Here is a 57,671-nt window from a genome sequence, read left to right as displayed (position 1 = left end):
TCGCCCGCAACGTTCACGAAGCCTCCGCCGGCACCTCGCAGGTCTCCTCCAACGTGACGGGCATCAGCGAAGCCGCCGCCGACACCGGCCGCGTCGCTGCCCGCGTCAACCACGCCTCCGAACGCGTCCACGGCGAAGTCGAGACGCTCCGCCGCGAGGTGACCGAGTTCCTGCAGCGGCTGACCTCGGCGGCGTAGAGTTCGTGCCAAGGGCATGCGGACTTTCCTTCTCCCTTGTGGGAGAAGGTGGCGCGAAGCGCCGGATGAGGGGTATGCTTCCGCGAGTCCGGCTCTGGTTTGAATTCGCGGATAGAACCCCTCACCCGTCTCGCCGCTATGCGGCGAGCCACCCTCTCCCACAATGGGAGAGGGGAAGTCGCGCGGCACCTTGACGGAGCCACCTCAAACATCCGTCCGCACCTTACGTAGGCACCCCGTGCCCGTTGTTAATGCTTGATCGCATTCCCCTCAGGTGTTCTGCTCAAAAAAGCTGCTGGAGCACCGCATCCCGTGTCGATCTACGTCGCGCTACACCACGTCACGCACTACAAATATGACCGCCCGATCGACCTTGGCCCGCAGACCATCCGGTTGCGGCCGGCGCCGCATACGCGCACGCCGATCCTGAGCTATTCGCTCAAGGTCACGCCCTCCAATCATTTCGTGAACTGGCAGCAGGATCCGCAGGGCAACTGGCTGGCGCGCTACGTCTTTCCGGAGAAGACCACCGAGCTGAAATTCGAGGTCGACTTCACGGCGCAGATGACCGTGGTCAACCCGTTCGACTTCTTCGTCGAGCCCTATGCCGACAGCTTTCCGTTCGACTATCCCAAGGACCTGAAGACGGAGCTCGCGCCTTATCTCGAGACCGTCAAGCCCGATCGCCTGTTCGCCAAGTTCCTCGATTCGATCCCGCACGAGGCCCCGAACACCGTCAACTTCCTGGTCGACCTCAATCGCGAGCTCCAGAAGAAGGTCCGCTACATCATTCGCATGGAGCCGGGCGTGCAGACGCCGGAGGAGACGCTTGCCTCCGGCGCAGGCTCATGCCGGGATTCCGCCTGGCTCTTGATCCAGACCGTGCGCCATCTCGGGCTCGCCGCCCGCTTCGTCTCGGGCTATCTGGTCCAGATCCGTCCCGACATCGATCCGATCGAGGGACCGCCGGAAGTCGAGAACGATTTTACCGATCTGCACGCCTGGGCCGAGGTCTATCTACCAGGCGCCGGCTGGATCGGCTTCGACGCGACCTCAGGCATGCTCGCAGGCGAGGGGCACATCCCGGTCGCAGCCACGCCGCACTACCGTTCGGCGGCGCCGATCTCGGGCGGGGCCGGCTTTGCCGAGGTCGAGTTCTCCTTCGACATGAGCGTGAAGCGCATCCGCGAGGCGCCGCGCATCACAAAACCCTTCTCCGACGAATCCTGGGCGCGGCTCAACGATCTCGGCGAGCAGGTCGATGGCGATCTCGCCGCCCATGACGTGCGCCTTACCATGGGCGGCGAGCCGACCTTCGTCTCTGTCGACGATCTCGAGGCGGGCGAGTGGAACACGGACGCGGTCGGCCCAACCAAGCGCGCGCTCGGCGACGATCTGATCCGCCGCCTGCGCACCCGCTTCGCGCCGGGCGGCCTGCTGCATTACGGCCAGGGCAAATGGTATCCGGGCGAGAGCCTGCCGCGCTGGGCCTTCGGCCTGTACTGGCGCAAGGACGGCGTGCCGATCTGGAAGAACGCCGATCTCATCGCCAGAATAGAGAATCCGCGCCGCGCCGAGGTGAAGGATGCCGAAACCTTCATGGAGGGCGTGGCGGCACGGCTCGGGCTCGATCCCGGCTACATCATGCCGGCTTATGAAGACACCGCCTACTGGCTGCAGAAGGAAGCCGAGCTTCCCGTCAACGTCGATCCCACGGACTCAAAATTGGCGGATCCGGAGGCGCGCGCGCGCATGGCGCGGGTGTTCGACGAGGGCCTCAACAAGCCGCGCGGCTTCGTGCTGCCGGTGCAGCGCTGGAACGCGCCGCCGCGCTGGCGCAGCGAGCGCTGGCAACTCCGGCGCAATCATCTGTTCCTGATGCCGGGCGATTCGCCGCTGGGCCTGCGCCTGCCTCTCGATTCGCTCGGCTACGTCCCGCCCGATCAGTATCCCTACATCGTCGAGCGGGATCCAATGGAGGCCCGCGGCAAGCTGCCGGTGTTCAGCCTCCCGGCGCGTCCGGAATCGCCGGAGCGGCTCGAGCCCGAGCAACTCAACACCTCCGTCCCGGTTCGCACCGCGATGTCGGTCGAGGTCCGCGATGGCGTGCTCTGCGCCTTCATGCCGCCGGTCGAGCAGATCGAGGATTATCTCGAGATGATCGCGGCGCTCGAAGCGACCGCCGAGGAGATGCAGCTCCAGGTCCATGTTGAGGGCTATCCGCCGCCATTCGATCCGCGCGTCGACGTCATCAAGGTGACGCCCGATCCCGGTGTCATCGAGGTCAACGTCCAGCCGGCGAAGAACTGGCGCGAGGCGGTCGACATCACGGTCGGTCTCTATGAGGATGCCGGCAAGACGCGGCTCGGCGCCAACCGCTTCCTGGTCGACGGTCGCCACACCGGAACTGGCGGTGGCAATCACGTCGTGGTCGGCGGCTCGAGCCCGCAGGATTCGCCATTCCTGCGCCGGCCCGATCTCTTGAAAAGTCTGGTCCTGTACTGGCAGCGGCATCCGTCGCTGTCCTACTTCTTCTCCGGCCTGTTCATCGGCCCGACCAGCCAGGCGCCGCGCATCGACGAGGCCCGTCACGACAGCATCTACGAGCTCGAGATCGCGCTCTCGCATGTGCCGCCGCCGGGCTACCAGACGCCGCTATGGCTGGTGGACCGCCTGTTCCGGCATCTGCTCGTGGACATCACCGGCAACACCCATCGCGCCGAGATCTGCATCGACAAGCTGTATTCGCCTGACGGGACCACGGGGCGGCTCGGCCTCGTCGAATTCCGCGCGCTCGAAATGCCGCCGGACCCGCGCATGTCGCTGGCGCAGCAGCTCTTGATCCGCGCACTGATCGCAAAGTTCTGGCGCGAGCCGCAGACGGGCAAGTTCGTACGCTGGGGCACGGCGCTGCACGACCGGTTCATGCTGCCGCATTTCATCTGGGAAGATTTCCAGGATGTGCTCTCCGAGCTGAAGCAATCAGGCTATCCGTTCGAGCCGGAATGGTATCTGGCTCAACTCGAATTCCGCTTTCCCGCCTTCGGTCGGGTCCATCATGGCGGCGTGACGATGGAGCTGCGCCAGGCGCTGGAGCCTTGGCACGTGCTGGGCGAGGAAGGCTCGGGCGGCGGTACCGTGCGTTATGTCGACAGTTCCGTCGAGCGGCTCCAGGTCAAGGCCGAAGGCTTCGTCGAGGGCCGCCACGTCGTCGCCTGTAACGGCCGCCGCCTGCCGATGACCTCCACCGGCCGCTCCGGCGAGGCCGTCGCCGGCGTCCGCTTCAAGGCCTGGCAGCCGGCTTCCGGCCTGCATCCGACCATCCCCGTTCATGCGCCCTTGACCTTCGACCTGATCGACACCTGGAACGGCCGCTCGCTCGGCGGCTGCGTCTACCACGTCGCCCATCCCGGCGGGCGCAGCTACGACACCAAGCCGGTCAATACCTACGAGGCCGAGGCGCGGCGGCTGGCGCGCTTCCAGGACCACGGCCATACTCCGGGCCCGATGCAGCCGCCGCCCGAGGAACGCACAAATGAGTTTCCGCTGACCCTCGACTTGCGGACCCCGCTTCTGCAATGAGTATGATGGTGGGGCAGGGAGAGGCGGATGGGCGAGGGCGCAGCCGAGCAGGACGACAAGGCCGGTAAGGCCCAAGGACGTGACGGACAGCGTGAAGGCCAGCGCCGCCTCGCGCAATGGGTCCGCGACTATCGCCGCCTGCCCGGCATTCCCGACGAGTTCCTGGGGCCCGACGGCGCCCCGCGCGCCGTCTGGAGCCGCTTCTTCGACGCCTTCGGCGCGCTGGCGCCCGACGAGATCGAGCGGCGCTTCGGCATGGCCGACCGTCACTTGCGCGAGGCTGGCGTCACCTACCGCGCGCCCGGCGACAGCGCCGACCGGCCGTGGGCGATCAGCCATCTGCCGCTCTTGATCGATCAGGCCGACTGGCAACAGCTCTGCGCCGGCATCACCCAGCGCGCCGAGCTGCTCGAGCGGGTGCTGCGCGACATCTACGGCGAGGGCCGCCTCGTCGCGGAAGGCGCGCTCCCGGCCGCGGCGATCGCCGGCAGTCCCGAATATCTCCGTCCCGTCTGCGGCGTGCCGCCGCCCGGCGGACGCTATCTTTCGATCTATGCCGCCGATGTCGGCCGCGGGCCCGACGGCCGCTGGTGGGTGCTCGGCGACCGCACCCAGGCGCCATCGGGTGCGGGCTACGCGCTGGAGAATCGCCTGGTGCTGTCGCGCGCCTTCTCCGATCTCTACAAGTCGATGAACGTGCCGCGCGTCGCGCCGTTCTTCGAGGCGTTCCGCGACAGCTTGCGCGCGCGCGCCGATCGCGACGAGCCCAGGATCGGCGTGCTCACCCCCGGCAGCTTCAGCGAGACCTATTTCGAGCACGCGACGCTGGCGCGCTATCTCGGCTTCCTTCTGGTCGAGGGCGACGACCTCGCGGTCAGCGACAACCGCGTCCACATCCGCACCGTCGCCGGTCTGAAGCGGCTCGATGTGGTCTTGCGCCGGGTCGATTCCAACTCGCTCGATCCGCTCGAGCTCGATGCCTCCTCCCGCCTCGGCGTGCCCGGCCTGATCGACGTCTTGCGCAAGGACGGCGTCGTCGTCGCCAACATGCCGGGCTCGGGCGTCTTGGAGGCGCGGGCGCTGCTCGGCTTCCTGCCGGCGCTGAGCCGCCGCCTGCTCGGCGAAGACCTGAAGATGCCGCACATCGCGACCTGGTGGTGCGGCCAGCGCGTGGCGCGCGACGAGGTGCTGGCGCGGCTCGACGAGGTCGCGATCGAAGGTGCCTATCGTCGCGGCGTTCCCGGCTTCGACTCGCTTGGTCCGGTGCTCGCGAGCGAGCTCGACGCGAGCGCACGGCAGCGCCTGATCGATGCAATCAGTGCGCGCGGCATGGACTATGTCGGCCAGGAGGTGGTGCGGCTCTCGACCATGCCGGTGTGGGAGCATGGGCAGCTCACGCCGCGCCCCTTCGTGCTGCGCGTGTTCGCGGCCGCCACGCCCGACGGCTGGGCCATCATGCCCGGCGGCTTCTGCCGCATCGCCGAGCAGCCGGACGCGCGCGCGGTGTCGATGGGCGACGGCGCGCGCGCCGCCGACGTCTGGGTCGTCTCCGACAAGCAGGTCGCGACCGCGACGCTGCTCCCGGCGACCGACAAGGTGCGCATCCGCCGCATCGCCGGCGTGCTGCCGAGCCGCGCCGCCGACAATCTGTTCTGGCTCGGCCGCTATCTCGAGCGCGCCGAGGCGACGTTGCGGCTGGTGCGCGCCCTGGGCTCGCCGAGCGGACCGAACAAGGGCACCGCGGCCTCGGTGCAATCGGCCGAACGCATCCAGCGCTTGCTGGTGGCCTGGGGCGCGGTCTCGCAATCCTCGCGCACGGCCGCAGGGCGCATCGTCGCTGAAGCGCTGCAGGGCGCGGAGCGTGTCGGCTCGGCGCTGTCGCTGGTGCGCGCGGCCCTGCGCACTGCGACCTCCTTGCGCGAGCGGCTGTCGCCCGATGCCTGGCAGGTGATCACCGAAATGGCCGAGCGCCTCGCCATCGAGGTGGAGGACGACGACAGCGTGCTGAGCGCCGCCGAGCTGACGTTGCAGGAGCTGGCGAGCTTTGCAGGGCTCGCGCAGGAGAACATGAACCGCGCCGCCGGCTGGCGTTTCCTCGACATCGGCCGCCGCATCGAGCGCGCCATCAACACCACGCGCTTCACCCGCCAGTTCGCCTATGACGAGGCCGGCGACGAGGATCTCGACATCCTGCTGACGCTGGTGGATTGTCAGATCACCTACCGCTCGCGTTATCTGCTGGCGCCGATCCTGGCCCCCGTGCGCGACCTCGCGGTGCTCGACGGCTACAATCCGCGGTCGGTGGCGTTTCAGGTAACGACGCTGAACGAGCATATCGCCGCGCTGCCGAGCCTCAAGGAGCATGGCCTGATCGAGAAGCCGCAGCGTCTCGCCGTGGCGATGCAGGCGATGCTCGCGACCGCAGAGGCCGAGAAGCTCGAGGTCAAGACGCTGTTCGCCCTGGAACAGGATCTGCTCAGCCTCGGCGAGGCGATTGGGCAGCACTACTTCCCGCACGGTCCCAATGCCAGCCGGCCGGAAAAGCTGACGGGGCTGGCGTGATCTACGACATCCGTCACGTTACCACCTACGAGTACGAGAATCCCGTCAGCTTCGCCCGCTGCACGCTGCGGCTGGAGCCTGCAAGCGGCGTCGGCCAGGAGCTGATCTCGCACGAGGTCGAGATCCATCCGCGCCCGGCCGAGCGCAATCTGCGGCGCGACTTCTTCGGCACGCTGACCGAGAGCGTGACGATCGAAGCCGCGCATCGCAATCTGCGCATCGATTCGCGTTCGCGCGTCTCGGTCTCGCGCAAGCCGCCGGCGCGCGATGCGGTCAGCCCGCCCTGGGAGAGCGTCCGCGACATCGCGTTCGAAGCCACCAGCCTCGGGCCGTCCTCGCCGGTCGGCTATGTCTTTGCCAGCCCGCTGGTGCCGGTGCTGCGCCCGGTCAGCGCCTATGCGGGGATGAGCTTTCCGCCCGGCACGGGCATCCTCAGCGGCGCCGTCGATCTAATGCGACGCATCCGCGGCGAATTCCGCTACGATCCGAAGGCGACCGTGATCTCGACGCCGCTCGACGAAGTGTTCGAGAAGCGTCACGGCGTCTGCCAGGACTTTGCCCATGTCATGATCGCTGGCTTGCGCGGGCTCGGTCTGCCCGCGGCCTATGTCAGCGGCTATTTGCGCACCATTCCGCCGCCGGGCCAGCCGCGGCTGCAAGGTGCCGACGCCACCCATGCCTGGGTCTCGCTGTGGTGCGGGCCGGAGCTCGGCTGGATCGAGCTCGATCCGACCAACGATCTCCTCATCGGCAACGATCACATCGTGCTCGCCATGGGGCGCGATTTTTCCGACGTCTCGCCGGTCGACGGCATCATCGTCGGCTCACCGAAGCAGAAGCTCAGTGTCGCCGTCGACGTGCTGCAGGTGGAGTAGGGCGGGTACGCACAAGCGTCGGCTTGCCAATGCGAGGCGGAAGGCTGCATCTGGAATGTGATCGCAACTTGTGACCCAGGGGGACGTTGTCAACAGCCTAATTCGCTTCAACGGCGCAAATAGCGCCAGCCGACGACGACACCGCTCACCGAGACGATGGTGCCAAGGATCGAGAGGAGCCACACCACGATGTCCCAGGCCGGGCGATACATCAGCAGCAGGCGGAAATCGAAACTGTGCAGCGCGTTGAACAGCCAGCGATAGGTGCGACGGCTGCTGTCCGCGCGACCAATGATGTCGCCGGTGACGGGGCTGATGTGAAACCATGTTTTCGCGTCATCATCAAACACAGCGCGCAGCACCGGCAACTCGCGGTCGTGATGATGCGCATACCAATAGGAATCGTAGTCGTCGAGCACGAGCCGTTCCGCGAGGCGCGCTTGCGGCAGCAATTTCGCTGCGGCCGTCCAAAGCCGATCCTGCGGAAGTGTCGCAATTCGACCCGACGTCACATCCAGCGGCCTCTGCGTGCCGTCACGCGACACGGCGATCATCATCGGCCCGCCATCGAGCCAGACGAAGCGCGCCTCGACCGCGGCGGATTGCGGCGTCGGCAGCCTGGCCGCAATGGTCGGCTCGTCATGGCCTGCGTAGCGTTGCAGCGTCTCCCGCGCGGTGTTACGGCCTGCAAAAAAATCGCCGGGATTGAGCGAAAGCCAACCGGAGAACATCCAGGTCAGCACGAAGACGCCCGCGATCAGGCCGGTGACGTGGTGCCAAGCCATCCAGGCGCGGTAGGGCGTGATCCTGCCGCTCGCATAGCGCCGCTTCAGCCGTACGCGCAGGATGCCGATCCAGATGCCGGTGACGCCAACGATGAGGCAGATGCCGGAGATCCAAAGAACGACTAGCCGCCACAGCGGGCCGTCCTTGCGCAACACGGTCGGATAGATCCAGTGCGGGATCGAGCCGAGCCAGTTCCAGACGCGCTCGGTGTGGTTGGTGTCGAGCGCTATCTCGCCGGAGCGCGAGGAGACATAGAGCCTGGTGCCGGCATCGTCGCCGACCCCGATGAGGTAGAACGGTCGCAGCGGGTCGTAACGGGCCGTTACGCTCCATTGGTCGCGGTCAACAATTTCTTCGAGACGCGGCGATCTGCTTGCGGGATGATGTTGCGCGACCGCGAGCGCCTGCTGTTCGGAAACACCCGTGATGACGCGGCCGTCGGCTGCGGAGATCGCCTGCCGCTTGCCGTCCCAGCCGGTGATCCGATACACGGGTTCGTCGGCCAGCATCGACAGCCGGAGATCGCGCGGGTAGCGCGTCGCGCCCGCCGCCTTCATTGCCTCGTCTGGCGACAGCGCCACTTTCTCCCACTGAATATCAGGGAGCGCTGCCAGCCTCTCCTTTTCGGAAAGGCCTGGAAACGCGACATACATCATCACCACGCCCGAGATGAACCACATGGCGAAGAACAGGCAGGTGACGATGCCGACCCAGCGGTGGCCGATATACAGCCACCGCCGGAGCGTGCGTTTCAGGGCGCGTGACACGTTCAGAACTTCACGTTGACCGCGACTTGCGCCGTGCGCGGCATACCGAGCAACCATTGGTTGGTGCCGCCCGAGGTCGCGTAGACCTCGTCGAACAGATTGTAGACGCGGAACGACACGGTGGTGTTGAGGTCGGGCTTCCACTGCACACCGGCACTGACGATGTTGTAGGCCGGGCGCGTCATCGTGTTGGCATTGTCCGCATAGGTCTTGCCGACGATCTGCACGCCGGCATTGGCCGACCAGTTCGGCGCAAAGGCCCAGGTCGCCCAGATATTGGAGACGGTCTGCGGGACGTTGACCGGCACGTTGCCGGCATAGTTCACGGCTACGCCGCCGACCGACTGCACGAAATCGTCGTATCTCGCGCGGAGAATGGCGGTGTTGGCGTCGATCCGCCAGCCGTAGTCGAGCAGGAATCCGACCGATGCCTCGACGCCGCGCGACGATTGCTGGCCGACCTGGACCGTCAGGGTAGGATTGTTGGGATCGCGGGCCAGCAGGTTGTTCTTGACGATCTCATAGCCGGCCAAGGTCCATTCGCCGCGGCCGCCCCAGAACGATTGCTTCACGCCGATCTCGATCTGTTTGCCGGTAGCCAAGTCAAAATTCTTATTGGCAGAGGAGAGTGAGATGATCCCTCCGACCGGGTCGACCGCGGTGGAATACTGGCCATAGAACGCGAGATCCTGGACGGGCGTATAGACCGCACCCGCGCGCCAGGTGGTCGAGGAGAACGATTTCTCGAAGCTGTTGGCGGCCACCCGATAGTCGATGCGCGTGACCGTCGGCTCATCCTGGCGGATGCCGGCAACCAGGGAGAGTTGCTCGGTGACCGACAGCCTGTTCTCGGCAAACAGAGCGTACTGATTGGTCACGCTGCCGTAACCGGGAGTCGTAGGGTCCGGACTGTTGAACACGCCTGGAACGACGCTGTACGGGTCGACGGACGATGAGCCGCCCCAGGGCGAATTGTTGGTGTGGGTGAAATTGATGTTGTTGACGTCGAAGCCTGCCAGGAATTCGTTGGCCATCCCGAAGACATGGCCGCGGAATTTCGCATCCATGCGATTGCCGACCTGCTGCTGATCGTGGGAGATCTCGATGTAGTCGCTGCGGTCGATCAGGCCGGTGGCGGGATTGTAGGCGTAGCTCTCGACGTTCTTCCAGTGGCGCTTGGAATTCAGGTAGTAGAGCGTGTTGTGGATCGAGATTCCATCGGCGACCTGCCAGTCGGTCTTCACTTGATTCCAGCTGTCCTGGTAGCGGATGTGGCTGTCGCCGACATTGTAGTTCTTGAACCGGAGCGACTCTTCCAGCCTGCCGTTGATCAGCGGCGTGCCGAAGTAGCGCGACGGGTGGCGGTCGCCGTAGTCCGTGGACAGCGTCCAGGTGACGTCTTCGTTCTGCCTGATCTGGACCACGGCATGAAGCGCGACGTTCGAGGTGTCGTTGCGATCGACCCAGCCGTCCGACATGTTGCCGGTGGCAGTGATCCGATAGGCGACGTCCTTGCTGACCGGGCCGCCGCTGTCCACGGCAATTCGCCGGGTCATGTTGCTGTCCAGCGAGACTTCCGCCTGGTTGCGAGGGACCCACGACGGCAGTTTGGAAACGATGTTGATGGCGCCGCCCACCGCACCGGCGCCATACATCACCGACGCAGGGCCGCGCAGCACCTCAATGCGCTCGGTCGACCAGGTGTCGAACGGAAAGGTCACGGTCCCGGCACCGATATAGAGCTGGGTGCCGTCGTACAGCGTCATCACGGAGCCGAGGCCCGTGAAGCCGCGGGTGTTGAACGATACGCCGCCATTGCCCGGCGCCGGGCTCGCGGTGAAGCCGGTCGCGTTCTGCGTCACTGCATCCAGGATGTTCAGCTGGCCGCGTTCGGCGATGGTTTCAGCCGAGATCACCTCGACGCTGGCCGGCGTCTGCAGTCGCGTGAGGCCGAGGCGGCTGCCGGCCGTGCTCGCGCCTGTGAGGTTGAGCGTCGGTGCGGCGAACGCGGGACCTGTCGGATTGACGGTCGGAGCGCGCGTCTCGGCAGCGTTTCGCTGCTGTCGTGAGCGCGCGGATTGCGCGGGATCGCTGCCCCGGGTGCTGCGGGCAGCCGGCGGCCTGGCTGGCGGCTGCACCACCACCGGGTCGAGCGTCTGGACGGCCCCCGCGGACTGTGCTCGCCCATCAGTCGACAACAAGAGGCAGAAGAGTGCGACTGAACCGAGCAATGCGCGGCGACGCTGCAGGGAAATGATTGCAGGGACGATCATCAATCGGGTGCGGGATATCCGGGCACTTTTCGAACTCGACGGATTGGCCACTCTCGTCGTTCGTCGCCGCTGCGGCGCCCCGACTGGAGGCAACGAGCGAGCCCGCCGGTCGGGTGGCGCCGATGGCGTCTGAGCTTGCGCAAGATCGAGAAGCAGAACGTCTGCCGCTCTCAAAAGAACTGAAAATGGAACTGAACCCAACAGATGACGCACGCGCCCTCCTTCCCCCGGACCACCTCTCACCAAAGGCAGAGGCTTCACAGGGGTGTGTTATGTTATAACGTTACATACGTCAAGCGGATACGGTCGTCGCAAAGCCGCCTCGCTGCCGCTCCGGCGGCTGCGCCACCACGGGGTCGAGCGACTGGGCCCACCCCGCAGACTGTGCCCGGCCGTCGGTCGACAGCACGAGGCAGGAGGATGCAACTGAACGGAGCAACGCGCGGCGATGCCGTGGGGAGACGATTGTACGGGAGGTCATCAACGGGACTCGCGATAACGTGGCACGTCACCGCGAACGCAGCTTGGCCGCCGCCTCAAGAAAAAGGCAGCTCAACACTCACCAGGACACCCCGCCCAATGTGCTCGCGTGTGACCACGACTGACGGCAGGTCTCCTGGCTCGCGGGTCGTTGCCTGTCGCCGCCTTCCCAAGCCCGCGGGCTCAGTGGCAATTTAGCGAAGGCTCACCGCTTACAGTTGCGGGGGCAGCCACGGCTTTGGGGGATCCCCGCACCGTATTCCCTATTGATCTCCCGAAGGAGAACCGTCGCAGTCACCCTAGTTTTATTTGCAAAGGATTGTCAACCAGCCCTCTGGCCGGTGGCGGAAAGCAAACGCGTGGTCCAGATCGCCGTACCGATACTGGAAAAGACCCGCCCTTGCGTCAACGCACCATGGTCTCGCGATCCCAGGCCTTGTAGTCGGGCGATCCTTGGGTGCGGATCGGACCGTCGTAACCGTATTCCACCATGTGCACGGTCACGTAATCCTCCCCGAAGAACGCGACGCCGTAGGATTGCGGCAGGTCGCAGGCGCTCAGCAGCTTGGTCTCGGAGAACAGCGGATAGCTCGCGTGGTTGGTGCCGCGCAGCGACGAGACCGGCACGCCGGCAATCGAGCCGGCAAGAGGTAAGTGGCAATGCCCAAAGAAGACGTGGCGGATCTTGGCGCGATGGCGATTGACGAGATGGCGAAACGGAGCCTCGTCGAGCAGGCCGATCTGGTCGAACGGGACGAGATGCACCGGCATGGGATTGTGGTGCATGAAGAGCAGGAACGGCCCCTCATGCTCGGCAAGCCGCGCCTCCAGCCAGCCGAGACGATCCTCGCAATAGCGGCCGGCGTGCGTTTCCGGATGGGCGGTGTCGAGAAACAGGCAGCGGCCGGCGGCGGCGTCGTGGACGCCCTGGACGAAGCCGTTGTCGTCGGCGAGGTCGGGGAACACGCTCAGGAAGGCCGCGCGCCGGTCGTGGTTGCCGATGCACAGCCGCACCGGCAGCGGATATGCGTCGAGGCGCTGCTTGAGCCATTGATAATCGGCGAGATCGCCCCAATCCGAAAGGTCGCCGGTGATCACCATCAGCTCGGCATCGTGATGATCGTTCAGCGCATGCGCGAGCGCCCGCTCGAAATTGACGCGCGGATCGCGGCCGCCGATGGTGGAGCCAGGCGCCGTCAGGTGAATGTCGCTCAGATGCAGCAGCTTCATCGTTGTCTTCCGGTCATCGAGGCGGCACGGGACGCCGAGGGCGTCCCGTGCCCAGGGATGTGAGGATGCTCAGCGCACCGCGCCGGTGGTCTTCGGCAGCAGCTTCTGCACGTCCGCGGTCATGTCGGCGAGGACGGCCTCCGGCTCCTTGGCGCGCGCGCCCGAGATGATCGAGTTGAGATGATCCTTGATCACGTCGGTGATCTTCAGGCCGTTGTCGCCGGGGAAGGCATACCATTTGGTGAGCAGCGCGAGCTGGCTGACGGCGGTGTAGTTGTTGGGGTTCTTGACGTAGAAGTCCTTCAGATAGACCTCGTTGGCGACCTTGTTCGGCGGCATGTAGCCCGTCGTCTCCGCCATGATCGCGGCGCCCTTGGCGCCGGTCCAGAACTTCACCACTTCCCAGGCGGCGTCACGCTTGGCCTTGTCCTTGGCGAGGATCAGCACGACGTTGCCGCCGGCCGGCAGCCTGCCCTTCGGCGAGGCGACGTCCGGGAACGGAATCGTCTTCAGCGCGAACTTGCCGCCGGTCATCTGCGTGACCTTGTTGAGGTCCGAGGTCGAGGTGACGTGGAAGCCGGTCTTGCCGGCCGCGAACGCCGCGCGCATCGACGGCTGGTCCAGATTGGGCATGCCGGCCTCGTTGACGAGCCGCGCAATCGTGCTGATGGCGAACTTGCCCTCCGCGCCGTCGAACGCGACCTTGGTCTCGTCGGCGTTGAGCATGGTGCCGCCGCGGGAGAACACTGGTGCCTGCCACAGCCAATTGCCGGTGATGTCCCAGGCATAGGTGACGCCGTTGGTGTCGTTGCCGAGCGCCTTGATCTTCTTGGCGAGTGCGATCAGCTCGTCCCAGCTCTTCGGCAAATTGTTCACGTCGCCGCCGGCCTGCTTCACCAGGTCGAGATTGACGTAGACGATCGGCAGCGAGATCGCGAAGGGCAGGGCGTAGACCTTGCCGCTGGCGGTGCCGATGTCGAACATCGCCTGGTGGAAGCCCTGCTTGTCGAAATCCTTTTCGGCGGCGATGTAGCCGTCGAGCTCGGCCGGGATGTTCTTGTCGACCAGAACGCGGATGCGGTTCAAGCCCTGGAACGAGACATCAGGTAGCTGGTTGGTCACGGCCTCGCGCAGCACCTTCTGGGTACCGTCCTCGTAGGATTCGTAAGGCGCGCGCATGGTGACCTTGATCTCCGGGCGCACCTTGGCGAACTCCTCGGCGATGCGCTTGTGGGTCTCGGTGAACAGCTCCGGATAGGGATATTGCATCACGATCTCGGTCTGGGCCTGCGCGAGCGCAGATCCGGCCGCAAGCGACAGAGCCGCCGCGGCGATGATGGTCTTCAGCATGATAGACTCCTTGTTTGAGGTGACGCGGTTACTTGATCCCGGTGAGGGTGATGCCCTCGATGAAGCGGCGCTGGGCAAAGAGGAAAGCGATCACGAGCGGCGCGATGATCACCATCGCGGCGGCCATCAGCGGGCCGTAGCTGGTGCCGGCCTCGTGGTTGCGGAAATGCGCGACCGCGAGCGGCGGCGTGCGCAGATGCTCGCTGTTGAGCACGATCAGCGGCCAGAAATAGTCGTTCCAATGCGCCACCACCGAGAAGATGCCGAAGGCGGTCACTGCGGGAATCGCGGCCGGCAGCATCACCCGCCAGACGATGCCGAACTCGGAGATGCCGTCCATGCGCGCGGCGTCGACGAGATCGTCGGGCACGGTCTTGAAGAACTGGCGCATCAGGAAGATGCCGAACACCGAGATCGTGAAGGGCAACACGAGGGCGGCATAGCTGTCGAGCAGGCCGATCTTGTGCAGCAGCAGGAAGACGGGGATCGCGGTCGCCTGCGGCGGGATCAGGATCCCGAACAGCACCAGCGCAAACAGCGTCTCGCGGCCGAGGAAGCGCAGCTTGGCGAGCGCGTAGGCCGCCGGCAACGCCACCATCACCTGCAGCACGAAGATCGAGACCGTTACGATGATTCCGTTGAGCAGGAAGCGCAGCAGATTGGCCTTGGCGAAGGCCTCGCGCAGATTCTCCCCCAGCGCGAACCGGTAGGGGATCAGGTGCAGCTCGCTGGAGAAGATCTCTGTCTGCGGCTTGGACGCGGTCGAGATCATCCAGATGAAGGGCGCCAGCATGAGCGCGGCGCCCGCGATCAGCAGCAAATGGCGGAGGATCGCCCGCAACGGGATGGGATGTGCGTTGCTCATGTGTAGTGCACCCCGCGATCGGCGAGCCTCGATTTGACCAGCGTGAGCAGGAGAACGAACACCAGGAAAACCACGGTGATCGCCGCGGCGTAGCCCGAGCGGAAGAACTCGAATCCTTCCGTGTACATGGTGTGGATCAGGACCTCGGTGGATTTCGACGGGCCGCCCTTGGTCAAGACGTGCACGGTGTCGAACACCTGGAACGAGCGAATGCCGGAGATCACGACGACGAAGGTCGTGACCGGTCCCAGCATCGGCCAGGTCACGAGGCGGAAGCGTGCCCAGCCGCTGGAGGCGCCGTCGATTTCGGCCGCCTCGTAGAGCTGCTTGGGAATGGAGACGAGGCCGGCGAGAAACAGCACCATGTTGAAGCCCACCGCCTGCCAGATGCCGATCGCGCACAGCGCATAGAGCGCAGTGCTGCGGTCCTGCAGCCAGGCGAAGGCCGGCAGGCCTGCGCCGCGGAGCAGCCCGTTCACCAGGCCGAATTGCGGATGCAGCATGAATTCCCACACCACCGCCATCGCGATCAGGGTCGCCATCACGGGGAGGAAATAGATCGTCCGGTAGAGGCTGCGCAGGCTGGTGCCGCTCTGGATCAGCAGCGCGATTCCAAGGCCGGCGATCACGGCGCCGGGCACCACGATCACGACGTAAGTCAGCGTGTTGCGCAGCGCGGTCCAGAACACCTTGTCGGCGAACAGGTCCTGGTAATTGGCGAGCCCGATCCAGGAGAAATGCGGCGCGCCGAGCTGATAATCGGTGAAGGAGAGGGCGATCACGCCGGCGAGCGGACCGAGCAGCATGACGAGCATGAGCGCGGCGGCCGGCGTCACCAGCGCGTAGGCGGCATGGGTCCGCCGGCTGCCATGGGCGGGCAGCGTGCGCCGCGTCGCGCCCGCGGGAGCAACAGTCGCCGCGATGGTCATGGAGCCGTCAGACATGGGCGGGCTCACGGATGCGCTCGGCCTGCTCCGCTCTGAGCTCGATCCGCTTCCCGGCCGGATCGAACATCCGCACCGCGTCCGGTGCGAAGCCGAACGCGACGGAGCTTGCCATCGCCGGCAAATGCCTGACGTCCGCGAGCCGCGCGATCAGGCGCGACCCGGTGCCGTCGACCGCGAGATGCACGAAGGCCTCGGCGCCGAGATTCTCCAAATGCACGACGGTTCCGGAGAACGGCCCCGTGCCGAGCTCGATCCGCTCCGGGCGGACGGCGATGCGGCAATCGCCGGCCGCCGCAGCGCACGTGAGCTTCAGCACGGTCCCCAGCACATCGACGCCGCCGTCCTTTCGGACCCGGCCGGGGAGGATGTTGATCTTGGGGCTGCCGATGAATTCGGCAACGCGGATGTCGCCGGGCTCGTTGTAGATCTCGGCCGGCGTGCCGGCCTGGATCAGCTCACCGCCCATCATGACGGCGATCCGGCTCGACATCGTCATCGCCTCGGCCTGGTCGTGCGTGACGTAGACGAACGTTGCCTTGAGGCGGCGGTGCAGCTCGGCGAGCTCTGCGCGCATGTGGACGCGCAGCTTGGCGTCGAGATTGGAGAGCGGCTCGTCGAACAGGAAGGCCCGCGGCTCGCGCACCATGGCGCGTCCGACCGCGACGCGTTGCCGCTGACCGCCGGACAATTGTCCGGGCTTGCGCCGCAGCAATGGGGTGATGTCGAGCTGCTCGGCGATGGCTTCGATGTCGGCGCGAATGTGCCGTTCCTTGGCGCGGCGGCCCGGCAGGAGCGCCCCCAGCAGCGGCAGTCGTTCGATCGCCGAGAGCCGTCGCATCCGCAGCGGCACCGCAATATTATCGAAGGTGCTCAAATGCGGATAGAGCGCATAGGATTGGAAGACCATTGCGAGGTTGCGCGCGCTTGGGCGAACGCCGTCCACCGGGCGGCAGTCGATGCGGACCTCGCCGGAATTCTGCGGCTCGAGCCCGGCAATGATGCGAAGCAGGGTCGACTTGCCGCAGCCGGACGGGCCGACCAGTGAGATGAACTCACCGTCGGCGATGCGGAAATCGATGCCCTTCAGGACGTCGGTGCCGTCAAAGGACTTGCGGATTGCGGATAGTTCGATTTGCGCCATGCGCGCTGATCCCCTGCTGGCCCGTTTGCGGCGCATGAGGAGTAGGAAGCGCGTCTGACATTCACATAACGGTCAATGGCCTTCCTTATGGTCATCCCAGGTTTTGCTTTTGCCCCGTCCGACGGGGAATATCATCTTGGGGTTGTTGTCGTGGCGTTGACGTCGTCGCGTGTCCGGGCGGTCAATGCGGTGTTCGAGACCGGCAGCTTTGCCGCTGCGGCAAGGCGGCTCGGGGTGTCGCAGCCGGCCGTTGCGCAGCTCGTGCGGGATCTGGAGGCCGAGTTCGCCGTGGCGCTGTTTGACCGGCACGGCCAAACCCTGATCGCGACGTCGCTGTGCCGTCGTCTCTATGCCGCCACGAGCCGCATGCAGGCGGTCGAGGCTGATGCGCTCGCCATCCTGCAGCAGCGCGACGAGCTCACGGGGGGTGAGCTTCGCATCGGGCTCGACAACGCCATGCCGGGCATGGCGTTGATCGCGGCGTTCCGCAATCTCTATCCGAAGATCCAGATCAACATCGAGATCGGCAGCTGGTCGGCGATCATGGCCGCGGTGGTCGACCAGCGCGTCGACGTCGCCGTATTGCCGGAGGTGCCGCATGACAACCGCTTCCGGCGCGAGCCCTGCGTGCAGCAGCGCGTCGTTGCGATCTGCCATCCCGTTCACGATCTCAGCCGCCAGTCGCGCGTCTCCATCGCCGGCCTCGTGCAATATCCGCTGGTGTTCCGGACCCGGGATTCCGCGACCCAGCGCGCCGTGGACCGGGCGTTTCGCGCCCTCAATTTGCGCGCCAGTCCGGCGATCATCGTCAATACGCGCGAGGGGATGCTGGAGGCGGTCGCCAACCGGCTTGGCGTCGGCTTCGTCTGGGAGCACGGCTCGAGCCGCATCGATCGGATCGCGAAGGTGGCGATCGCGGAAATCGAGGCGGAGTCGCCCGAATACATCTTCTCGCTGGCCGGCAAGCGCGGCAAGCTGGTCGAGCTGTTCTATCTGGCCAGAAGCCTTTCGCGCCCGGCCGACGGCGCCGATATTCTGGCCGCGCCCTGAGCGACGGCCTCTTTCCTGCCGCTTTTGGTTGTGTTGAACTGTGACGGCAACCGTGATGTTGCGCAGCGGAACGGCAAGGTATTTACGTAATTTCCGTCCCGAAGTTTGGTGACCCGGCCCAAGTTGAGCTATGCTCCCCGCCAAGTCGAGGACAAGAACGAGGCGTCGGGAGACGGCATGGGATACCAGCGGCGGACGGGGCTGCGTCCATGATAACCTTACCCAGACTGGCGGCTGAATCGCTGGAGCAGTTCCTCGGCAACTTCATGCGCCGCCGGTACGATGAGACTTCCGCAAGCATCGTCGCGAGCGCAACGCGCACCGCGATGGAATGCATCGGCAACAGCGATGCGCTCTATCACAATATCGAGCATACGATGCTGGTGACCCTGGCCGCCCAGGCGATCCTGCGCGGCCGAAGCCTTCACACCCATCTCTCGGCGGAAGATTACGTTCATGTCCTGATCGCCTGTCTCGCCCACGACATCGGCTATGTCCGCGGCCTGTTCGAGGAGGATGACACCGACGGCTTCGTCATCGACGCCGCCGACAACAAGATCTCGCTGCCGCGTGGTGCATCGGACGCGAGTCTGATGATGTATCACGTCGACCGCTCGAAGCTGTATGTGACGCGGCGGCTGCGCCATATTCCCGGACTCGATCCGGAGCGCGTTGCCCGCGCCATCGAGGGGACGCGCTTTCCCGCTCGTGAAGGCCAGGAATACGACGATGAAGCCTCGATCCTGCGTGCGGCCGACTTCATCGGCCAGCTCGGCGATCCCAACTATCTGCGCAAGGCCAACGCGCTCTATTACGAGTTCGAGGAGGTCGGCATCAACCGCCAGCTCGGCTACGACTCGCCCGCCGACATCGTGAACCGCTATCCGCAATTCTATTGGAACAGCGTCGCACCGCACATCCAGACCGAGATCGGCTATCTCAACAAGACCGAGATCGGCCGGCAATGGATCGCCAATCTCTACAGCAACGTGTTCCGCGCCGAGCGCGACATCTCGCTGTCGGGTCCGCAGAAATAGGCCCCTTGTCGCCCGGATGAGCACAGCGATAACCGGTGCCGCGCGCCGCATCCCGACGATATCCCCAATGCCGTGAGCAAATCATGCAACAAAAAACCGTCACCACGGACGTCCTCGACATCGCTTATCGCGAATATGGTGCTTCCGACGGCTGGCCCTGCATCATGGGGCATGGCTTTCCCTATGACGTGCACGCCTATGCCGAGACCGCGCCGATCCTCGCCGAGGCCGGCGCACGCGTGCTGGTGCCCTGGCTGCGCGGCTACGGGCCGACGCGGTTTCGCTTTCCCGAGACGCTGCGCTCCGGCGAGCAGGCGGCGCTCGGCGCCGATCTGTTGGCCTTCATGGATGCGCTCGGCATCAGGCGCGCAATCGTCGGCGGCTATGACTGGGGCGGGCGTGCCGCCTGTGTGGTCTCGGCGCTCCATCCGGAGCGCGTGATCGGTCTCGTCTCCGGCAATTCCTACAACATCCAGAACATCGCCCTCGCCATGGAGCCGGCCTCGCCGCCGGAGGAGGCGGCGTTCTGGTATCAATATCTGTTCCACAATGAGCGCGGCCGCCGCGCGCTGGAGCGCAACCGCCGCGGCTTTGCCCGTCAGCTCTGGACGATGTGGTCGCCGAAATGGGCCTTCGACGAGGCAACGTTCGAGACGAGCGCCGTGTCCTTCGACAATCCCGACTTCGTCGACGTCGTGATCCATTCCTACCGCCATCGCTACGCGCTGGGGGCGGGCGATCCCGCCTATGCGGGTCTAGAGGCAAAGCTCGCCGTGCAGCCGCCGATCCGCGTCCCGACGATCGCGATCGACGGCGACAGCGACGGCGTCAATTCCGGCACCGCCCACCACGCGCGCAAGTTCGAGGGATTTTTCGAGCGGCGCGTCTTCACCGATGCCGGCCATAATTTGCCGCAGGAGCGACCGGTCGAATGGGCACAGGCCGTGCTCGACGTGCGCGAGGCGGCGGAACGCGCCTGACCTTGCGAAGAACCGGGCGCGAGCAGACCGCCGCATTCGATCTTGATTTGCGTCAATGTTGCTGCCGATGAACGGTGTTCCGCTGGCTGTTGTCCCGGCCCGGCTCGTGCTATCCTGAATTGCGCCTCCGGGCTTTGCAACAGGAGTGGCCGCCATGACCAGCGCTTCCGACACGTCGCACCATGCGAGCCTTGGCTCGGGCATTGCCTCGCTGCACGCCAAATGGGGCTGGATCGTCGCACTCGGCGTCGTCTATCTGATCGCCGGCTTCGTTGCGCTCGGCAGCATGGTGATGGCGACGGTGGCGAGCGTGATCGTGGTCGGCGCCATGATGATCGTCGCCGGCGTGATGGAGATCGTCGGCGCATTCCAGCTGAAGAGCTGGGGCAAGTTTCTGATCTGGGCCTTGCTCGGCGCGCTCTATGTCGTCGCCGGTTTCCTGACCTTCGCGAACCCGCTGCTCGCGGCAGTCCTGCTGACGTTGTTCTTGGGCGCCTCGCTGATCGCCTCGGGCGCGGTGCGGCTGTTTCTCGCCTTCAGCATGAAGCGCGAGAGCCCGTGGGTGTGGGTCGCGCTGTCGGGCGCCGTCACGCTGCTGCTCGGCCTGTTGATCGTGGCGCGCTGGCCGGTGAACAGCGTCTACATCCTCGGCCTGTTCCTCGGTATCGACCTGATCATGGCCGGCGCCGGCTGGATCAGCCTGGGCTTTGCCATGAAGCGGCGCGGCTAGCGCGAGGTCATCAGCAGCTCGACGCAAGACCCTCTTGCGCAACTCCGCTGAGCTGAGGTGCTGACGACAAGCAGCACGTCGCGTGACCTGTTCGCGCGGCGATGATCATTTCGGGGAGAACCATGAAAGCCGCTTTGGCCCTGGCCGCAGCTTTGGCTGCCGCCTGCGTGTCCGCTCCTGTCTCCGCGCAAAAATCCTACGGTCCCGGGGTCAGCGACACCGAGATCAAGATCGGCAACACCATGCCCTATAGCGGCCCGGCGTCGCCGCTCAGCATCACGGGACGGGTGATCTCCGCCTATTTCGACGAGATCAACGAGAAGGGCGGCGTCAATGGCCGCAAGCTCAACCTGATCTCGCTCGACGATGCCTTCTCGCCGCCCAAGACCATGGAAGCCGCGCGGCGCCTCGTCGAAGGCGACGGCGTCGCCTTCATCTTCGCCACCATGGGCACGGCGCCGAGCTCGGCCATCGCGAAATATCTCAACAGCAACAAGGTGCCGCAGATCTTCCTGATCAGCTCGGCCTCGAAGTGGAACGATCCCGCCAACATGCCCTGGTCGATCGCGCTGCCCTGGGCGCCGAACTACACCAGCGAGGCTGCGATCGATGTCGCCTATGCCCGCGCCAGGAACCCGTATGCGCGCTTTGCCGTGCTCTACCAGAACGACGACGCGGGCAAGGAATATCTTCGTGGCGTCAAGGAGGCGCTCGGTGCGGAGGCCGACAAGGCGATCGCGATGGCCTCGAGCTTCGAGGTCGCTGATCCCACTGTCGATTCCCAGGTCCTGACGCTCGCCAATACCAAGGCCGACGTCTTCATGATCTATTCGGTGACGCCGCGCGCCTGCGCGCAGGCGATCCGCAAGGCGCACGAGGTCGGCTGGCAGCCGACGCGCTTTCTGGCCTCCGGCTGCGCCAACAAGGCTACCGTGATGGCGCCTGCTGGCCTGGAGGCCGGCAAGGGTGTGCTGTCGCTCGGCGCGCTCAAGCCGTTCGTCGAGGCGCCGAAGGACGATCCGGCGATGATGGCCTATATCGACTTCATGAAGAAGCGCCTGCCCAATGCCGACATCAACAACGTCGCCGGCCTCTACGGCTACACCGTCGCCGAGGCGCTGGTGGCGCTGCTGAAGCAGTGCAAGGACAATCTGACGCGCGAGAACATCATGGCGCAGGCCGCGAATCTGAAGAACGTGCCGCTGTCGCTCCTGATGCCCGGCATCACCCTCAACACCACGCCGCAGGATTTTCGCCCGATCAAGGACGGCTACATGCTGCAGTTTGACGGCAACGACTGGGTCGTGGCGAGCGAGCTGTTGCGCGGGACCTGACGTGCGGCAGAGACGCTGCACCCTCTCCCCTTGTGGGAGAGGGTGGATGCGCGAAGCGCAGCCGGGTGAGGGGTCTCTCTCAGCGAGTCTCGCTCGCAGTTGAACTCGCGGAGAGATACCCCTCATCCGGCGCTTCGCGCCACCTTCTCCCACAAGGGGAGAAGGAAAGAGGAGGATGCCATGGACTTCCAGCACTCCGCCCGTTCGCTCGAGCTGCAGGAGCGCGTCCGCCAGTTCATGCGGACATATGTCGAGCCGGTCGAGGAGCTCTATTACGAGCAGGTCAAGCCGGAAGCATCGCGCTACAGAACACCGCCTGTGTTGCAGGACCTGAAACGGCTCGCGCGCGAGCAGGGGCTGTGGAATCTGTTCCTGTCGGGCGAGCATGGGCCGGGGCTCACAAACCTGGACTATGCGCCCGTGAAGGAGATCATGGGCCGCATTCTATGGGCGCCCGAAATCTTCAACTGCTCGGCGCCCGACGTCGGCAACATGGAGGTGCTCGCGAACTACGGCACGCCGGCGCAGCAGGAGCGCTGGCTGAAACCGCTGCTGGAGGGGCGCATCCGCTCCGGCTTCTCGATGACTGAGCCGCAGGTCGCCTCCAGCGACGCCACCAACATCCAGTGCGAGATCAAGCGCGACGGCGACGACTACGTCATCAACGGCCGCAAATGGTTCACCTCCGGTGCGATGAACGAGGATTGCGAGATCCTGATCGTGATGGGCAAGACCGCGCCCGACCATCCCGATCGCCATCGTCAGCAATCCATGATCCTGGTGCCGAAGAATACGCGTGGGGTGCGCATCGTCCGCGACATGCTCACCTACGGCTATGACGATGCGCCGGTGGGCCACCCCGAGATCGTCTACGAGAACGTCCGCGTGCCCGCCGAGAACATTTTGCTCGGCGAGGGCCGCGGCTTCGAGATCGCGCAGGGCCGGCTCGGCCCCGGCCGTATCCACCATTGCATGCGGCTGATCGGCTGCGCCCAGCGTGCGCTCGAACTGATGTGCCAGCGCGCGGTCGCGCGCACAGCCTTCGGCAAGCCGCTCGCAGAGCAGGGCTCGGTGCGTGAGGACATCGCGCACTCCTTCTGCGAGATCGCGCAAGCCCGCCTGCTCACCTTGCAGGCCGCCGACAAGATGGACCGCGAGGGCAACAAGGCCGCGCGCGACCTGATCGCCGCGGCCAAGATCGTGGTCCCCAGCATGGCTGCCCGCGTCATCGACCGCGCCATCCAGATCCATGGCGCCGCCGGCGTGTCGCAGGACACGTTCCTCGCGCGCGCTTACGTCTACGCCCGCTTCATCCGCATCGGCGACGGGCCGGACCAGGTGCATCTCGCGGCCGTCGGAAAGGAGCTGATCAGGCGCGGCGGGGTCATGGGGTAGCTTTGGTCACGTTGCGGGCGACGCTTCGCAGCGTTGCGGCGGGCAGGTCCCAGGCTTTGCCATTGGCCTCGGATGACCGTAGTACAATAGTAACCACTGCTGATCGAGAGTGACCCTGCACGCCATGGCAGGTTCACCCAGGTGCAAGAGAACAGGTCGCTTTCGCGCGAGACAGCGTCTTCTGCCGACGTCACGGGACGCGGTCCCGCCGCCGATCTGCGGGCAATCAAGTTCGGCATGAGCCTGCGTTGGCTGCTGGTCGCGGCGCTCCTCCTGGTCGCCTTGCTCGTCCAGATGCCGATCGTCCTGAACCCGGATCTGGCCTGCCTGCTGACGGAGGGCGAGCAAGTCCTGGATGGCCGCAAGCCCGGCGTCGACCTCTTCGAGCTGAACCCACCCTTGTCGATCTATCTGTACATGCCGGCATCGATGCTGGCGCGAGCGACCGGCATTGCGCCCGAAGTGATCGTGATCATCCTGATCCTGGTCGAAATCGTCGCCGCGCTTCTGATGGTCGATCGTGCCGCTGCGGCGGCAAGGCTGGGGGCCGAAGAGCGGATCGTTGCGACCTGCCTGCTGGCGTTCTTGTTCGCAATTCTCCCGAGCGGCGTATTCGGGCAGCGCGAGCACGTCGCCGTCATTGCGCTGACCCCTTTCGTCGCCGTCACCGCGATCCGCTGGCGCGGCCTCAGCCCCGGACCGGTTGCGGTTTTCGCAGGAATTGGGGCCGGGCTCGCCATGAGCATCAAGCCCCACCTTGCCCTAGTCGTAGGGCTTCCGATCGTCCTTGCGATGGTCCGCAAGCGCTCGCTCAGGCCGTTGTTATCTCCGGAGGCGATGACGGCGGCTGCTGTCGTCATCGGTTATGGAGGGGTCCTCGTCATCGTCTTCCCCGCTTATCTGTTCGACTATGCGCCGATGGTCTCCGCCGCCTATCTGCCGTTGCGGATGAATCTGGGCGATCTGCTGTCTTTCCCGGCTATGGTGTTGGCTGGATCCATCGTGTTTCTCGGCCTGCTGGCCCCGCACGAGTTCAAGTTTGGAGGCAACGCGACCCCGTGGCTGGCCGCGGCCGTCGGCGGAGCTGCGAGCTTCGTCCTCCAGGGCAAGCATTGGACCTACACGGCGTATGCGCTCTGCGTCTTTGCGATTGCCGCGCCGCTGTTGCATGCGCGCATCAGGACGGCGCGAATGCCCGTCATGGTCGCCGGCCTCGCCGCCATTGCGTTCGTCGGCTACTGCCTGGCCTTGCAGGTCCGGCCGTTTCCGCCGCTCAAGGAGCGCATCCAGGCCCTCGCAAGCCATCCGCGGCTGATCACGATCGGCGATCACGTCGCGCTGGGGCATCCGCTCGTCCGTGAGGTCAACGGGACCTGGGTCGGCAGCTCCTGCGTGCAGCTGCTGGCGGGCGGCGCGATGATGCTCCAGAAGACGGCGCAGCCAACCCAAGGCGAGCGCGCAAGGCTGGACGGCATCATCGATTTCGAGCGACGGCACTTGCTCGCGGACCTGCGCGCCGGTCGCCCGGATGTGATCCTCGTGGATACGCAACTGCTGAGCGCGGTCCCGTTCGACTGGCTGGCCTGGGCAAGATCCGATCCCGACCTTGAGGCCGAGCTGAGCCGTTACCGCGAAGTCGAGGATGCCGGCGGCCGCGTCCGGATCCTGGTCGCTCGATCGGTTTGGGAGCGGTAACCCCGCTCGGTTGTGTGCGGACCGCGGCAGGCGTTGCAACGATTCCCCTCGGGCTCGTTGTTGGACGGACTCAAACCCCGGCATAAACGAGCTTGGTGAAGAATGCAGGGCTGATGACGAACTGGCCCCACTTGGCGTCGAAAGCCGCCGTCGGCTTGGCCGCGATGGTCTCGTCAAGCGAGCGGCCTTGCTGCTTCAGCGCGGCGACGTTGGTGCGAATGGCGATCAGCATGTCGTGGAAGCTCTTGAGGCCGGCCTTGTCGCTGACCGGAGGTCCGTGACCAGGGATCACGATCGTATTGTCGTTGATCCGGGAAAGCACGGCGCCGACAGCGGCAATCGTCCCGTTGATACTTCCGCCCGTGGAATAGTCAATGAACGGGTAGATGCCGTTCCAGTAGATGTCGCCGGCGTGGAAAATGTTCGGTTCGATGAATTCGACCGTGATGTCGCCGTCGGTATGCGCGGCAGGAAGGTGCTTCAGGCGGATGGTGGTGTTGTTGAACCTGAGCTCTTTCGTATCCGACATCGTTGCCGTTGGTATTGCGTCGTGGGGCGAGGCCGGGAAATCGACGTGCCAGTCGTCCACCCGCTGAGCGGACATCAAATGCTTGCGGGTGTTGACGTGGGCGATGATGGTCGCGCCCTCCGCGTTCAGCCATTCGTTTCCGTTGGCGTGGTCGAAGTGCCAGTGCGTGTTGATGAGGTGCCTCAATGGCTCCTTGCCGAGTCCCGCGAGGGCGTCGACGATCCTCGGCCGCGAGGCGCTGATCCCGGCATCGACCAGCAGCTTGCCCTCGGGCCCGACCAGCGCGGCGATGTTGCCCCCGGACCCTTCCAGGACAGCGATGTTGCCGCGGAGTCGGTGCACGTTGATGGGAGCCTTTGCCGCCTCGGCGCGGATCATATCGACGATTCCCTCGCCGTAAGCGAACGCCTCTCGGGGCGTCAGCCGGCCGCCTGATGTGGCGAGCGTGGTCGCGCCGATGCAGCACAAACAGAAGCCGCGGCGGGAGACTTGGGGTGTCCGGGTCATTGCATGCCTTTCCAGGCGCCGGCGTACATGCCGGCGCACCGATCAAGAGAGAGTTCGCCGCACGGCGCCGTGATCAATCGGGCCTTTGCGCCTACGCCTTGATGAACGCGAAGATGTCCTGATTGACGGTCTCGGGGTGCGTGCTGCACATGCCGTGCGGGAAGCCCGGATAGACCTTGAGCGTCCCGTTCTTGAGGAGCTTGACCGACAGCAAGGCCGCGTCTGCGATCGGTACGATCTGGTCGTCGTCGCCGTGCATCACCAGGACCGGCACGTCGATCTGCTTCAGATCGTCGGTGAAGTCAGTTTCCGAGAAGACCTTGATGCAGTCGTAATGCGCGTTTGCGCCGCCCATCATGCCCTGACGCCACCAATTCCGGATCAGTCCTTGCGATACCTTGGCCCCCTCGCGGTTGAAGCCATAGAAGGGCCCGCCGGCAACGTCGAGGTAGAACTGTGCGCGATTGGCCGCGAGCTGCGCTCGCAGATCGTCGAAGGCCGCCAGAGGCGTCCCGCCGGGATTTCGATCGGATTTCAGCATCACCGGCGGGATTGCACCGATGATGACCGCCTTTGCGACGCGTCCTTTGCCGTGGCGTGCCACATAGCGCGTGACCTCGCCGCCGCCGGTGGAATGTCCGACATGAATTGCATCGCGCAGATCGAGCGCAGCAGCCAGCTCCGCAACGTCGGCGGCGTAGGTGTCCATGTCGTTGCCGACCGCGGTCTGCGACGATCGCCCGTGTCCGCGCCGATCATGCGCGATGACCCGGAAGCCCTTGCTCAGGAAGAAGAGCATCTGGGCATCCCAGTCGTCGGCACTGAGCGGCCAGCCGTGATGGAAAACGATCGGCTGCCCCGAGCCCCAATCCTTGTAGAAGATCTCCGTGCCGTCCCGTGTCGTGATCGTGTTCATGGTCATGTTCCAATTCTCAGCTGCGAACCGGTGCTGCGGCGGCAAGCTCCGTGCGAGTCGTAGGGCGGCCGTCGATGCTCTCGTAAGCGGCCTTCGATTTGCCGAGCGTGTCCATCAGCGATCTGGGGCCCTCGAATGGTCTTCCGCCGATATGCCAGCCGTCGGTATGCAACTCCTCGATCAGAACCCAGACGACCTCGCGGAACGCCTCCGATCCTTCGAATTTCACCATCACATCGGTGATGGCGGCGGCCATGGCGTGCTTCTCCTCGGGCGTGAACACGCCGTCGACCAGCTTGATGTTGACGAACGGCATTTGATCCTCATGTTCTGCGTGGATGGATTGTCGCTCAGTCGGCAACGTCGATGACGATCTTGCCGTTCGCGCTGCGGCTCTCCATCAGCCGGTGCGCCTCGGCGGCTGATTCGAGCGTGAAGCGGCGCGGATCGAGCAGGGGCTTGATCTGTCCCGCCTCGGCGAGCCGCGTTGCCTCACGAAGGATCTCGCCATGATGCGCACGGCCCTGTCCTGTCAGCATCGGCAACAAGGTAAAAACGCCTGAATAGGTTGCCGCACGAAACGAAAGCGGAGCAAGCGAGTGGGTGCTCCAGCCGAGACAGCTGACCACGTGGCCAAAGCGCCTGACCGCATTGAAAGATGCGTCTATGGCGGACCCTCCCACCGTGTCGTAGACGACGTCGAAGCCGCGGCCGCCGGTGTGTTCCTCGACATAATCTTCGACGGTCGAGCGGTTGTAGTCGATCGCGACGGCGCCGAGCTTTTCGATGAGGTCCTGTTTCGCCGCTCTATCCGATGCGTACACCTTCGCACCAAAGGCTCGCGCGATCTGGATGACCATCTGGCCGACGCCGCCCGCTCCGTGGATCAGCAGCTTCTGGCGCGCCTGGATCTGGGCTCGATCGACGAGCCCCTCCCACGCGGTGATGAAAATGAGGGGAAGTGCCGCCGCCTCGCGCATGCTGAGATTGGCCGGCTTCGGCGCGAGCAGGTCGGCGTCCACATTAGCAAATGTTGCGAGGGAGCCCTGCAGGCCTCCCACGCCGCCCGTCAGTCCGTACACGTCGTCTCCGGGTGAGAATGCCGTGACATTGGGGCCGACAGCCTCGACGGTGCCAGCCAGATCGAGTCCGAGAATGGCCGGCAATGGATGCTTCGCATGCGGCGCGTTGCCGCTGCGGATCTTGAGGTCGAGAGGATTGACGCCACTCGCTTTGATCTGGACGAGGACCTCGCCCGGACCGGGTGAGGGCCGCACGACGGTGGTGCGAATGAACGGCCCACGGCTGTCGCGAACCACGAGAGCATCCATCGAACTGCTTGCGACCATTGCCAGACTGCGTCCCTTGAGGCGCCTGCCGGAGGCAAGCGCTGGTGCAACGGACCATGCGCGGTGCAAGGCCTTGCGGCCAGTGAAACGTTGTGAATTGTCGTGAGGCGCGCGAGAGCGGGAGTACGGGCGGGCGGACAGAAGGCCTACGACAACTCCGCCAGAAGAGTGCCTGCAGAGCGCAGGTCGGCAGTCTCGAAACCTTCGTTAAATTTTCCTATGGTCGTGGCCAGCACGTGGCGCGCGCGCATGTCATTGCCGTCCGCGCGGAGCAGGCGAGCCAGGCTCGAGGCCGCCCGCAACTCCCATGAAAGGGCTCCTTGCCGTTGTGCCCAATCGATCGATTGCAGGAAGCAGCGCTCGGCGCCTGCAAAGTCCGCGGCATCGCGCCGCAGCAATATCTCTCCTTTCACGCGCAGGAGTTCGGCCACATACCAAAGCTCTTCCTTCTGCCTGCTGCGGTCGAGCCCCCTCTCGACGGTCGCGAGCGCCTCTGAAACCCGCCCTGCCGAGGCCAATCCTTCCGCAAGAATGCACAGGAAAGCGGTGCTGTAGTGAACGAGCATGCTGCCTTGCTGCAGTTGATCGAGTGTCCATGAAAGCAGCTCTGCTCCCGCGCCGGCATCGCCCTGCCTTATTAGGAGAACAGCTTTCCAGCATCGTGCAAAAACCTCCCACTGGGCGAGTGCATGGGTTGACGCAAGATGGAGCAGGGCGTCGATAGAATCTCTTGCTCCCGTGAGATCACCGGTCAGTAGGGCGATGGGACATGGTCCTCGCGCCAACGCATCGCACAGGGATATCGCGTGGCCGGTGACACGGGCTTCCTCGGTGCCCTCGTGCGCCACCCGGGTCGCCTTGTCGGGGAAGCCCTGTAGCCACAGCAGCTGAGCCAGCAACACTCGCGACGCCACGACCTGATCGAATCTGAAACGGGGCGCGCTTTCCGGAGCCGCACGGCGCGGCGGCGGGCTCGCGAGAAAGCGCTCGACGTGACGGCGCGAGCCGGCGATGTCGCCCAGGCAGAACAGCGGCACACCGATCAGTCGATTGCCGTTGGGAAGATCGATGCCGCTTTCCGAGATCGTGAAGAAGCGCTGCCCTGTTTGCAGCGCCGCCCGATATTCTCCCGATCCGATCTGGCAGAACCACAAGCCCCAGAGCGCTTGCAACTGCTCCTCGATGTCTTGGAGGCTCTCGGCAATCTCCAATGCCTTTTCCCAGGCGATAGAAGCTTGCGGTGCAAGACCGATGGTGAAAATCCGAGCCAGTCCGAGTGCCATATAAAGTCGCATCACCTCGCGCGCATGGGCGTCCCGCCCCGGCCCTGGCGCGATGGTTGCCAGCGCGCGCTGTACGCCGTCGCGGCATTCGTCGACCGATGAGAGTTGAAACCAAAGCGGTATCGCGGCCACCGTGAGCGGTATTCTGACGGAATGGTCGCCTCCAGGTGAAAAAGCCCAGTCGAGCGCGGTCCGCAGATCGTTGACATGTCGGCCATGCCGGTCGAGCCACTCAGGCCCCGTTAGCGGCTCAATTTCCCTCAGCGCTTCATTCAGGGTCGCGCACAGGTACTGCGCGAGCCGGGACATCACGACGTCGAACTCGCGGGCTTCAGACAGCTTGGCTAGCGCATAGGCGCGCGTCGTATCGAGCAGGCGATAACGGGCGACCCTGCCGTGGGCCACCGCGACGAGCGATTTCGCAATCAGGTTGGCCAGAGTTTCGGTGACGTCCGCATTTGCGGTCTCAGCCTCGCTCGCAACCGCGCTGGCTCCTTCGAACGTGAAGTCTCCGACGAATACGGCCAGCCGTCGCAGCACCGTTCGTTCGTCTGCCGAAAGCGATTCGTAACTCCAGTCGAGCGTGGCGCCCAGCGTCTGGTGCCGGGGCAGGGCCGTCCGTCGGCCTCCCGTCAGAAAGCGAAAGCGGTCGTCGAGGCGCTCCGCGATTCCCCGGGTGCCGAACGCATCGACCCGACCTGCCGCCAGTTCGATTGCCAGCGCAATGCCGTCGAGCTGGCGGCAAATATCCGCAACGATCGGTGCATCGCTGTCGTTCAGCTCAAATCCGTTGCTAGCTGACGCTGCGCGTTCGACGAACAGTTGCACGGCAGGAAAATCGAGCGCCTGGGCAGCCGTCAGTCCCGCCGCTATCGGCGGTGTTTCCAATGACGGCAGTTGATAGACGCTCTCGCCTTCTGCTCGCAGCGCCTCGCGACTCGTTGCCAGAATTCGGACGTTTGGCGCCTCTTTCAACAGCGCTTCGGCAAGAGTGGCGGCAGCTCCGACCACTCGCTCGCAGCTGTCGAACACGAGCAACATGTCCTTCTCTCGAAGGAATCCGATGACACGGGGAAGCGGGTCTTCGGAGATATTTGCAAGCTTGAGCGTCGAGGCCAGGACACTCGCGAGCAGCTGGGGATCGACCAAGGGTCCGAGGTCGAGAAAGCCGACACTGTCCCTGTAAGAGGCCTCCAGTTGTTCCGCGACTGCCAGGCCTAACGTCGTTTTGCCGATGCCGCCGGGGCCGACGATCGTGACCAGGCGAGAACGCGCTAACCGTTCTTTGACAGTCTCGATGGCTGCGTCGCGCCCGATCGGAGGTGTGAGCTGCCTCGGCAGGTTGATCCTGCGATCCTGGCTCTTGAGGGCGTGATTGCTGTCGTCGTCACGGCTCGCGATCGGTGCCGTAAACCGATAGCCGCGGCCGGCAACCGCGGAAATATACCTGGCGCTACCCTCGCCATCACCGAGCGCTTTCCGTAGCAGCGCGACCTGAGCCCTAAGATTCGAATCATCGACGACGGTGTGGGGCCACACCCGCGCGACCAGTTCGTCTTTCGTGAGCAGTTCTCCGGCGCGGTCAGTCAAGGCGATCAGCAGGCCCAGAGCGCGGCTTCCGACGCGTATTGGCGTGTCGCCCTTCAACAACAGGTGGCGGTCGGGAAGCAGCTTGAACGGACCGAAGGTGATGGTCCGATCGATTGGTGACGCTTCAACCATTCCGGGACAATTCCAGGAGCAATGGCTATCATATTATTCCGCTGACGGAGCGCACAAGAAAGGCCGAATGCGACATTTTGGGACTGAATTGCTGCGCGGTTTGCGAAGCTGCGTAACGCGGCTTGTGTCGGACCTGCCCGAATGCCCGCCATTGGCACGATGACATCATGCTCTTGTTTTGCCCGACGAGTCAAAATCAACCCGTCGAAACAGCCGGTGTTTGCCCCGTCCGGCCAAGCCATTGAAAAACCTCACCCCGTCTACTGTGCATGGGGTTGTTTTCTCAGTTTTTGCTGGAGCACCGTTTTCGCGGCGCCAGGTGAGGCGCTAGCCCGCCTTGGCGATGCGATTGTCCGCCCCCGCCCGCAGGTTCTGGAAGAACGTCTCCACCTCCCGCGACAGCGTCTGCGCCGTCTCGGTCAGGCTGCTGGCGGCGGTGAGGACCGACGCCGCCGCCGTATCGGTTTCGCCGATGGCGTCGCGCAGCGAGGTGATATTCGCCACCAGCGTCTCGTTGCCTTGCGCGGCGCTTTGCGCGTTGGAGGAGATCTCGCGCGTGGCCTGGTCCTGCTGACTGACGGCGCCGGCTATGGCGGAGGTGACCTCGTTGATCTCGCGCACCGCCCCGCCGATCTCGCGGACGGCGTCGACGGCGTTGCGCGTCGAGGCCTGGATCATGGCGACGTTCTCGCTGATCTCGGCCGTGGCCTTGGCGGTCTGGCCGGCGAGCGCCTTCACCTCGTGGGCGACGACGGCAAAGCCGCGGCCGGCATCGCCGGCGCGCGCCGCCTCGATGGTGGCGTTCAGCGCGAGCAGGTTGGTCTGCTCGGCGATGGCCTGGATCAGGCTGAGCACGCCGTCGATGCGTTGCGTGGCCGCAGCGAGGCTCTCGATCTCGGAGATCGACTTCTCGGTGCGCTGGCCGGTCTGCTCGACCGCGCCGGCGCTCTGCCGCACCTGGCGGCCGATCTCCACCACCGAGGCCGAAAGCTCCTCGGCCGCGCCCGCGACCGCGGTGACGTTGTGCGAGGCCCGCTCGGTGGCGTTCGCCGCGGTGCCGGCACGGCTGTTCGCATCCGCCGTGACACGCGTGATGGTCTGCGCGGTCTCGCGCATGACCGAGGCGTTGTCGCTGAGGCCGCGCATGATCGCGCCGATCGCCTCGCGGAATTGCTCGACGGACCGCTCGACGTGACGGGCGCGCTCCTCGCGCGCGGCGGCGTCCTGCGACACTTGCGAGGCGAGGTTGCGGTTGCGCCCCATCGAGTCCTGGAACACCTGGATGGCGCGGGCCAGCGCGCCGATCTCGTCGGCGCGGTTGGCGTGCGGCACCACGACATCTTCGGCGCCGTCGGCGACCTGCTTGATGGTGGCGGTGATCGCGGCGAGCGGCCGGGCGATCGAGCGGGCAATGATGACGATGCCGGCGACGACGAGGGCCAGCGCCATGCCGCCGAGGCAGGTGAGGATGAACGACAATGTGCGGGCGGTCTCGGTCTGCTGCGCGATCTGCCTGCCGCGCTCGGCATAGACCTTGGACAGCGCCTCGAGGTCCTTGTTCAGCGCCGAGCGCACGCTGCGATTGGCGTCGTTGTCGCCCCATTCGCGGCCCGCCGCCGCGTTGATCTCGACGCCGCGCCGCACCAGCTCCTTGCGGAACTCGACGAACTGCTCGATGCGCTTCTTGAAGGTGGCGAACTGCTCGGCATCGTCGGCCTTGACGATGGTCTCCCAGCGCTTCACGACGTCGAGGATCTGGGCGCTGAACTTGAGCAGGCCGTCGCCGTATTTCTTCACCACGGCCGGCTCGGTCGACATGTAGATGCCGCGGGATTCCATCACCACCGCATAGACGAGGGAGTTGACCCGCTCGACATTCAGCGCGGCGGCATTGGCCGTCTCGATCGCGACTGCGAGGTCCGCGCTGCGGCGGCTGTTGTAGTCGGACAATATCGCGATCGCTGCGGTGAGCAGCGCGAACAGCGCGAAGATCGCATAGAGCTTGCTGGCAAGCGTGAAGCGGCCTGCCGGCTTGACGGCATTCCCAGATCGGTCGGATGTCATGGTGTTCAAGGAGCCCGGATTGGCCTGACCGGCCGGTGAACGGGGTCAGGCAAAATCGATGCAAAACTATGCAGGACGAAGATGGACGCTGTGTTAACGCAGCCCCTGGCCGCCTCCGTCCTTGGTCGAAGGAAAGGCAAGTCATTTCAGCGTCTTGATCCCACGGTTTAGTTTCGGGATAGTCCTTTGGGATAGTCTTGGAGTCGGCCGCTGGCCGAGCAACCCCGGAGAGACCCTTGGTCTACCGCCACAGCATCGACGCCACGACCTACAGCTTCCCTGACCTGCGCGACCTGCTCGCCAAGGCGACGCCTCCGCGCTCCGGCGACCGGCTGGCCGGCATTGCCGCAGCCAGCTCCGAGCAGATGATCGCCGCGCGGATGGCTCTCGCCGATGTGCCGCTCGGCCAGTTCCTGCAGGAAGCCATCATTCCCTATGAGGAAGATGAGGTCACCCGCCTCGTCATCGACAGCCACGACGCCAAGGCGTTCGCGCCGGTGGCATCGCTGACGGTCGGCGCCTTCCGCGACTGGCTGCTGTCGGACGCCGCAACGCCCCAGATCCTGCGCACGCTGGCGCCCGGCATCACGCCGGAGATGGCGGCCGCGGTGTCGAAGCTGATGCGCAACCAGGATCTGATCCTGGCGGCACGCAAATGCGAGGTCACCACCGCCTTTCGCAACACCATCGGCCTGAAGGGGCGGATGAGCACGCGCCTGCAGCCGAACCATCCCTTCGACGATGCCAGGGGCATCACCGCCTCGATCCTCGACGGCATCCTGTTGGGGGCGGGCGATGCCTGCATCGGCATCAATCCCGCCAGTGACGATCCGGCCGTCATCGCGCAATTGCTGCGGCTGCTCGACGAGATCATCGCCCGGCTGCAAATCCCGACGCAAGGCTGCGTCCTGACCCATGTCACGACGACGCTGTCGCTGATCGGGCAGGGCGTGCCGGTTGACCTCGTCTTCCAATCGGTCGCGGGCACCGAGGCCGTCAACCGCAGCTTCGGCATCGACCTCACGCTGCTGAAGGAGGCCCAGGAGGCCGGGCTGTCGCAGTCGCGCGGCACCGTCGGGCGGAACCTGATGTATTTCGAGACCGGCCAGGGCTCGGCGCTGTCGGCGGGCGCCCATCACGGCGTCGACCAGCAGACCTGCGAGGCGCGCGCCTATGCGGTCGCCCGCGCCTTTGCCCCCCTGCTCGTCAACAGCGTGGTCGGCTTCATCGGCCCCGAATATCTCTACGACGGCAAGGAAATCATCCGCGCCGGGCTGGAGGATCATTTCTGCGGCAAGCTGCTCGGCCTGCCGCTCGGGGTCGACATCTGCTACACCAACCACGCCGAGGCGGATCAGGACGACATGGACAATCTCCTGACGCTGCTCGCCGCCGCCGGCGTCACCTTCATCATGGGCGTTCCCGGTGCCGACGACGTCATGCTGAACTACCAGTCGACGTCTTTTCACGACGCGCTCTATGTCCGGGACGTCTTCGCGCTGCGCCGCGCGCCGGAATTCGACGACTGGCTGGCGCGCTCGGGCATTGCAGGCGCCGATTTCCGGATTGCCGGCGATGCAGGCCTGCTCCCCGATTTTGCCGCGCGGCTGATCGCGTGAGGCGGAGGGGCAGCCGCTCAGGAAACCATCGGTGCGTCCAGCGATTATGCTCTCGCCACAATATTGAGAAATTCCAGCCGCAGCATTACGCTATGTGTCGGGCTGGCGATTTCCGCAACCAGGTCGTGGCGGGGGAGCTTTGATGCGAGCTGAAAGTAACGGAACGTCCCGGCGGATTCTCTGCGTGTTTCCGCGCTACACCTCGTCCTTTGGCACGTTCGAGCATTCCTATCCCCTGACCGATGGCGTCCGCGCCTTCATGCCGCCGCAAGGACTGCTGCTGATCTCCGCCTATCTTCCGAAAGAATGGCAGGTCAAATTCGTCGACGAGAATTTGCGCCGCACGACCAGGGAGGAGTTCGAATGGGCGGAAGCGGTCTTCGTCAGCGGCATGCACATCCAGCGCCAGCAGATGAACGACATCTGCCGCCGCGCCCATGAGTTCGATCTGCCGGTCGCGCTCGGCGGTCCCTCCGTCAGCGCCTGTCCCGACTATTACCCGTCCTTCGATTATCTGCATGTCGGCGAGCTCGGCGATGCCACCAACCAGCTGATCGAGATCCTGTCGCGCGACACCTCGCGGCCCGAACAGCAGGTCGTGCTCACGACCAAGGACCGCGTGCCGATGACGGAGTTTCCGATCCCGGCCTACGAGCTCGCCGATGTCAAAAAATACTTCCTCGGCAGCATCCAATATTCCAGCGGCTGTCCCTATCAGTGCGAGTTCTGCGACATCCCCGGCCTCTACGGCCGCAATCCGCGCATCAAGGCGCCGCAGCAGATCATCGCCGAGCTCGACCGCCTGCGCGAATGCGGCATGACCGACACGGTCTATTTCGTCGACGACAATTTCATCGGCAACCGCAAGGCGGCCATGGACCTGCTGCCGCACCTGATCGAGTGGCAGAAGCGGACCGGCTATGTGGTGCGGCTCGCCTGCGAGGCGACGCTCAACATCGCCAAGCGCCCCGAGATCCTCGAGAAGATGCGCGAGGCCTATTTCATCACCATCTTCTGCGGCATCGAGACGCCCGATCCCGACGCGCTGAAGGCGATGCAGAAGGACCACAACATGATGGTCCCGATCCTGGAAGGCGTGCGCACCATCAACTCCTACGGCATGGAGGTGGTCTCGGGCATCATCATGGGGCTCGACACCGACAAGCCGAACACCTCGGAGGCTTTGCTCGCCTTCGTCGAGGAGTCCCGGATTCCGCTGCTCACCATCAACCTGCTGCAGGCGCTGCCGAAGACGCCGCTATGGGACCGTCTGGAGCGCGAGGGACGCCTGGTCCACGACGACAGCCGCGATTCCAACGTCGACTTCCTGTTGCCCTATGACGAGGTCATAGCTTCCTGGAAGCATGCCATGGCGGTCGCTTACGCGCCCGAGAAGGTTTACGCACGCTTTCAGCATCAATGCGATCACGTCTATGTGCACCGCCTGAAGATGCCGGTGCCAGACGAGATGAAGACCTGGCGCAACATCCGGCGCGGCCTCGTCATGCTGCGCAATATCTTCTGGAAGGTCGGCGTGCTCGGCAACTACAGGCGCGTGTTCTGGAAGTTCGCGCTGGGGCGCATCAAGCGCGGCGATCTCGAAGGCCTGATCGGCTGCACGCTGATTGCGCACCATCTCATCACCTTTGCGCGAGCGGCCTCCAGCGGGGAGCAGAACGCATCGAACTATTCGATCCGGCTGCGCGAGGCCGCCGTGCCCGCCGAATGATGCCGCATGTCTGACCCGGCCCTGCCGCGCCGTCCGACCCTCGATCTGCGGTCGCTCACGCCCGCGCGCGTCGCGCTGGGGCGCAGCGGTGCGAGCCTGCCGACGAAGGCGCTGCTCGATTTCACGCTGGACCATGCCCGCGCGCGCGATGCCGTGCATGCATCCTTCGATACGCCGCGCCTGATCGCCGATCTCGACGCGCTCGGTCTTGCGGTGACCGAGGTGCGGAGCCGGGCGGTTGATCGCAGCGACTATCTGCGGCGGCCGGATCTGGGACGACAGCTCGAGCAAGACTCGGCACAACGTCTGGCCCGAAGCGTCTCGGCGCCAAGCCAGCTCGCGGTCGTGATCGGAGACGGCCTGTCCGCGGCGGCGGTCCATAGCCATGCGGCGATCGTGGTGAGGCGCCTGCTGCCATTACTTGCGGAGGGGGATGCCGTCGCGATCGGCCACGTCGTCGTCGCATCGGGCGCGCGCGTCGCGCTCGGCGACGAGATCGGCGCCATTCTCGGTGCGCGCATGGTCGTGATGCTGATCGGCGAGCGGCCCGGCCTGTCGGCGCCCGACAGCCTCGGCGCCTATCTGACGTTCGCGCCGAGGCCCGGCCGCACCGATGCCGAGCGCAATTGCGTCTCCAACATCCACCACGCCGGGTTGAGCCATGACGAGGCGGCGTTCAAGATCGCCTGGCTGGTCCGCGAGGGGCTGGCCCGGGAGGTCACCGGCGTCGCGCTGAAGGACGAGAGCGCGGACCGTGCGCCGCGCCAGATTGGCACATTCTCGCCGGGATGACGGGCATTTCAGGTCCGGATCGCCACTTTCTGATCGATTCGGCCGGGCTTGCCCTGCTTGCGAAAAGACCTGTTGACCTGCTAAACCCCTGCCGGCGATTTTCCGCGCATTTTCAAGGGGCAAGCCTCCCATTGGTATGGCGTTTTCAAGCCGTTCGCGGGGCGCAATAAGCTGACAGGCGCAGCCGACTTAGGAACTGGACAAGGCATGCTCGAAAAGCACAGCGAGAGTGAGGTTCATGTCGACAAGGTCGAACAGGGACCTACGTCCTCCATCGCCTTCGGGCTGGAGCGTCTCGGGCTGATCGCCGTTCGGGCCCCGATCGTCTCCTGCATCGTCCTGCTCGCGCTCATCGTCGGCGCGGTGTTCGGCATCTACCGGATCAAGATCGACGATTCGCTGTCGCAGCTGTTCCGATCCGACAGCCGCGAATTCCGCCAGTACGAAGAGGTGACCAAGAAGTTCCCAGCGGAGGAGTTCGACGTTCTCGTCGTGGTCGAGGGCAAGACCCTGCTGGAGCGGAACAACCTGGAGAAGCTGCGCGACTTCGTCACCGACCTGCAGCTGGTCGAAGGCACGCGCGGGCTGGTCTCGCTGTTCTCGGCGCGCCAGGCGCCGGCCCCTGGCAGGCTGCCGGCGGCGCTGTTTCCGGCCGATCTGCCCGAGGGCGCGGCCTATGACAAGTTCATCGAGACCGTCAAGAACAATGAGATCATCCGAGGCAAGCTGCTGTCGGAGGACGGCACGCTGGCGCTGGTCGTGCTGTCGCTCGATCCGGAGGTGGTCGCTTCCAACAAGCTGACCAAGACGGTCGGCGACATCCGCGCGCTGATGAAGGAGGATCTCGGCGACACCGGGCTCAACGTACAGCTCTCGGGCGTGCCGGTGATGCAGCTCGAGATCCGCAACGCGGTTGAGCGTGACGGGCTGACCTACAACATCCTCGGCATCCTCGCCGGCTGCATCATCGCCATCATCTTCTTCCGCAAGATCTCGTTCATGATCGCGGCGGCATTTCCGCCGATGATCGCGATCCTGCTGGCGCTCGGCGCGCTCGGCTGGGCCAATTTCAACCTCAACATGTTCCTGAACGTGATGACGCCGCTCATCATGGTCATCAGCTTCTCGGACTCGATGCAGCTGACCTTCGCCGCGCGCGACCGCCTGATCGCGGGCCAGGACAAGTTCACCGCGTTCAAGAACGCGGTGCTGGTGGTGGGGCCGGCCTGCGTGCTGACGCACGGCACCGCCGGCATCTCCTTCATCGCGCTGCAATTCTCCGATTCCGACCTGATCCGCAAGTTCGGCGAGGCGGGCCTTGCCGCCACCATCATCGCGCTGGTCGCCGTGCTGTCCCTGGTGCCTGTCTTCGGCGTGCTGTTCGTGCGCAATGAGAAGGTCTTCGCGGTCAAGTTCCAGGGTGCGGACGCCGGCGTTCAGGCGCTGCGCAATTTCTGCTACTGGATCGCGGTGCGCATGGTCGGCCGGCCCGGCCTGTTCAGCCTGGTCGCGGTGCTGTTCGTCGGCGGCCTCGGCGTCATCTATGCCAATCTGGAGCCGCGCTACCGACTCGCCGACCAGGTGCCGGACAAGCGCCAGGCGGTCGCCGCCAGTGACCGGCTCGATGCCAAGCTGACCGGCGCCAATCCCGTCAACGTGCTGATCGTGTTCCCCAAGGGTGAATCGCTCTATTCGCCGCAGACGCTCCAGACCATCGCCGAGGTGCATGCGACGGTCGAGAAGTCCGCCGGGGTCGGCAACGTCTGGTCGCTGGAGACGCTGCGCCGCTGGCTGGCGGAGAAGGCCGGCAGTGCCGATGTCGCGACGCTGAAGGAATATGTCAGCGTCATCCCCGAGCACCTGGTGCGGCGCTTCATCGACGCCGAGCAGACCGCCGTCGTTGTGGCCGGCCGCGTGCCGGACAAGGATTCCAGCCAGCTCCTGCCGATCGTCGACAAGCTCGATGCCGAACTCGACGCCGTCCGCAAGAAGCATCCCGGCTACGAGGTCGCGGTGACGGGTCTCGCTGCAATTGCGGCGCGCAACTCGGCCAACATGATCGAGAAGCTGAACCACGGCCTCACGATCGAATTCGCGCTGGTCGCGATCTTCATCGGCCTCGCCTTCCGCTCCTGGGTGGTGACCCTCGCCTGCATCCTGCCGGGCATCTTCCCGGTGGTGATGTCGGGCACGGTCCTGTGGGCGATGGGCGAGGGGCTGCAATTCGCCAGCGTCGTCGCACTCACGGTCTCGTTCGGCCTTGGCCTCTCCGCCACCATCCACTTCCTCAACCGCCTGCGGCTGGAGAACAAGCCGGGTGTCGGCTCGGCGCTCGCGGTGGAGCGGGCGACCGTGCTGGTGGGACCTGCGCTGATCCTGACCACGGTGGTGCTGGCCTGCGGCCTCGTCGTCACCGTGTTCTCCGACCTGCCGTCGCTGCGGCTGTTCGGCTGGCTCAGCGCCTTCTCGATGGTGATGGCGCTGGTCGCCGACCTCTTCATCCTCCGGCCGACGGCGATGTGGCTGATCAACCTGCACGGCAAGCTGCAGGGCACGGACAAGCCGGCGATCTGAGCGGCGTCATCCAGCGGACACGGAATCGACGCAGTCTGGATGACTGCGCCGGAGTTCCGGTCGGGGACGAGCCATGCAGCACGACGGCTCCATCGTGGCGTTTCAGCAGAAGCGAGGTGGCGACTGCGCCGCGTTTTTCGTTCCGGTCCTGACCTCGGGGATGACCCTGCTCGACGCCGGCTGCGGGCCCGGCACTATTACCGCAGCGCTGGCGGGTCACGTCGGAAAGGCCGTCGGCATCGATATGGAACCTAAGGTCGTTACCGCAGCCAATCGCCTCGCGTCGGCGGCGGGCTTGACCAATCTGGTCTTTGTCGAAGCCGACATGACCGTGCTGCCGTTCGCTGACGGAACGTTCGATGCCGTGTTCTTTCACGCGGTGCTCTACCATCAAAGCCGGGAGATATTGGCGCGAACGCTGGCCGAAGCGCGACGGGTGCTGAAGCCGGGCGGCCTCCTCGCAACGCGCGATGCCGACGTCGGCGGCAATGTTCTTCACCCTGAAATCGACGGCGTGCGCCTCGCGCTCGATCTCTGGCAACGCTGGTACCGGCACGACGATCGGGAGGCGCTTCGCTTCGGCCGCCGCCAGGGCTCCATCCTCCGAGCCCACGGCTTCGCGCCCGTCTGGGCCGGTGCAAGCTACGTCAACCACAGTGCCGATGCGCAGAGCCGCAGCGAGGCGGTGGCCGATGCGCGGCGGAGCCTGCTCGGCCTCGGACCGCAACTCGTGAGCAGGGGGCTCGCGACAGACGATGAGATTCGGGCCGCGCTTGCCGGATGGGAGGCTTGGGAGCGCGATCCGGACGCGGTCTATTTCCGATGCCGGTGCGAATGCATCGCGCGCAAGAACTGATCCGGCGCGGTTCGGCTTACGCCTCGACGCGCACGATCCCGTACGGATTGAACTTGAAATCGCCCTCGGCGTAATCCTGCTCGCGCGACAACGTGAGCTTGCGCTCGCGCAGCGTCGCCTCGATGCCGTGCCCGGCCATGGCGTCGGCGATCTCGTCCATCAGCATCACCGCGTTCCGGTCGCTGCCGCGCGATCGCGCGACATAGATGTCCGGCAGTCCGACGAGGTGGAAGCCGACGCTTTCGTTGTAGATGTCGCCGGCGAGCGGACGCTTGGCGAAGGCGAGGCGGCAGGTCCGGGCCATGGCTGCCGTGACGGCAAGCCCCTGGCTCGGGTTCGCGGCGGCCCTGCACTCCCGGGCCAACTGCCGCCATCGCGCGAGGCCGTGGGCAACGCCCGCGCTTTCGCCCTTCACGGCGGTGGCGCCAGCATCGATCATCTCCTCGACGATGCGCAAGGCGGCGGCCGAATAGGCGACCGTCTTCTGCTGCTCCATCGGCGGACTCAGCACGTAGAGCACGGCCTTGTGGTTGAGCACGGCCACTTCGTCCGTCTCGGACCACGCCTTCGGGAAGACGCGGTCCCAGCATACGCCGAACGAGCGTTCCATCTTCGCATCGGGCTTTGCTTGCGAATAGGTTCGGTCGATCTCGAAGCCGAAATCGGCGATCGTCTTCGCCACCGCCTTCGGCGGATGCAGCAGGCTTTCATTCTTGCCGAGGAAGCAGAGCACGTGACGCGGCTTCACGGACGAAGGCTGCATGTTCGCTCCCTGCTGATCGCCGGCGAAGGCGCGGCTGGCCACGAAGAGCCCGGCGGCCTTCAGCAGATGTCTGCGGATCGGGTCCATCTCAGCAAATCCAGCCGGTCAGTTCGTGTCAGCAAAAACCCCCGGCTCGCGAGAACCGGGGGCATGTTCCTCATTGCGTGCGAAAGGCCTTCAGCTCTTCGTCATCGTAATGTTGACGCCGCGAATCTCGCCCTTGGACGAGATCTGCACGGTCTGCTTGGTGCCGTTGGTGCGCAGCGACAGATTGGCGGCAAAGCCGTTGGCCTCGACGAAGACGTCGATCTGGCCGCCGCCCGCGGTGCCCTGGAGATTGCCGAAGATGTTGCGGCTGGACTCGCTCCAATTGCCGGAAATGCGGTCGCCCTGGCTCGTCACATCGCTGGTGAGGTCGAACTTGTAGCTGTCGGAGGCGCAGTGCAGCGCCTGCTTCAGGTTGAGGCCACTGCCGGCCACCTTGTAATCCGCCTTGCAGCGGATGCGCTCGGTGGAGCCGTCGGACAACGACACCGTGCCGGTGCCGCTCCATGCGCCGTCGAAGCCGGCAAACGGTCCGGACGACTGAGCGTGGCTTGCCGCCACCGAAAAGAGCAGCGCCGCCCCGACGCCGGCCGCCGTGATTGCCAGTCCAGATCGCCCAAAGAATGTCATCGCAAATATCCCGTTTCGGAACGACGTTCACTCACGATTGAGAACGTCTCGCCACATCGAAAGTTTAGTGCTCCGAGCAAGTCGCAGGTTCAAAGCCCGACGGCCAGAGGCGGCGGTTCACGCGGGCCCGCTGGGCGCCCAAGGCCGCGATTTGCCCGCGTTTCGGCATGTTTCCGGCGTCCAGGGAGGCGCGAAGAGATGCAGCGCAGCAACAGGTCTGCATTAAAACGCAACGCGCCCGAATTATGACGTAGTATCAAGCTCTTAGTTCTGCCAATGAAGCCGCGGGGAAGACCCGATTCGGCGGGTGCGGCGCCAATTTGGCCGCATTTGCCAGTGCTTGTGCCTTCTCTGAGGCCGCTCCAAGCGGCGACTTGCCATCAGAACCAATCCGTCCGGCCATCCGCCCTGTGCAGTCCGGGATCGGTGCGATTCTGCCGTCAGAATGAAGGAATACAATGCGTAATCTTCTCGTCGCTCTCACCCTGCTGTCGGCCTCCCTTTCGACGACGGCGTTCGCCCAGCAAGGGCGTGGCACGGACGCCGAGCAGAAGGCCTGCACCCGCGATGTGCAGAAGTTCTGCCGCCCGGTCATCGACCAGGGCGATTTCACCATCCTGGCCTGCCTCAAGGAGAACCGGGCCAAGATCTCGCAGGCCTGCGACCAGGTGCTGAAGAACCACAATCAATAAACTCGGCCACTGGCCCAGAAAGGCGGCCCTCGGCCGCTTTTCCGAGCGCAATCCGCGAAAGGGCAGCCATCGACGGACAGGATTGGTTTTGCGGCCGTATTCCCCTATATGGGGGCCGCGGCGGCGTCGCCGGCGTGAGCCCGCCCGAGCGAAAAAGCCCTTCCTGTCCAAACGATTGTAAACCAGCCCTCGATGACCTCTGCGAGCGAATTGCGATCCGGCAAGGGTGACCGCGACGAGAATTTTCCCGTCGCGTCCTGGATCATTCATCCGCGTCATCGCGCCCTGATTCTGGCCTATTATAATTTCGTTCGCACCGCCGACGACATCGCCGACCACGCCACGCTACCCGCCGACCAGAAGCTCGCTTATCTCGATTTGCTCGAGGCGGAATTGCTCGGCAACGGCGACACCCAGCCTGAGGCCGTCAGCTTGCGCCGCGCGCTGGCCGAGCGCGGCATGGCGCCGCGTCATGCGCTCGACGTGCTGATCGCCTTCCGCATGGACGTGACCAAGCTGCGCTACGAGACCTGGGACGAGGTCATCCATTATTGCCGCTATTCGGCGATGCCGGTCGGCCGCTTCATGCTCGACGTTCACGGCGAGAGCACCTCGACCTGGGCCGCCTCGGACGCGCTCTGCGCAGGCTTGCAGATCAACAATCACCTGCAGGATTGCGGCAAGGATTTCCGCGAGCTCAACCGCGTCTATCTGCCGCGCGATGCGCTGGCAGCACACGGCGCCTCGGTCGAGCAGCTCGGTCTCGCCCAGTCGCCGCCGGCGATGCTGGCCTGCCTGCAGTCGCTCGCCGCACGCAACGAGGCGCTGCTCGAGGAGGGCAGGCCGCTCGCAGCCGAGATCCGGGATATCCGTCTCGGCGTCGACGTCTCCGTCATCCAGGCCTATGCCGACCGTATCGTCCGCCTGCTCAAGGTACGCGATCCCTTGCGCGAGCGCGTGCATCTGAACAAGTTCGAGCTGCTCGCCTTCAGCCTCGCCGGAATCATCGGCGAGGTCGGCCGTCGTGTGATCGGTCGCAAGGCCATTTCCAGACCGGGGACTGCCCATGACGCTTGAGGCGACCACGCCCGGCGCCAATTACGGCTCGACCGCATCCGGCAGCTCGTTCTATGCCGCGATGCGCATCCTGCCGCGTGACCAGCGCGAGGCGATGTTCCAGATCTACAGCTTCTGCCGCCAGGTCGACGACATCGCCGATTCCGACGGCCCGCGCGGCGAGCGGCTCGCCGCACTTCAGGAGTGGCGCAACGACATCGACGCGCTCTATCAGGGCCATCCGCCGCCGCGGCTGAAGGACTACGTCGCCTCGGTGAAGACCTTCGACCTCAAGCGCGAAGATTTCCTCGCCATCGTCGACGGCATGGAGATGGACGTACCGCAGGACATCCGTGCGCCCGACATGGCGACGCTGGATCTGTATTGCGACCGTGTCGCCAGCGCCGTGGGGCGGCTGTCGGTGCGGGTGTTCGGCATCCCCGAGGAAGACGGCATCCTGCTCGCGCACCATCTCGGCCGCGCGCTGCAGCTCACCAACATCCTGCGCGACATCGACGAGGACGCCGGCCTCGGCCGGCTCTATCTGCCGCGCGAGGCGCTGCTGCATGCCGGCATCACCTCCGATGATCCGAGCCGAGTGATCGCCGAGCGCGCGCTGCCGAAGGTCTGCATGCCGCTGGCGCAGCGCGCCAAGGTGCATTTCGAGAAGTCGGACGAGATCATGAACCGCAACAGGCGCCGCGCCGTGCGCGCGCCGCGGATCATGTCGAAATACTACCATTCCATTCTGGACCTCCTGATCGCGCGCGGCTTCACCGCGCCGCGCGAGCCGGTGCGTGTGCCCAAGATCACGCGCATCCTGATCCTGCTCCGTTACGCTTTCATCTGATGCAAAACACAGCTCACATCATCGGCGCTGGAATTTCCGGCCTCTCCGCCGCCGTGCGGCTCGCCAATGCCGGCTTCAAGGTCGCCGTGCACGAGGCGACGCACCAGGCCGGCGGCCGCTGCCGGTCCTATTTCGACGGCGCCACCAATCTCACCATCGACAACGGCAATCATCTGCTGCTGTCGGGCAATGGCCATGCGCGCGCCTATGCGCGCGCGATCGGCACCGAAGCGGGCCTGGTCGGCCCCGAGCGCGCGCAATTTCCGTTCGTCGATATCAAGACCGGGCAGCGCTGGCAGATCGATCTCGGCGACGGCCGGTGGCCGACCTGGGTGCTCGACGAAAGCCGCCGCGTGCCCGACACCGGCCTTTCCGATTATCTCAAGCTGGCGCCGCTGATCTGGGCGTCGGAGGAGACGCTGGTCGGCAAGGCGATTCCGACCGAGGGCATTCTCTATCAGCGCCTGGTGCAGCCGCTGCTGCTGGCCGCTCTCAACGTCGATCCGCCCGAGGGCTCGGCCGGGCTAGCCGGCGCGATCGTGCGCGAGACGCTGCTTGCGGGCGGGCAGGCCTGCCGTCCGCTGATTGCGCGCGACGGACTCAGCGCGGTTCTGATCGAGCCCGCCGTGACGTTTCTGCAGGAGCGTGGCCACACCGTTCAGCTCGGCCATGAGCTGCGCTCGTTCGTCAGCACGGACGGCAAGGTGACCGCGCTGAATTTCGGCGGCGAGGATGTGATTCAGCTCGCTGCGGGCGATGTCGTCGTGATGGCTGTGCCGCCGCGCGCGGCAGCCAGCCTGCTGCCGGGGCTGAAGACGCCGACCGAATTCCGCGCCATCGTCAATGCGCATTTCCGCATCACACCGCCGCCCGGCTCGGCGCCCATCCTCGGCGTGATCGGCGGCGTGGTGGAATGGCTGTTCGCGTTCCCGAACCGGCTCTCGGTGACCATCAGCAATGGCGACCGGCTGGTCGACATGCCGCGCGAGGAACTGGCGCAGACGATCTGGAACGAGGTCTGCGAGACGGGCGGTGTCTCCGGCGAGCTGCCCCCTTGGCAGATCGTGCGCGAGCGCCGCGCCACATTTGCGGCGACGCCGGCCCAGAATGCCCTGCGTCCGGGGCCGGTCACTGCGCTGAAAAACCTGTTCCTCGCCGGCGACTGGACTGCTACGGGATTGCCAGCAACCATCGAGGGATCGGTCCGGTCGGGTGACCGCGCCGCCGATCTGGTTCTGGCCGCCAAAGGATCCTGAGAGGCGGCCTGACGGGCAAATGTCCCGGTCAACTTTCATCGACTATCGGAGCAATCGAGCGACATGGATTCCGTGACCGCGACCAGCCGCGAAGCTTTGGAATCGAGCATTGCGTCGGCCACCCAGGGCCTCCTTGGCTTCCAGCAAGCCGACGGCCATTGGGTGTTCGAGCTCGAGGCCGACTGCACGATTCCGGCCGAATACGTTCTGCTGCGGCATTATCTCGCCGAGCCGGTCGATACCGTGCTCGAGGCCAAGATCGGCAATTACCTGCGCCGCATCCAGGGCGCCCATGGCGGCTGGCCGCTGGTGCATGACGGCGAGTTCGACATGAGCGCCAGCGTGAAGGCGTACTTCGCGCTGAAGATGATCGGCGACTCCGTCGACGCGCCGCACATGGTGCGGGCGCGCGAGGCGATCCACGCCCGCGGCGGTGCGATCAACAGCAACGTCTTCACCCGCTTCCTGCTCGCAACCTTCGGCGTCGTGACCTGGCGCGCGGTGCCGGTGCTGCCGATCGAGATCGTATTGCTGCCGTTCTGGTCGCCGTTCCACCTCAACAAGATCTCCTACTGGGCGCGCACTACCATGGTGCCGCTGATGGTGATCGCTGCGCTGAAGCCGCGCGCGAGGAATCCGAAGGGCGTCGGCATCGACGAATTGTTCCTGCAGGATCCGCGCTCGATCGGCATGACCGCGAAGGCGCCGCACCAGAGCATGGCCTGGTTTCTGTTGTTTCGTTCGCTCGACGCGATCCTGCGCGTGATCGAGCCGCTGTTTCCGAAGAGCCTGCGCAAGCGCGCGATCGACGCCGCGCTCGCTTTCACCGAGGAACGGCTCAACGGCGAGGACGGCATGGGCGCGATCTACCCGCCCATGGCCAACATCGTCATGATGTACGACGCGCTCGGCAAGGACGAGAACTTCCCGCCGCGTGCGATCACGCGCCGGGGCATCGACAAGTTGCTCGTCATCAAGGACGACGAGGCCTATTGCCAGCCCTGCGTCTCACCGGTGTGGGACACGACGCTGACCGCGCATGCGCTGCTGGAGGCCGGTGGCGACAAGGCGGTGCCGGCCGCCAAGCAGGGCCTCGACTGGCTGATCCCGAGGCAGGAGCTCGAAGTGAAGGGCGACTGGGCGGTGAAGCGGCCCGACGTGCGCCCGGGCGGCTGGGCCTTCCAGTACAACAATGCGCATTATCCCGATCTCGACGACACCGCCGTGGTGGTGATGTCGATGGACCGCATGCGGCGGGAGCACGGCGCGACCGGCTATGATTCCGCGATCGCCCGCGGCCGGGAGTGGATCGAGGGCATGCAGAGCGACGACGGCGGCTGGGCCGCCTTCGACGTCAACAACCTCGAATATTACCTGAACAACATCCCGTTTTCCGACCACGGCGCGCTGCTCGATCCACCGACCGAGGACGTCACGGCGCGCTGCATCTCGATGCTGGCCCAGCTCGGCGAGACCGCCAAGACCAGCAAGCAGGTGGCCGCCGGCGTCGCGTACTTGCGGAAGACCCAGCACCCCGAGGGGTCCTGGTACGGCCGTTGGGGCATGAACTTCATCTATGGAACCTGGTCGGTGCTGTGCGCCCTCAACATGGCCGGCGTCGACCACAAGGACCCCATGATCCGCAAGGCGGCGGCCTGGCTGACCTCGATCCAGAACGACGACGGCGGCTGGGGCGAGGACGCCGTCAGCTACCGGCTCGACTACAAGGGCTGGGAGGCCGCCCCCTCGACCGCCTCGCAAACGGCATGGGCCTTGCTTGCCCTGATGGCGGCAGGCGAGGTTGATCACCCGGCCGTCGCCCGCGGGGTGGAGTACCTGATTGCAACACAAGACAAAAAAGGACTGTGGGAGGAGCAGCGGTACACCGCCACAGGCTTCCCCCGCGTGTTCTATCTACGTTATCATGGTTACCCAAAGTTCTTTCCGCTGTGGGCGTTGGCGCGGTATCGGAACTTGCGGAACACCAACAGCAGGGTGGTAGGGGTCGGAATGTGACTTTGGGGACGGGGGACTATGTTACCGTGGGTCAGGCCATCGACCCGCGGCCGATACTGATCGTGACCGGATTGGTTCAGGAGGCCCGCATCGCGGCCGGGCCCGGAATGGCGGTCATCTGTTCATCCAGCAGCCCGACCCAGTTGCGGGCGCTTCTGACGGTGGTGGATCCTGAGACGATTCGCGGCGTGATCTCGTTCGGCGTGGCCGGCGGGCTCGATCCGAGCTTGCGCTCCGGCGACGTCGTGCTGGCGACCGAAGTGCTCTCCGGCGACACCCGCTGGGCCGCCGGGCTGTCGCTCGGCGACGACCTGATCGAGCGTCTGACCTCCGGCCGCCGCCGCGTCGTGCGCGGCAGCCTCGCCGGTGCCGAGGAAGTGGTCACCAAGCGCGCCTGCAAGGCGGCGCTGCACTCCGAGACGGGAGCTGCCGCCGTCGACATGGAAAGCCACATCGCCGCCGCCTACGCCGCCGAGGCCGGGCTGCCCTTCGCCGCCGTCCGCGTCATCAGCGATCCCGCCCACCGCGCGCTGCCCGCGCTCGCCCGCGCCGCGATCAAGCCGAACGGCCAGATCGACCTCGGAGCCGTGCTGCGCGGCATCGCGCGCAATCCGGCAACGCTGCATGCCCTCGTCTCGACCGGCATCGACTTCAACCGCGCGCTGCGGAGCCTGCGCGGTTGCCGGGATTATCTGATCGGCACGGAGCTGGTGGAGAGCGAGGCGCTGGTGTCGAAGGCGGCGTGAAGCGGGGTTTTCGAGTTGACGAAACAAAGGCTCGGTCGATTGACCGGGCCTTTTGTTTTGAGCGCGATCGGCGTCACGGGCGCGCCATCGATATCCCGATCGTGAAGTCAGAGCTGAATCCGTGCGCAATGGCTGTTCGAAGCGATGCCCAAGATTCGGCGGCGTTCTGCCTGGGGCGCAGGATGATGGCGTCATCGTGCTGCGTCACCTCGACCTCATCGGCCGAGACATGAAACGCATTCGGCAATTGCACGGACTGGACATTGCCGGACTTGAACACCTTGGCGATGTAGGGCCAGGGCTGCCTCCTGTAGATGCTCACCTAATTATACGGAAGGGTTTGCACTTGCCAGCGAGAAGCGTCGGGCAAAACACCGCAAACGCCGTCAATCCCCACTACAAAAATATTCCACTTTCCCGAATTTCGGATTTATGGCATACGTACGGCATCCCGGCCCTGCCAGAGGGGCGCTTCGCGATCGTCACGAGATGCGGGTCGGGGTGCGGTGGACGCGGTAGCGCCGGCGCGACAGGCGGTGACAGGGACGGGCGACCGTTGAGTCATGCGCGGCGCGCTACGACACGGCGCTGTGACCGCGCGCATCGGTTCAAGCGGCGAGGCGACGGGGGCAATAGTGCAACGCTCCCCGAGGAGAGCACGAAGGACACCGTTAAAACCATCCGCGCAGGGAAGGCCGGGCGACCGGCAACACCTGTAGTCCACCCCGTGTGCATTTCCTTGTGCACGGACTCGGGTGCCTCCGGCGCCCGGCCTTCCCTGCGCTCTCTGGTCTTTCGAGGGCGAAACGAACAGCAAAGCTCGGGCGAAAGAAGCCGCGAGAATGCGATGGTGTGTCTGCAAGGAAGAGCGCAGGACAAGAGCGCGCTGGTGCCGCACATGACGCGGAGGGGCCGCGTGCGTTCATGGCCGGTGAGACCAGCACAAAAGAAAAAGCCCGGTCGCGATCGCGGCCGGGCCTTCGTCGTGAAAATTGATTGCGTCCGCTTACGCCGCCGTCGAAGCCTTCTGCGCGGCCTTCGCCTGCGCGGCGGCGGCTTCGTCCTTGCGGATCTCGGACAGCTTCTTCTGGACCTGCTCGGAGAAGATGTACTGCGCCGGGCGCTGCTTGGAGAGGTCGATCTCCGGCGCCATCGGGCCGCTCGTCCGCACGCCGCGCAGCGCCACCCACATCGCCTTCAGCGGGTTGTTGAGCGCAGCCGTCGCGGCCGTGGGCTCGTAGCCGCAATGGGCCATGCAGTCGGCGCACTTCTCGTATTTGCCGGTGCCGTAGGAATCCCAGTCGGTGGTCTCCATCAGCTCCTTGAAGGTTTTCGCGTAGCCTTCACCGAGCAGGTAACAGGGCTTCTGCCAGCCGAAGATGTTGCGCGCGGGCATGCCCCACGGCGTGCACTCGTATTCCTGGTTGCCGGCGAGGAAGTCCAGGAACAGGCCGGAATGCATGAAATTCCACTTCTTGCCCTTGCCCATCGCAAAGACGTCGCGGAACAGCTTCTTGGTCTTGGTGCGGTTGAGGAAGTGCTCCTGGTCCGGCGCGCGCTCATAGGCGTAGCCCGGCGACATCGAGACGCCGACACCGAGCTCGGTGGTGAGGTCGAGGAATTTGGCGATCTCCTCGGCCGGGTGGCCGTCGAAGATGGTGGCGTTGACGTTGACGGTGAAGCCGCGCGCCTTGGCCGCCTTGATCGCCGACACGGCGCGGTCGAACACGCCCTTCTGCGAGACCGCCTTGTCGTGGTGGTCGCGCAGGCCGTCGAGATGCACCGAGAAGAACAAATAGGGCGAGGGCTCGAACAGATCGAGCTTCTTCTCCAGCAGCAGCGCGTTGGTGCAGAGCGAGACGAACTTCTTGCGCTCAACGAGGCCGCGCACGATCTCGCCGATCTCCTTGTGGATCAGCGGCTCGCCGCCGGGAATGGCGACCATCGGCGCGCCGCATTCGTCGGCCGCGTCCCAGCATTCCTGCGCCGTCATGCGGCGGTTGAGGATCGCATCGGGATAATCGATCTTGCCGCAGCCGACGCAGGCGAGGTTGCAGCGGAACAGCGGCTCCAGCATCAGCACGAGCGGATAGCGCTTGCGGCCAAGCAGTTTCTGCTTGAGCAAATAGCCGCCGATACGCATTTCCTTGAAGAACGGGATAGCCATTACAGGTTTCTTTCTGGGCTTTTCAATTCGGGTGGGTCAGCTCGCGGCCAGTTGGGCCGGAAGCCGGAATTCGATGTTTTCCTCGCGGCCCGGCAACACCGAGACCTTCACCGGTCCGATCCGCCGCATCGCTTCGATCACGTCATCCACGAGTACCTCGGGCGCCGAAGCGCCGGCCGTGACGCCGACGGTCCTTGCATCCTTCAACCACTCCGGATTGAGCTCGCTGCCGTCGGCAATCAAATAACTCGCGACGCCGGCCTCAGTGCCGATTTCGCGGAGCCGGTTCGAGTTCGAGCTGTTGGCAGCGCCCACCACCAAGATCACGTCGACCAGCTTGCTCAAGTCCCTTACCGCAGATTGGCGGTTCTGTGTCGCATAGCAGATATCCCGGATATCCGGACCTTGAATGTCTGTAAAGCGGGCCTGAAGGGCCGCGATGATGTCCTTGGTGTCGTCGACGGACAGGGTGGTCTGGGTGATGTAGGCCACTGGCGTATCCGCCGGCAGGGTGAGGGCCTTAACCTCTTCAACGCTCTGGACAAGCTGCACCGGCCCCGGGACCTGGCCCATCGTGCCCTCGACCTCGGGGTGGCCGGCGTGGCCGATCAGGATCAGGGTGCGGCCCTTGCCGATGTAGCGCTTCCCCTGATTGTGAACTTTCGTGACCAAAGGGCAGGTGGCATTGAGCACCGGAAGGTCGCGCGCGGCGGCTTCTTCCTCGACGCTGCGGGCGACGCCATGGGCGCTGAAGACCGTCACCGCCTTCGCCGGCACCTCGGAGAGTTCCTCGACGAAGATGGCGCCTTTGGCCTTCAGGCTCTCGACCACATATTTGTTGTGCACGATCTCATGGCGCACGTAGACGGGCGGGCCGTACTTCTCCAGCGCCCGCTCCACGATCTCGATTGCTCGCACCACCCCCGCGCAGAAGCCGCGCGGTTGCGCCAGATAAACTTCCATGGGACGCCCATCACGCAAGTTGCACCAATCCGCTCTCGTATGTCCCCAAGCGGCACTCCGTTACTAACCAATGAGTTGCAATATCCGCACCATTGGTTCGCGCCTGCGGTAGCCACCCACCCCTCGGGGCGCTCAGGCGCATGGAGGCACAATACTTTGTGTCAAAAAATCGGCGGTAAGGGAAGGTGGAACCACTGACGGAGGCGTCCGTGAGGTATTTTAGTAGGGACTGCGGTGCGCCCGCGTGCGCGACATGGCTGCATAGTCTTTCGTCACTTTCCCGCCTCAACTCGCCGGCTATACCGGCGCCCCGCAAGTTTTTGCCACGGTCTCCCGCCGTTTACCCTCGAACCTTCGGGCGGCGAGACCCACCCAAAACAGCGATAGGTTTCGCCCGGGAACTCCGATAAACAGCGGGCGTTTCCGGCAAGCTGTTAACCGCAGAAAGAAAAGAAGTGCTGCAAAGCGTCGTCGTTGCCATCGTCAGGGCCTGCACCCGGTTTGCCTCCCTCGTCGTCGTTGTCGGGCTCCTGCTGTCGGTGGGGGCGGGCTATTACGCTGCGCGCCACTTCGCCATCAACACCGACATCAACTCGCTGATTGCCCAGAATCTGGACTGGCGCCAGCGCGATCAGCAATTCGATCGCGCCTTCGACCGCGATGCGACGATCACGGCGGTGGTCGAGGCCAAGACCCCGGAAATGGCGAGCGCGGCGGCCGATGCGCTCTACGCCAAGCTGAAGGACGACAAGACTAACTTCCAGTCCATGCAGCAGCTCGGCAGCGGCGAGTTCTTCGAGAAAAACGGCCTGTTGTTCCTGCCGACCGAGGAGGTCGCCAAGGTCACCGGCCAGTTCGGATCCGCAGCGCCCCTGATCGAGATCATGGCCGGCGACCCCTCGATCCGCGGCCTCACCGGGGCGCTGGAGACGGGCCTTGCCGGCGTCAAGCGCGGCCAGGTCAAGCTCGACAATACCGAGCGGCCCTTCAACCTGATCGCGCAGACGGTCGAGACCGTGCTCAACAAGGGCAACGCCAGCTTCTCCTGGCGCGAGCTCGTCAGCGACGAGCCGCTGAAGGATTCGGACAAGCGCAACTTCATCGAGTTCAAGCCGATCCTCGACTACAACGCGCTGGAGCCGGGCAAGGGCGCGACCGATGCGATCCGCAAGGCTGCTGCGGATCTGGACTTCCCGACCAAATACCAGGCCCGCGTGCGGCTGACCGGCCCGGTCCCGATCGCCAACGAGGAATACGCCACCGTTCAGGAGGGCGCCGTCGTCAACGGCATCGGCACCGTCCTCGTCGTGCTGCTGATCCTGTGGCTGGCGCTGCATTCGGGGAAGATCATCTTCGCCGTGTTCGTCAATCTCTTCGTGGGCCTTGCGATCACGACCGCGGCCGGCCTGATGATGGTCGGCTCCCTCAATCTGCTGTCGATTGCGTTCGCCGTGCTGTTTGTCGGCCTCGGCGTCGATTTCGGCATCCAGTACAGCGTCCGCTATCGCTCCGAGCGTTACAAGCATAATGACCTCACCGGCGCGCTGGTGCTGGCAGCCAAGCGCTCGGCAGTGCCGCTGTCGCTGGCGGCAATGGCCACTGCGGCAGGCTTTCTCTGCTTCATGCCGACCGACTACAAGGGCATCTCGGAGCTCGGCCAGATCGCCGGTGTCGGCATGCTCGTGGCGTTCCTGTCCAGCATCACCGTGCTGCCGGCTCTGCTCAAGCTCTTGAACCCGCCCGGCGAGCCGGAGCCGGTCGGCTACGCGTTCCTCGCGCCGCTCGATCACTTCCTGGAAAAACATCGGGTGGTGATCGTCGGCGGCACGTTGCTGCTCGCGCTCGGCGGCCTGCCGCTGCTCTACTTCATGAAGTTCGACTTCAACCCGATGAACCTGCGCAATCCGCACGCCGAGTCGATCGCCACCTTCCTCGATTTGCGCAAGGATCCGAACACCGGAGCCAATGCCGTCAACGTGATGACGAAATCGGAAGAGCAGGCGAAGCAGGTCGAGGCGAAGCTGGAGAAGGTGCCCGAGGTGCTCAGGGTGATGTCGCTCGACAGCTTCGTGCCGCAGGACCAGCCGCCGAAGCTGAAGCTCATCGCGCAGGGCGCCAAGGTGCTGAATCCCGCGCTCAATCCTGATCAGATCGATGCGGCGCCGACGGACCAGGAGAATGTCGAATCGCTGAAATCTTCGGCCGACAATCTGCGCCGGACGGCGGGCGACGCGAAGGGCCCCGGCGCCGTCGCCTCGCGCCGTCTCGCCGGCGCGCTCGAAAAGCTCGCCAGTGCCGACGAGGCCACACGCAACAAGACGCAGGACGTGTTCGTCACGCCATTGAAGATCGTGTTCGACCAGCTCAGGAACGCGATGCAGGCAGGTCCCGTCACTCTGAGCTCGCTGCCGCCCGATCTCGTCAGCGCCTGGAAGAGCAAGGACGGCATCATCCGCGTCGAGGCGCTGCCCAAGGGCGATCCGAACGACAACGACACGCTGCGCAAATTCGCGGCGGCGGTGCTCGCGGCCGAGCCGACTGCGATCGGCGGACCGGTCTCGATTCTGAAATCCGGCGACACCGTGGTGAAGGCGTTCATCCACGCCGGCATCTATGCGCTGCTGGTGATCGGGCTCCTGCTGTGGATCACGCTTCGCCGCTTCGTCGACGTGCTGATGACGCTGGTGCCGCTGCTGGTTGCCGGCGCGGTGACGCTCGAGATCTGCGTGCTGATCGGCCTGCCGCTCAACTTCGCCAACATCGTCGCGCTTCCGCTGCTGCTCGGCGTCGGCGTCGCCTTCAAGATCTATTATGTCGTGGCCTGGCGCTCGGGCAGGACGAACCTGCTCCAGACCAGCCTGACGCGCGCGATCTTTTTCAGCGCGCTGACGACCGCGACCGCGTTCGGCAGCCTGTGGCTGTCGAGCCATCCCGGCACGTCCAGCATGGGCAAGCTGCTGGCACTCTCGTTGGTGACGACGCTCGCCGCCGTGCTGCTGTTCCAGCCGGCCCTAATGGGCAAACCCCGCAATCTCAGGGAGTAGACAGATGTCGCCGACGGGGTCGGCGGCGCCCTTCGGACCCGGCTTGGCTGCGCCGGCGGCCTTGGGAGCTGCGGGCGCAGGCGTGGTGCCGCCGCTCCCGGCTTGAGCTGCTTGGGTCCCCTGTGCCGCTTGACCTCCTTGGGGCTGCTTCGGCGCAGTGCCGCCGGATTTCGCCGCGCCCTTGGCCATGGCGTTGGCAGGACTCGATGGGATCGGCGGGCCGACCCGGGTCCAGGTTTCGCCGCCGCAGAGGAAGCCCATGACGCAGCCCTTGATTTCGAGCTGGTCGGGACCGGCCGGCGTGATGGTCGCGCTGTAGAGCTGGCCGTCCTTGGCGTTGTAGACCTGTCCTTCCCACTGGTCGACGCCGGGCTTCTTCTTCATGTCGATCAGGGTTGCCATGCCGAGCGTCGGCCTGTTCTTTTTCGAGGCGTCCGGATTGTTCTGGTCGCGTCCGCCGGGCTGCTTTTCCCAGGAAACCGCGCCCCACATGCTGCCATAGCATTGGGCGACGCGAATGTTGGCAACGCCGTCGGCGACGCGCCAGTCGCCGGTCGGATCCGCGGCGAGCGCGGGCGTCAGGCCGGCGCAACCGCCAGCCAGTATTAGTCCGGTGTAAAGGGCCAAACGCATGTGTGTTCCTTGGCAGTGCAACATGGTCTAAAGCTGTGCTTGCGAAGATGGTCCGAAAAAGGGCAAAAGGCCGCACAGACCGTTTTCAGTAACGGTCCGTTTTCAGTTGACGAGACGGCCCTCAAGCGAAGTATGTAGCGGATGCACAGCCCAAATCCAGACATGTCTCAGCTATTCGCGGACCGTCAGGCCCAGCGCAGCACCCTGCATAACCGGTATCTGAACGAGCAGTTCGTCCGGGTTCTCAAGACCATCGGCTACGATGTCGGCTTTCAGAAGGGGCAGGGGCAGTACCTCTACGACCGCGAGGGTGCGCGATATCTCGACCTGTTGTCCGGCTTCGGTGTGTTTGCGATCGGGCGCAACCATCCCGTTATGCGCGAGGCGCTCAAGAGCGTGCTCGATGCCGACCTGCCCAACCTCGTCCAATTCGACGTCTCGACGCTCGCCGGTGTGCTGGCCGAGCGCCTCCTGAAATACGTTCCCTATCTCGACAAGGCGTTCTTCGCCAATTCCGGCGCGGAATGCGTCGAGGCCGCGATCAAGTTCGCGCGCGGCGCGACGGGACGTCCCGGCATCGTCTATTGCGCCCACGGCTATCACGGGCTGACCTACGGCGCGCTGTCGCTGACCGGCGATTCGAATTTCCGTACCGGCTTCGAGCCGCTGCTGCCGGGCTGCACCGCGATCCCGTTCAACGACGTGGCCGCGCTGGAAAAGGCGCTGGCCTCGCGCGAGGTCGCCGCCTTCGTCGTCGAGCCGATCCAGGGCAAGGGCGTCAACATGCCCACCGACGAGTTCCTGCCCGGTGCGGCCGCACTCTGCAAGAAATACGGCACGCTGTTCGTCGCCGACGAGATCCAGACCGGCATGGGCCGCACTGGCCGCTTCCTCGCGGTCGAGCACTGGAATGTCGAGCCCGACATGGTGCTGCTGTCGAAGTCGCTGTCGGGCGGCCACGTGCCGGTCGGCGCCGTGCTGACGCGCAAGAGCATCTTCGACAAGATCTTCAACCAGATGGACCGCGCGGTGGTGCACGGCTCCACCTTCTCCAAGAACGACCTCGCGATGGCCGCGGGCATTGCCACGCTCGACGTCATGGAATCGGAGAAGCTGATCGATGCAGCCGCCAAGCGCGGCGCCGAGCTGCGCCTCGCGCTGACGCGCATGGTGCCGGGCTACGAGCTGCTCAAGGAAGTCCGCGGCAAGGGGCTGATGATCGGGATCGAGTTCGGCCCGCCGAAATCGCTGCGCCTGCGGGCCTCCTGGAACGTGCTGGAGACCGCCAACAAGGGCCTGTTCTGCCAGCTCATCACCGTGCCGCTGTTCAAGGATCACAAGATCCTGACGCAAGTCGCCGGCCACGGCAGCCACACCATCAAGCTGTTGCCGCCGCTCACCATCACCGAGGAAGACTGCAGCTGGATCGAGAAGGCGTTCGACGACGTCATCGCCGGCAGCCACAAGGTCCCCGGCGCGATCTGGTCGCTCGGCAAGACGCTGGTGGACAACGCGGTGCGGCGGTCGGCATAGGGCGAGGCCGTAGGCCGGGTAACAAATCCTGGATTCTAGAATGGGTGACGTCGGCCCCGTC

At 65.1% G+C, this 57,671-nt stretch carries 43 protein-coding genes and 1 riboswitch (1 of these 44 running past the window's edge); of the genes, 24 read left to right on the top strand and 19 right to left on the bottom strand.

Annotated features, from left to right (window positions below; all coding sequences use genetic code 11):
• The 4 genes from AC24YW_RS05615 to AC24YW_RS05600 form a co-directional block, all read left to right on the top strand.
• On the top strand, positions 1–197 hold the final stretch of the coding sequence (locus AC24YW_RS05615) for a methyl-accepting chemotaxis protein (RefSeq protein WP_487481770.1). 1,108 nt of this gene lie to the left of the window's left edge; 197 of the gene's 1,305 nt are visible here — the last part of the coding sequence; the start codon falls outside the window, past its left edge; its stop codon occupies positions 195–197.
• A gap of 312 nt (positions 198–509) precedes the next feature.
• The gene (locus AC24YW_RS05610; protein ID WP_487481769.1) at positions 510–3,779 is read left to right on the top strand and encodes a transglutaminase family protein; all 3,270 of its coding nucleotides are present in this window, start codon (positions 510–512) and stop codon (positions 3,777–3,779) included.
• 27 nt (positions 3,780–3,806) lie between these two features.
• Positions 3,807–6,341, top strand: a complete 2,535-nt coding sequence (locus AC24YW_RS05605; protein ID WP_487481768.1) for a circularly permuted type 2 ATP-grasp protein — start codon at positions 3,807–3,809, stop codon at positions 6,339–6,341.
• Positions 6,338–7,216, top strand: a complete 879-nt coding sequence (locus AC24YW_RS05600) for a transglutaminase family protein (RefSeq protein ID WP_487481767.1) — start codon at positions 6,338–6,340, stop codon at positions 7,214–7,216. Before AC24YW_RS05605 ends, AC24YW_RS05600 begins: the two co-directional genes overlap by 4 nt.
• Positions 7,217–7,323: 107 nt before the next feature.
• Here AC24YW_RS05600 and AC24YW_RS05595 read toward each other — a convergent pair whose 3' ends face one another.
• The 7 genes from AC24YW_RS05595 to AC24YW_RS05565 all read right to left on the bottom strand — a co-directional run bounded on the left by AC24YW_RS05595 (position 7,324) and on the right by AC24YW_RS05565 (position 17,055).
• Complete coding sequence (locus AC24YW_RS05595) at positions 7,324–8,769, bottom strand: PepSY domain-containing protein (protein ID WP_487481766.1); 1,446 nt, start codon at positions 8,767–8,769, stop codon at positions 7,324–7,326.
• Positions 8,770–8,771: 2 nt separating this feature from the next.
• Positions 8,772–10,910: a TonB-dependent receptor gene (locus tag AC24YW_RS05590; protein WP_487481765.1), complete on the bottom strand. Its 2,139-nt coding sequence runs from the start codon at positions 10,908–10,910 to the stop codon at positions 8,772–8,774.
• Between the two features lie 721 nt (positions 10,911–11,631).
• Positions 11,632–11,827, bottom strand: a riboswitch (cobalamin riboswitch).
• Positions 11,828–11,927: 100 nt separating this feature from the next.
• A complete protein-coding gene (locus AC24YW_RS05585) occupies positions 11,928–12,752 on the bottom strand; it encodes a phosphodiesterase (protein WP_487481764.1) in 825 nt (274 codons plus the stop codon).
• A gap of 69 nt (positions 12,753–12,821) precedes the next feature.
• Positions 12,822–14,102: an ABC transporter substrate-binding protein gene (locus tag AC24YW_RS05580; RefSeq protein ID WP_487481763.1), complete on the bottom strand. Its 1,281-nt coding sequence runs from the start codon at positions 14,100–14,102 to the stop codon at positions 12,822–12,824.
• Positions 14,103–14,130: 28 nt separating this feature from the next.
• Positions 14,131–14,967 (bottom strand): carbohydrate ABC transporter permease, encoded by an 837-nt coding sequence (locus AC24YW_RS05575; RefSeq protein WP_487481762.1) that lies wholly within the window; start codon positions 14,965–14,967, stop codon positions 14,131–14,133.
• Positions 14,964–15,911 carry a carbohydrate ABC transporter permease gene (locus AC24YW_RS05570; RefSeq protein WP_487481761.1) on the bottom strand — a complete coding sequence of 316 codons (948 nt, stop codon included), beginning with the start codon at positions 15,909–15,911 and terminating at the stop codon, positions 14,964–14,966. Before AC24YW_RS05570 ends, AC24YW_RS05575 begins: the two co-directional genes overlap by 4 nt.
• The gene (locus AC24YW_RS05565; RefSeq protein ID WP_487481760.1) at positions 15,904–17,055 is read right to left on the bottom strand and encodes an ABC transporter ATP-binding protein; all 1,152 of its coding nucleotides are present in this window, start codon (positions 17,053–17,055) and stop codon (positions 15,904–15,906) included. The genes AC24YW_RS05570 and AC24YW_RS05565 overlap by 8 nt, the downstream gene beginning before the upstream one ends.
• A 150-nt stretch (positions 17,056–17,205) precedes the next feature.
• Between AC24YW_RS05565 and AC24YW_RS05560 the strand changes: the two genes are divergently transcribed.
• The 7 genes from AC24YW_RS05560 to AC24YW_RS05530 all read left to right on the top strand — a co-directional run bounded on the left by AC24YW_RS05560 (position 17,206) and on the right by AC24YW_RS05530 (position 25,276).
• Positions 17,206–18,105 carry a LysR family transcriptional regulator gene (locus tag AC24YW_RS05560; RefSeq protein WP_487481759.1) on the top strand — a complete coding sequence of 300 codons (900 nt, stop codon included), beginning with the start codon at positions 17,206–17,208 and terminating at the stop codon, positions 18,103–18,105.
• 209 nt (positions 18,106–18,314) lie between these two features.
• On the top strand, positions 18,315–19,142 hold the full coding sequence (locus AC24YW_RS05555) for a metal-dependent phosphohydrolase (RefSeq protein WP_487481758.1): 828 nt from the start codon (positions 18,315–18,317) through the stop codon (positions 19,140–19,142).
• Between the two features lie 83 nt (positions 19,143–19,225).
• Entirely contained in the window at positions 19,226–20,122 is an 897-nt protein-coding gene (locus AC24YW_RS05550) for an alpha/beta fold hydrolase (protein WP_487481757.1), read from the top strand.
• Positions 20,123–20,276: 154 nt separating this feature from the next.
• Positions 20,277–20,852 (top strand): HdeD family acid-resistance protein, encoded by a 576-nt coding sequence (locus AC24YW_RS05545; RefSeq protein WP_487481756.1) that lies wholly within the window; start codon positions 20,277–20,279, stop codon positions 20,850–20,852.
• A gap of 122 nt (positions 20,853–20,974) precedes the next feature.
• Positions 20,975–22,186 carry an ABC transporter substrate-binding protein gene (locus tag AC24YW_RS05540; RefSeq protein WP_487481755.1) on the top strand — a complete coding sequence of 404 codons (1,212 nt, stop codon included), beginning with the start codon at positions 20,975–20,977 and terminating at the stop codon, positions 22,184–22,186.
• A 180-nt stretch (positions 22,187–22,366) separates the two neighbouring features.
• On the top strand, positions 22,367–23,581 hold the full coding sequence (locus tag AC24YW_RS05535) for an acyl-CoA dehydrogenase family protein (RefSeq protein WP_487481754.1): 1,215 nt from the start codon (positions 22,367–22,369) through the stop codon (positions 23,579–23,581).
• 141 nt (positions 23,582–23,722) lie between these two features.
• Positions 23,723–25,276 carry a hypothetical protein gene (locus tag AC24YW_RS05530; RefSeq protein WP_487481753.1) on the top strand — a complete coding sequence of 518 codons (1,554 nt, stop codon included), beginning with the start codon at positions 23,723–23,725 and terminating at the stop codon, positions 25,274–25,276.
• 70 nt (positions 25,277–25,346) lie between these two features.
• On the opposite strand, the gene AC24YW_RS05525 is transcribed toward AC24YW_RS05530, so the two are convergent.
• The 6 genes from AC24YW_RS05525 to AC24YW_RS05500 all read right to left on the bottom strand — a co-directional run bounded on the left by AC24YW_RS05525 (position 25,347) and on the right by AC24YW_RS05500 (position 33,646).
• Positions 25,347–26,312 carry an MBL fold metallo-hydrolase gene (locus tag AC24YW_RS05525; RefSeq protein WP_487481752.1) on the bottom strand — a complete coding sequence of 322 codons (966 nt, stop codon included), beginning with the start codon at positions 26,310–26,312 and terminating at the stop codon, positions 25,347–25,349.
• Positions 26,313–26,403: 91 nt separating this feature from the next.
• Positions 26,404–27,228, bottom strand: coding sequence for an alpha/beta fold hydrolase (locus AC24YW_RS05520; protein ID WP_487481861.1), 825 nt, complete (start codon positions 27,226–27,228; stop codon positions 26,404–26,406).
• A 16-nt stretch (positions 27,229–27,244) separates the two neighbouring features.
• Positions 27,245–27,544, bottom strand: coding sequence for a tautomerase family protein (locus AC24YW_RS05515; protein WP_487481751.1), 300 nt, complete (start codon positions 27,542–27,544; stop codon positions 27,245–27,247).
• Positions 27,545–27,578: 34 nt separating this feature from the next.
• Positions 27,579–28,559 (bottom strand): zinc-dependent alcohol dehydrogenase family protein, encoded by a 981-nt coding sequence (locus AC24YW_RS05510; protein ID WP_487481860.1) that lies wholly within the window; start codon positions 28,557–28,559, stop codon positions 27,579–27,581.
• A gap of 164 nt (positions 28,560–28,723) precedes the next feature.
• Positions 28,724–31,582 (bottom strand): ATP-binding protein, encoded by a 2,859-nt coding sequence (locus AC24YW_RS05505; protein ID WP_487481750.1) that lies wholly within the window; start codon positions 31,580–31,582, stop codon positions 28,724–28,726.
• 327 nt (positions 31,583–31,909) lie between these two features.
• Positions 31,910–33,646 carry a methyl-accepting chemotaxis protein gene (locus AC24YW_RS05500; RefSeq protein ID WP_487481749.1) on the bottom strand — a complete coding sequence of 579 codons (1,737 nt, stop codon included), beginning with the start codon at positions 33,644–33,646 and terminating at the stop codon, positions 31,910–31,912.
• A 236-nt stretch (positions 33,647–33,882) separates the two neighbouring features.
• On the opposite strand from AC24YW_RS05500, the gene AC24YW_RS05495 reads away from it, so the two are divergent.
• The 5 genes from AC24YW_RS05495 (at position 33,883) to AC24YW_RS05475 (ending at position 41,216) form a co-directional block, all read left to right on the top strand.
• On the top strand, positions 33,883–35,265 hold the full coding sequence (locus AC24YW_RS05495) for an ethanolamine ammonia-lyase subunit EutB (protein WP_487481748.1): 1,383 nt from the start codon (positions 33,883–33,885) through the stop codon (positions 35,263–35,265).
• Positions 35,266–35,407: 142 nt separating this feature from the next.
• Entirely contained in the window at positions 35,408–36,994 is a 1,587-nt protein-coding gene (locus tag AC24YW_RS05490) for a B12-binding domain-containing radical SAM protein (RefSeq protein ID WP_487481747.1), read from the top strand.
• A gap of 6 nt (positions 36,995–37,000) precedes the next feature.
• Entirely contained in the window at positions 37,001–37,786 is a 786-nt protein-coding gene (eutC, locus tag AC24YW_RS05485) for an ethanolamine ammonia-lyase subunit EutC (protein WP_487481746.1), read from the top strand.
• Between the two features lie 207 nt (positions 37,787–37,993).
• Positions 37,994–40,360: an efflux RND transporter permease subunit gene (locus tag AC24YW_RS05480; protein ID WP_487481745.1), complete on the top strand. Its 2,367-nt coding sequence runs from the start codon at positions 37,994–37,996 to the stop codon at positions 40,358–40,360.
• Positions 40,361–40,433: 73 nt separating this feature from the next.
• Complete coding sequence (locus AC24YW_RS05475) at positions 40,434–41,216, top strand: class I SAM-dependent methyltransferase (protein ID WP_487481744.1); 783 nt, start codon at positions 40,434–40,436, stop codon at positions 41,214–41,216.
• 16 nt (positions 41,217–41,232) lie between these two features.
• On the opposite strand, the gene AC24YW_RS05470 is transcribed toward AC24YW_RS05475, so the two are convergent.
• Both AC24YW_RS05470 and AC24YW_RS05465 read right to left on the bottom strand, forming a co-directional pair.
• A complete protein-coding gene (locus tag AC24YW_RS05470; protein WP_487481743.1) occupies positions 41,233–42,066 on the bottom strand; it encodes a hypothetical protein in 834 nt (277 codons plus the stop codon).
• A gap of 90 nt (positions 42,067–42,156) precedes the next feature.
• Positions 42,157–42,654 carry a hypothetical protein gene (locus AC24YW_RS05465; RefSeq protein WP_487481742.1) on the bottom strand — a complete coding sequence of 166 codons (498 nt, stop codon included), beginning with the start codon at positions 42,652–42,654 and terminating at the stop codon, positions 42,157–42,159.
• Positions 42,655–43,112: 458 nt separating this feature from the next.
• Between AC24YW_RS05465 and AC24YW_RS05460 the strand changes: the two genes are divergently transcribed.
• The 6 genes from AC24YW_RS05460 to AC24YW_RS05435 all read left to right on the top strand — a co-directional run bounded on the left by AC24YW_RS05460 (position 43,113) and on the right by AC24YW_RS05435 (position 49,270).
• Entirely contained in the window at positions 43,113–43,346 is a 234-nt protein-coding gene (locus AC24YW_RS05460) for a hypothetical protein (RefSeq protein ID WP_225145159.1), read from the top strand.
• 192 nt (positions 43,347–43,538) lie between these two features.
• Complete coding sequence (gene hpnC, locus AC24YW_RS05455) at positions 43,539–44,423, top strand: squalene synthase HpnC (RefSeq protein WP_487481741.1); 885 nt, start codon at positions 43,539–43,541, stop codon at positions 44,421–44,423.
• The gene (gene hpnD / locus AC24YW_RS05450; protein ID WP_487481740.1) at positions 44,413–45,252 is read left to right on the top strand and encodes a presqualene diphosphate synthase HpnD; all 840 of its coding nucleotides are present in this window, start codon (positions 44,413–44,415) and stop codon (positions 45,250–45,252) included. The genes hpnC and hpnD overlap by 11 nt, the downstream gene beginning before the upstream one ends.
• Positions 45,252–46,508, top strand: coding sequence for a hydroxysqualene dehydroxylase HpnE (gene hpnE, locus AC24YW_RS05445; protein WP_487481739.1), 1,257 nt, complete (start codon positions 45,252–45,254; stop codon positions 46,506–46,508). Before hpnD ends, hpnE begins: the two co-directional genes overlap by 1 nt.
• Positions 46,509–46,571: 63 nt before the next feature.
• Positions 46,572–48,524 (top strand): squalene--hopene cyclase, encoded by a 1,953-nt coding sequence (gene shc, locus AC24YW_RS05440; RefSeq protein WP_487481738.1) that lies wholly within the window; start codon positions 46,572–46,574, stop codon positions 48,522–48,524.
• Positions 48,521–49,270 (top strand): phosphorylase, encoded by a 750-nt coding sequence (locus tag AC24YW_RS05435; protein WP_487481737.1) that lies wholly within the window; start codon positions 48,521–48,523, stop codon positions 49,268–49,270. The genes shc and AC24YW_RS05435 overlap by 4 nt, the downstream gene beginning before the upstream one ends.
• 73 nt (positions 49,271–49,343) lie before the next feature.
• On the opposite strand, the gene AC24YW_RS05430 is transcribed toward AC24YW_RS05435, so the two are convergent.
• The 3 genes from AC24YW_RS05430 to ispH all read right to left on the bottom strand — a co-directional run bounded on the left by AC24YW_RS05430 (position 49,344) and on the right by ispH (position 52,400).
• A complete protein-coding gene (locus AC24YW_RS05430; protein WP_487481736.1) occupies positions 49,344–49,592 on the bottom strand; it encodes an antitoxin in 249 nt (82 codons plus the stop codon).
• A 684-nt stretch (positions 49,593–50,276) separates the two neighbouring features.
• Positions 50,277–51,437 (bottom strand): adenosyl-hopene transferase HpnH, encoded by a 1,161-nt coding sequence (hpnH, locus tag AC24YW_RS05425; RefSeq protein WP_128262668.1) that lies wholly within the window; start codon positions 51,435–51,437, stop codon positions 50,277–50,279.
• Positions 51,438–51,473: 36 nt separating this feature from the next.
• Complete coding sequence (gene ispH / locus AC24YW_RS05420; RefSeq protein WP_487481735.1) at positions 51,474–52,400, bottom strand: 4-hydroxy-3-methylbut-2-enyl diphosphate reductase; 927 nt, start codon at positions 52,398–52,400, stop codon at positions 51,474–51,476.
• Positions 52,401–52,855: 455 nt separating this feature from the next.
• Here ispH and hpnN point away from each other — a divergent pair, with 455 nt between their 5' ends.
• Complete coding sequence (gene hpnN, locus AC24YW_RS05415) at positions 52,856–55,444, top strand: hopanoid transporter HpnN (protein WP_487481734.1); 2,589 nt, start codon at positions 52,856–52,858, stop codon at positions 55,442–55,444.
• Here hpnN and AC24YW_RS05410 read toward each other — a convergent pair.
• Complete coding sequence (locus AC24YW_RS05410) at positions 55,412–56,077, bottom strand: DUF2147 domain-containing protein (RefSeq protein WP_487481733.1); 666 nt, start codon at positions 56,075–56,077, stop codon at positions 55,412–55,414. The two genes, hpnN and AC24YW_RS05410, sit on opposite strands and share 33 nt — an antisense overlap.
• 141 nt (positions 56,078–56,218) lie before the next feature.
• Here AC24YW_RS05410 and hpnO point away from each other — a divergent pair, with 141 nt between their 5' ends.
• Positions 56,219–57,610: an aminobacteriohopanetriol synthase HpnO gene (hpnO, locus tag AC24YW_RS05405; protein WP_487481732.1), complete on the top strand. Its 1,392-nt coding sequence runs from the start codon at positions 56,219–56,221 to the stop codon at positions 57,608–57,610.
• Positions 57,611–57,671: the final 61 nt, after the last annotated feature.

Source organism: Bradyrhizobium sp. USDA3516 (assembly GCF_057651995.1).
Note: the sequence above shows the minus strand (reverse complement) of the source record. Positions and strands in the feature narration are given on the sequence as shown.

What these genes read in the sequence shown, in the direction of transcription:
- AC24YW_RS05605 (WP_487481768.1), top strand. Translation starts at nt 3,807, where the DNA reads ATGGGCGAGGGCGCAGCCGAGCAGGACGACAAGGCCGGTAAGGCCCAA.
- AC24YW_RS05585 (WP_487481764.1), bottom strand. Translation starts at nt 12,752, where the DNA reads ATGAAGCTGCTGCATCTGAGCGACATTCACCTGACGGCGCCTGGCTCC.
- AC24YW_RS05580 (WP_487481763.1), bottom strand. Translation starts at nt 14,102, where the DNA reads ATGCTGAAGACCATCATCGCCGCGGCGGCTCTGTCGCTTGCGGCCGGA.
- AC24YW_RS05575 (WP_487481762.1), bottom strand. Translation starts at nt 14,967, where the DNA reads ATGAGCAACGCACATCCCATCCCGTTGCGGGCGATCCTCCGCCATTTG.
- AC24YW_RS05570 (WP_487481761.1), bottom strand. Translation starts at nt 15,911, where the DNA reads ATGTCTGACGGCTCCATGACCATCGCGGCGACTGTTGCTCCCGCGGGC.
- AC24YW_RS05565 (WP_487481760.1), bottom strand. Translation starts at nt 17,055, where the DNA reads ATGGCGCAAATCGAACTATCCGCAATCCGCAAGTCCTTTGACGGCACC.
- AC24YW_RS05555 (WP_487481758.1), top strand. Translation starts at nt 18,315, where the DNA reads ATGATAACCTTACCCAGACTGGCGGCTGAATCGCTGGAGCAGTTCCTC.
- AC24YW_RS05550 (WP_487481757.1), top strand. Translation starts at nt 19,226, where the DNA reads ATGCAACAAAAAACCGTCACCACGGACGTCCTCGACATCGCTTATCGC.
- AC24YW_RS05545 (WP_487481756.1), top strand. Translation starts at nt 20,277, where the DNA reads ATGACCAGCGCTTCCGACACGTCGCACCATGCGAGCCTTGGCTCGGGC.
- AC24YW_RS05540 (WP_487481755.1), top strand. Translation starts at nt 20,975, where the DNA reads ATGAAAGCCGCTTTGGCCCTGGCCGCAGCTTTGGCTGCCGCCTGCGTG.
- AC24YW_RS05535 (WP_487481754.1), top strand. Translation starts at nt 22,367, where the DNA reads ATGGACTTCCAGCACTCCGCCCGTTCGCTCGAGCTGCAGGAGCGCGTC.
- AC24YW_RS05525 (WP_487481752.1), bottom strand. Translation starts at nt 26,312, where the DNA reads ATGACCCGGACACCCCAAGTCTCCCGCCGCGGCTTCTGTTTGTGCTGC.
- AC24YW_RS05520 (WP_487481861.1), bottom strand. Translation starts at nt 27,228, where the DNA reads ATGAACACGATCACGACACGGGACGGCACGGAGATCTTCTACAAGGAT.
- AC24YW_RS05515 (WP_487481751.1), bottom strand. Translation starts at nt 27,544, where the DNA reads ATGCCGTTCGTCAACATCAAGCTGGTCGACGGCGTGTTCACGCCCGAG.
- AC24YW_RS05510 (WP_487481860.1), bottom strand. Translation starts at nt 28,559, where the DNA reads ATGGATGCTCTCGTGGTTCGCGACAGCCGTGGGCCGTTCATTCGCACC.
- AC24YW_RS05505 (WP_487481750.1), bottom strand. Translation starts at nt 31,582, where the DNA reads ATGGTTGAAGCGTCACCAATCGATCGGACCATCACCTTCGGTCCGTTC.
- AC24YW_RS05500 (WP_487481749.1), bottom strand. Translation starts at nt 33,646, where the DNA reads ATGACATCCGACCGATCTGGGAATGCCGTCAAGCCGGCAGGCCGCTTC.
- AC24YW_RS05490 (WP_487481747.1), top strand. Translation starts at nt 35,408, where the DNA reads ATGCGAGCTGAAAGTAACGGAACGTCCCGGCGGATTCTCTGCGTGTTT.
- eutC (WP_487481746.1), top strand. Translation starts at nt 37,001, where the DNA reads ATGTCTGACCCGGCCCTGCCGCGCCGTCCGACCCTCGATCTGCGGTCG.
- AC24YW_RS05480 (WP_487481745.1), top strand. Translation starts at nt 37,994, where the DNA reads ATGCTCGAAAAGCACAGCGAGAGTGAGGTTCATGTCGACAAGGTCGAA.
- AC24YW_RS05475 (WP_487481744.1), top strand. Translation starts at nt 40,434, where the DNA reads ATGCAGCACGACGGCTCCATCGTGGCGTTTCAGCAGAAGCGAGGTGGC.
- AC24YW_RS05470 (WP_487481743.1), bottom strand. Translation starts at nt 42,066, where the DNA reads ATGGACCCGATCCGCAGACATCTGCTGAAGGCCGCCGGGCTCTTCGTG.
- AC24YW_RS05465 (WP_487481742.1), bottom strand. Translation starts at nt 42,654, where the DNA reads ATGACATTCTTTGGGCGATCTGGACTGGCAATCACGGCGGCCGGCGTC.
- AC24YW_RS05460 (WP_225145159.1), top strand. Translation starts at nt 43,113, where the DNA reads ATGCGTAATCTTCTCGTCGCTCTCACCCTGCTGTCGGCCTCCCTTTCG.
- hpnC (WP_487481741.1), top strand. Translation starts at nt 43,539, where the DNA reads ATGACCTCTGCGAGCGAATTGCGATCCGGCAAGGGTGACCGCGACGAG.
- hpnD (WP_487481740.1), top strand. Translation starts at nt 44,413, where the DNA reads ATGACGCTTGAGGCGACCACGCCCGGCGCCAATTACGGCTCGACCGCA.
- hpnE (WP_487481739.1), top strand. Translation starts at nt 45,252, where the DNA reads ATGCAAAACACAGCTCACATCATCGGCGCTGGAATTTCCGGCCTCTCC.
- shc (WP_487481738.1), top strand. Translation starts at nt 46,572, where the DNA reads ATGGATTCCGTGACCGCGACCAGCCGCGAAGCTTTGGAATCGAGCATT.
- hpnH (WP_128262668.1), bottom strand. Translation starts at nt 51,437, where the DNA reads ATGGCTATCCCGTTCTTCAAGGAAATGCGTATCGGCGGCTATTTGCTC.
- ispH (WP_487481735.1), bottom strand. Translation starts at nt 52,400, where the DNA reads ATGGAAGTTTATCTGGCGCAACCGCGCGGCTTCTGCGCGGGGGTGGTG.
- AC24YW_RS05410 (WP_487481733.1), bottom strand. Translation starts at nt 56,077, where the DNA reads ATGCGTTTGGCCCTTTACACCGGACTAATACTGGCTGGCGGTTGCGCC.
- hpnO (WP_487481732.1), top strand. Translation starts at nt 56,219, where the DNA reads ATGCACAGCCCAAATCCAGACATGTCTCAGCTATTCGCGGACCGTCAG.